The organism is Nocardia sp. NPDC055029, from assembly GCF_053608525.1.
Window position 1 is genome coordinate 1 of the sequence record NZ_JBSGVQ010000008.1, and the last position, 55,064, is coordinate 55,064.

General features: G+C 69.0%; 58 protein-coding genes and 1 pseudogene. 38 read left to right on the forward strand and 21 right to left on the reverse strand.

Annotated elements, in window-relative coordinates; genetic code table 11:
* Positions 1-190 precede the first annotated feature (190 nt).
* Positions 191-418, forward strand: a complete 228-nt coding sequence (locus ACWF9G_RS09765) for a hypothetical protein (protein WP_379309256.1) — start codon at positions 191-193, stop codon at positions 416-418.
* Positions 419-494: 76 nt separating this feature from the next.
* On the opposite strand, the gene ACWF9G_RS09770 is transcribed toward ACWF9G_RS09765, so the two are convergent.
* Positions 495-983 carry an inorganic diphosphatase gene (locus ACWF9G_RS09770; RefSeq protein ID WP_379309255.1) on the reverse strand — a complete coding sequence of 163 codons (489 nt, stop codon included), beginning with the start codon at positions 981-983 and terminating at the stop codon, positions 495-497.
* Positions 984-1,241: 258 nt separating this feature from the next.
* Between ACWF9G_RS09770 and dacB the strand changes: the two genes are divergently transcribed.
* The 4 genes from dacB (at position 1,242) to hpt (ending at position 5,488) form a co-directional block, all read left to right on the forward strand.
* Positions 1,242-2,687 carry a D-alanyl-D-alanine carboxypeptidase/D-alanyl-D-alanine endopeptidase gene (gene dacB / locus ACWF9G_RS09775; RefSeq protein WP_452514756.1) on the forward strand — a complete coding sequence of 482 codons (1,446 nt, stop codon included), beginning with the start codon at positions 1,242-1,244 and terminating at the stop codon, positions 2,685-2,687.
* Positions 2,688-2,699: 12 nt separating this feature from the next.
* Entirely contained in the window at positions 2,700-3,764 is a 1,065-nt protein-coding gene (locus ACWF9G_RS09780) for a zinc-dependent metalloprotease (protein ID WP_452514757.1), read from the forward strand.
* 141 nt (positions 3,765-3,905) lie between these two features.
* Positions 3,906-4,913, forward strand: coding sequence for a tRNA lysidine(34) synthetase TilS (gene tilS / locus ACWF9G_RS09785; RefSeq protein ID WP_452514758.1), 1,008 nt, complete (start codon positions 3,906-3,908; stop codon positions 4,911-4,913).
* Positions 4,914-4,936: 23 nt separating this feature from the next.
* Positions 4,937-5,488, forward strand: a complete 552-nt coding sequence (hpt, locus tag ACWF9G_RS09790) for a hypoxanthine phosphoribosyltransferase (protein WP_110041409.1) — start codon at positions 4,937-4,939, stop codon at positions 5,486-5,488.
* Here the strand turns inward: hpt and ACWF9G_RS09795 are convergent.
* Together ACWF9G_RS09795 and ACWF9G_RS09800 are read right to left on the reverse strand one after the other, a co-directional pair.
* A complete protein-coding gene (locus ACWF9G_RS09795) occupies positions 5,479-7,374 on the reverse strand; it encodes a serine/threonine-protein kinase (RefSeq protein ID WP_452514759.1) in 1,896 nt (631 codons plus the stop codon). The genes hpt and ACWF9G_RS09795 overlap by 10 nt on opposite strands.
* A 41-nt stretch (positions 7,375-7,415) precedes the next feature.
* On the reverse strand, positions 7,416-9,833 hold the full coding sequence (locus ACWF9G_RS09800; RefSeq protein ID WP_452514760.1) for a serine/threonine-protein kinase: 2,418 nt from the start codon (positions 9,831-9,833) through the stop codon (positions 7,416-7,418).
* A gap of 222 nt (positions 9,834-10,055) precedes the next feature.
* On the opposite strand from ACWF9G_RS09800, the gene ACWF9G_RS09805 reads away from it, so the two are divergent.
* Positions 10,056-11,405 (forward strand): amidase, encoded by a 1,350-nt coding sequence (locus ACWF9G_RS09805; RefSeq protein WP_452514761.1) that lies wholly within the window; start codon positions 10,056-10,058, stop codon positions 11,403-11,405.
* Here the strand turns inward: ACWF9G_RS09805 and ACWF9G_RS09810 are convergent.
* The 3 genes from ACWF9G_RS09810 to ACWF9G_RS09820 all read right to left on the reverse strand — a co-directional run bounded on the left by ACWF9G_RS09810 (position 11,402) and on the right by ACWF9G_RS09820 (position 15,069).
* Positions 11,402-12,298, reverse strand: coding sequence for a LysR family transcriptional regulator (locus ACWF9G_RS09810; RefSeq protein WP_189029631.1), 897 nt, complete (start codon positions 12,296-12,298; stop codon positions 11,402-11,404). The genes ACWF9G_RS09805 and ACWF9G_RS09810 overlap by 4 nt on opposite strands.
* A 393-nt stretch (positions 12,299-12,691) precedes the next feature.
* Positions 12,692-13,510 (reverse strand): SDR family oxidoreductase, encoded by an 819-nt coding sequence (locus ACWF9G_RS09815; protein ID WP_452514762.1) that lies wholly within the window; start codon positions 13,508-13,510, stop codon positions 12,692-12,694.
* Positions 13,507-15,069, reverse strand: coding sequence for an aldehyde dehydrogenase family protein (locus ACWF9G_RS09820; protein WP_452514763.1), 1,563 nt, complete (start codon positions 15,067-15,069; stop codon positions 13,507-13,509). Before ACWF9G_RS09820 ends, ACWF9G_RS09815 begins: the two co-directional genes overlap by 4 nt.
* Before the next feature lie 106 nt (positions 15,070-15,175).
* Between ACWF9G_RS09820 and ACWF9G_RS09825 the strand changes: the two genes are divergently transcribed.
* A complete protein-coding gene (locus ACWF9G_RS09825) occupies positions 15,176-16,399 on the forward strand; it encodes a PucR family transcriptional regulator (RefSeq protein WP_452514764.1) in 1,224 nt (407 codons plus the stop codon).
* On the opposite strand, the gene ACWF9G_RS09830 is transcribed toward ACWF9G_RS09825, so the two are convergent.
* Entirely contained in the window at positions 16,384-16,656 is a 273-nt protein-coding gene (locus ACWF9G_RS09830; RefSeq protein WP_378849199.1) for a DUF2277 domain-containing protein, read from the reverse strand. The two genes, ACWF9G_RS09825 and ACWF9G_RS09830, sit on opposite strands and share 16 nt — an antisense overlap.
* 97 nt (positions 16,657-16,753) lie before the next feature.
* Here ACWF9G_RS09830 and ACWF9G_RS09835 point away from each other — a divergent pair, with 97 nt between their 5' ends.
* Positions 16,754-17,608 carry a DUF1266 domain-containing protein gene (locus ACWF9G_RS09835; protein WP_379309245.1) on the forward strand — a complete coding sequence of 285 codons (855 nt, stop codon included), beginning with the start codon at positions 16,754-16,756 and terminating at the stop codon, positions 17,606-17,608.
* 23 nt (positions 17,609-17,631) lie between these two features.
* On the opposite strand, the gene ACWF9G_RS09840 is transcribed toward ACWF9G_RS09835, so the two are convergent.
* Complete coding sequence (locus ACWF9G_RS09840) at positions 17,632-18,567, reverse strand: hypothetical protein (RefSeq protein WP_379309244.1); 936 nt, start codon at positions 18,565-18,567, stop codon at positions 17,632-17,634.
* 276 nt (positions 18,568-18,843) lie between these two features.
* On the opposite strand from ACWF9G_RS09840, the gene ftsH reads away from it, so the two are divergent.
* The 19 genes from ftsH (at position 18,844) to ACWF9G_RS09935 (ending at position 37,710) form a co-directional block, all read left to right on the forward strand.
* Positions 18,844-21,189: an ATP-dependent zinc metalloprotease FtsH gene (ftsH, locus tag ACWF9G_RS09845; RefSeq protein ID WP_452514765.1), complete on the forward strand. Its 2,346-nt coding sequence runs from the start codon at positions 18,844-18,846 to the stop codon at positions 21,187-21,189.
* 117 nt (positions 21,190-21,306) lie between these two features.
* The gene (gene folE, locus ACWF9G_RS09850) at positions 21,307-21,936 is read left to right on the forward strand and encodes a GTP cyclohydrolase I FolE (RefSeq protein ID WP_452514859.1); all 630 of its coding nucleotides are present in this window, start codon (positions 21,307-21,309) and stop codon (positions 21,934-21,936) included.
* The gene (gene folP, locus ACWF9G_RS09855) at positions 21,933-22,802 is read left to right on the forward strand and encodes a dihydropteroate synthase (RefSeq protein WP_452514766.1); all 870 of its coding nucleotides are present in this window, start codon (positions 21,933-21,935) and stop codon (positions 22,800-22,802) included. Before folE ends, folP begins: the two co-directional genes overlap by 4 nt.
* Positions 22,799-23,221 carry a dihydroneopterin aldolase gene (gene folB, locus ACWF9G_RS09860; protein WP_379309241.1) on the forward strand — a complete coding sequence of 141 codons (423 nt, stop codon included), beginning with the start codon at positions 22,799-22,801 and terminating at the stop codon, positions 23,219-23,221. The genes folP and folB overlap by 4 nt, the downstream gene beginning before the upstream one ends.
* A complete protein-coding gene (folK, locus tag ACWF9G_RS09865; RefSeq protein WP_379309240.1) occupies positions 23,218-23,757 on the forward strand; it encodes a 2-amino-4-hydroxy-6-hydroxymethyldihydropteridine diphosphokinase in 540 nt (179 codons plus the stop codon). Before folB ends, folK begins: the two co-directional genes overlap by 4 nt.
* On the forward strand, positions 23,751-24,224 hold the full coding sequence (locus ACWF9G_RS09870; protein WP_379309238.1) for a DUF3180 domain-containing protein: 474 nt from the start codon (positions 23,751-23,753) through the stop codon (positions 24,222-24,224). The genes folK and ACWF9G_RS09870 overlap by 7 nt, the downstream gene beginning before the upstream one ends.
* A 68-nt stretch (positions 24,225-24,292) precedes the next feature.
* Positions 24,293-25,312 (forward strand): DUF6779 domain-containing protein, encoded by a 1,020-nt coding sequence (locus ACWF9G_RS09875; RefSeq protein WP_452514767.1) that lies wholly within the window; start codon positions 24,293-24,295, stop codon positions 25,310-25,312.
* A 340-nt stretch (positions 25,313-25,652) separates the two neighbouring features.
* A complete protein-coding gene (locus tag ACWF9G_RS09880) occupies positions 25,653-26,567 on the forward strand; it encodes a Rossmann-like and DUF2520 domain-containing protein (protein WP_452514768.1) in 915 nt (304 codons plus the stop codon).
* Positions 26,567-27,523, forward strand: coding sequence for a pantoate--beta-alanine ligase (gene panC, locus ACWF9G_RS09885; protein WP_452514769.1), 957 nt, complete (start codon positions 26,567-26,569; stop codon positions 27,521-27,523). The genes ACWF9G_RS09880 and panC overlap by 1 nt, the downstream gene beginning before the upstream one ends.
* A 14-nt stretch (positions 27,524-27,537) precedes the next feature.
* A complete protein-coding gene (gene panD, locus ACWF9G_RS09890) occupies positions 27,538-27,957 on the forward strand; it encodes an aspartate 1-decarboxylase (protein ID WP_110041391.1) in 420 nt (139 codons plus the stop codon).
* Between the two features lie 19 nt (positions 27,958-27,976).
* Positions 27,977-28,759, forward strand: a complete 783-nt coding sequence (locus ACWF9G_RS09895; protein ID WP_379309234.1) for a type III pantothenate kinase — start codon at positions 27,977-27,979, stop codon at positions 28,757-28,759.
* Positions 28,760-28,921: 162 nt separating this feature from the next.
* On the forward strand, positions 28,922-29,518 hold the full coding sequence (locus ACWF9G_RS09900) for a cysteine dioxygenase (protein ID WP_379309233.1): 597 nt from the start codon (positions 28,922-28,924) through the stop codon (positions 29,516-29,518).
* Positions 29,519-29,526: 8 nt separating this feature from the next.
* Positions 29,527-29,949 (forward strand): rhodanese-like domain-containing protein, encoded by a 423-nt coding sequence (locus ACWF9G_RS09905; RefSeq protein WP_189031176.1) that lies wholly within the window; start codon positions 29,527-29,529, stop codon positions 29,947-29,949.
* A gap of 318 nt (positions 29,950-30,267) precedes the next feature.
* Complete coding sequence (gene lysS / locus ACWF9G_RS09910; protein WP_379309260.1) at positions 30,268-31,734, forward strand: lysine--tRNA ligase; 1,467 nt, start codon at positions 30,268-30,270, stop codon at positions 31,732-31,734.
* A gap of 115 nt (positions 31,735-31,849) precedes the next feature.
* Positions 31,850-32,212 carry a histone-like nucleoid-structuring protein Lsr2 gene (locus tag ACWF9G_RS09915; protein WP_019044650.1) on the forward strand — a complete coding sequence of 121 codons (363 nt, stop codon included), beginning with the start codon at positions 31,850-31,852 and terminating at the stop codon, positions 32,210-32,212.
* Positions 32,213-32,510: 298 nt separating this feature from the next.
* Positions 32,511-33,125, forward strand: a complete 615-nt coding sequence (locus tag ACWF9G_RS09920; RefSeq protein ID WP_379086881.1) for an FHA domain-containing protein — start codon at positions 32,511-32,513, stop codon at positions 33,123-33,125.
* 122 nt (positions 33,126-33,247) lie between these two features.
* Positions 33,248-33,844, forward strand: coding sequence for an anthrone oxygenase family protein (locus tag ACWF9G_RS09925; protein ID WP_452514770.1), 597 nt, complete (start codon positions 33,248-33,250; stop codon positions 33,842-33,844).
* An 81-nt stretch (positions 33,845-33,925) separates the two neighbouring features.
* Positions 33,926-34,864: an esterase/lipase family protein gene (locus ACWF9G_RS09930; RefSeq protein ID WP_452514771.1), complete on the forward strand. Its 939-nt coding sequence runs from the start codon at positions 33,926-33,928 to the stop codon at positions 34,862-34,864.
* A gap of 281 nt (positions 34,865-35,145) precedes the next feature.
* The gene (locus ACWF9G_RS09935) at positions 35,146-37,710 is read left to right on the forward strand and encodes an ATP-dependent Clp protease ATP-binding subunit (protein WP_452514772.1); all 2,565 of its coding nucleotides are present in this window, start codon (positions 35,146-35,148) and stop codon (positions 37,708-37,710) included.
* 55 nt (positions 37,711-37,765) lie between these two features.
* On the opposite strand, the gene ACWF9G_RS09940 is transcribed toward ACWF9G_RS09935, so the two are convergent.
* The 4 genes from ACWF9G_RS09940 to ACWF9G_RS09955 are packed head-to-tail and all read right to left on the reverse strand — an operon-like array spanning position 37,766 to position 40,527.
* Entirely contained in the window at positions 37,766-38,230 is a 465-nt protein-coding gene (locus ACWF9G_RS09940) for a YfbM family protein (RefSeq protein ID WP_379311079.1), read from the reverse strand.
* Positions 38,221-38,394 carry a hypothetical protein gene (locus ACWF9G_RS09945; RefSeq protein WP_452514773.1) on the reverse strand — a complete coding sequence of 58 codons (174 nt, stop codon included), beginning with the start codon at positions 38,392-38,394 and terminating at the stop codon, positions 38,221-38,223. Before ACWF9G_RS09945 ends, ACWF9G_RS09940 begins: the two co-directional genes overlap by 10 nt.
* Positions 38,395-38,413: 19 nt before the next feature.
* Positions 38,414-39,103: a response regulator gene (locus tag ACWF9G_RS09950; protein WP_379311082.1), complete on the reverse strand. Its 690-nt coding sequence runs from the start codon at positions 39,101-39,103 to the stop codon at positions 38,414-38,416.
* Positions 39,100-40,527 (reverse strand): sensor histidine kinase, encoded by a 1,428-nt coding sequence (locus ACWF9G_RS09955; RefSeq protein WP_452514774.1) that lies wholly within the window; start codon positions 40,525-40,527, stop codon positions 39,100-39,102. Before ACWF9G_RS09955 ends, ACWF9G_RS09950 begins: the two co-directional genes overlap by 4 nt.
* A gap of 214 nt (positions 40,528-40,741) precedes the next feature.
* Here ACWF9G_RS09955 and ACWF9G_RS09960 point away from each other — a divergent pair, with 214 nt between their 5' ends.
* Both ACWF9G_RS09960 and ACWF9G_RS09965 read left to right on the forward strand, forming a co-directional pair.
* Positions 40,742-41,635, forward strand: coding sequence for an ABC transporter ATP-binding protein (locus ACWF9G_RS09960; RefSeq protein ID WP_452514775.1), 894 nt, complete (start codon positions 40,742-40,744; stop codon positions 41,633-41,635).
* Positions 41,632-42,492, forward strand: coding sequence for an ABC transporter permease (locus ACWF9G_RS09965; protein WP_452514776.1), 861 nt, complete (start codon positions 41,632-41,634; stop codon positions 42,490-42,492). Before ACWF9G_RS09960 ends, ACWF9G_RS09965 begins: the two co-directional genes overlap by 4 nt.
* Positions 42,493-42,495: 3 nt before the next feature.
* Here ACWF9G_RS09965 and ACWF9G_RS09970 read toward each other — a convergent pair whose 3' ends face one another.
* Together ACWF9G_RS09970 and ACWF9G_RS09975 are read right to left on the reverse strand one after the other, a co-directional pair.
* Positions 42,496-42,975, reverse strand: coding sequence for a DUF4240 domain-containing protein (locus tag ACWF9G_RS09970; protein ID WP_452514777.1), 480 nt, complete (start codon positions 42,973-42,975; stop codon positions 42,496-42,498).
* Between the two features lie 31 nt (positions 42,976-43,006).
* The gene (locus ACWF9G_RS09975) at positions 43,007-43,615 is read right to left on the reverse strand and encodes a TetR/AcrR family transcriptional regulator (protein ID WP_452514778.1); all 609 of its coding nucleotides are present in this window, start codon (positions 43,613-43,615) and stop codon (positions 43,007-43,009) included.
* Between the two features lie 107 nt (positions 43,616-43,722).
* Between ACWF9G_RS09975 and ACWF9G_RS09980 the strand changes: the two genes are divergently transcribed.
* The 4 genes from ACWF9G_RS09980 (at position 43,723) to ACWF9G_RS09995 (ending at position 45,703) form a co-directional block, all read left to right on the forward strand.
* Positions 43,723-44,376: an FMN-dependent NADH-azoreductase gene (locus ACWF9G_RS09980; protein ID WP_452514779.1), complete on the forward strand. Its 654-nt coding sequence runs from the start codon at positions 43,723-43,725 to the stop codon at positions 44,374-44,376.
* A complete protein-coding gene (locus ACWF9G_RS09985) occupies positions 44,373-44,693 on the forward strand; it encodes a DMT family transporter (RefSeq protein ID WP_379311091.1) in 321 nt (106 codons plus the stop codon). Before ACWF9G_RS09980 ends, ACWF9G_RS09985 begins: the two co-directional genes overlap by 4 nt.
* A gap of 55 nt (positions 44,694-44,748) precedes the next feature.
* Positions 44,749-45,192, forward strand: a complete 444-nt coding sequence (locus ACWF9G_RS09990; RefSeq protein WP_452514780.1) for an SRPBCC family protein — start codon at positions 44,749-44,751, stop codon at positions 45,190-45,192.
* Positions 45,193-45,265: 73 nt separating this feature from the next.
* Positions 45,266-45,703: an OsmC family peroxiredoxin gene (locus ACWF9G_RS09995; protein WP_379311093.1), complete on the forward strand. Its 438-nt coding sequence runs from the start codon at positions 45,266-45,268 to the stop codon at positions 45,701-45,703.
* Positions 45,704-45,785: 82 nt separating this feature from the next.
* On the opposite strand, the gene ACWF9G_RS10000 is transcribed toward ACWF9G_RS09995, so the two are convergent.
* The 4 genes from ACWF9G_RS10000 to ACWF9G_RS10015 form a co-directional block, all read right to left on the reverse strand.
* Positions 45,786-46,238, reverse strand: a complete 453-nt coding sequence (locus tag ACWF9G_RS10000) for a hypothetical protein (protein ID WP_452514781.1) — start codon at positions 46,236-46,238, stop codon at positions 45,786-45,788.
* Between the two features lie 36 nt (positions 46,239-46,274).
* Positions 46,275-47,063 carry a CbtA family protein gene (locus tag ACWF9G_RS10005; protein WP_452514782.1) on the reverse strand — a complete coding sequence of 263 codons (789 nt, stop codon included), beginning with the start codon at positions 47,061-47,063 and terminating at the stop codon, positions 46,275-46,277.
* The gene (locus ACWF9G_RS10010) at positions 47,054-47,254 is read right to left on the reverse strand and encodes a CbtB domain-containing protein (RefSeq protein ID WP_378854277.1); all 201 of its coding nucleotides are present in this window, start codon (positions 47,252-47,254) and stop codon (positions 47,054-47,056) included. Before ACWF9G_RS10010 ends, ACWF9G_RS10005 begins: the two co-directional genes overlap by 10 nt.
* A 226-nt stretch (positions 47,255-47,480) precedes the next feature.
* Positions 47,481-47,804 carry an antibiotic biosynthesis monooxygenase family protein gene (locus ACWF9G_RS10015; RefSeq protein ID WP_379077456.1) on the reverse strand — a complete coding sequence of 108 codons (324 nt, stop codon included), beginning with the start codon at positions 47,802-47,804 and terminating at the stop codon, positions 47,481-47,483.
* A 56-nt stretch (positions 47,805-47,860) separates the two neighbouring features.
* Here ACWF9G_RS10015 and ACWF9G_RS10020 point away from each other — a divergent pair, with 56 nt between their 5' ends.
* Complete coding sequence (locus ACWF9G_RS10020) at positions 47,861-48,601, forward strand: alpha/beta fold hydrolase (RefSeq protein ID WP_452514783.1); 741 nt, start codon at positions 47,861-47,863, stop codon at positions 48,599-48,601.
* Positions 48,602-48,612: 11 nt separating this feature from the next.
* Here ACWF9G_RS10020 and ACWF9G_RS10025 read toward each other — a convergent pair whose 3' ends face one another.
* Positions 48,613-49,491, reverse strand: a complete 879-nt coding sequence (locus tag ACWF9G_RS10025; protein ID WP_452514784.1) for an A/G-specific adenine glycosylase — start codon at positions 49,489-49,491, stop codon at positions 48,613-48,615.
* A gap of 90 nt (positions 49,492-49,581) precedes the next feature.
* Between ACWF9G_RS10025 and ACWF9G_RS10030 the strand changes: the two genes are divergently transcribed.
* Together ACWF9G_RS10030 and ACWF9G_RS10035 are read left to right on the forward strand one after the other, a co-directional pair.
* Positions 49,582-50,205 carry a carbonic anhydrase gene (locus ACWF9G_RS10030; protein ID WP_379077448.1) on the forward strand — a complete coding sequence of 208 codons (624 nt, stop codon included), beginning with the start codon at positions 49,582-49,584 and terminating at the stop codon, positions 50,203-50,205.
* 82 nt (positions 50,206-50,287) lie between these two features.
* Entirely contained in the window at positions 50,288-50,977 is a 690-nt protein-coding gene (locus ACWF9G_RS10035; RefSeq protein ID WP_379311099.1) for a hypothetical protein, read from the forward strand.
* Positions 50,978-51,210: 233 nt separating this feature from the next.
* Here the strand turns inward: ACWF9G_RS10035 and radA are convergent, their stop codons facing one another.
* The gene (gene radA / locus ACWF9G_RS10040; protein ID WP_379077442.1) at positions 51,211-52,611 is read right to left on the reverse strand and encodes a DNA repair protein RadA; all 1,401 of its coding nucleotides are present in this window, start codon (positions 52,609-52,611) and stop codon (positions 51,211-51,213) included.
* Between the two features lie 79 nt (positions 52,612-52,690).
* Entirely contained in the window at positions 52,691-53,419 is a 729-nt protein-coding gene (locus ACWF9G_RS10045; RefSeq protein WP_452514785.1) for a hypothetical protein, read from the reverse strand.
* 352 nt (positions 53,420-53,771) lie between these two features.
* On the opposite strand from ACWF9G_RS10045, the gene carD reads away from it, so the two are divergent.
* On the forward strand, positions 53,772-54,260 hold the full coding sequence (gene carD / locus ACWF9G_RS10050; RefSeq protein WP_019044685.1) for an RNA polymerase-binding transcription factor CarD: 489 nt from the start codon (positions 53,772-53,774) through the stop codon (positions 54,258-54,260).
* Position 54,261: 1 nt separating this feature from the next.
* Positions 54,262-54,939, forward strand: a pseudogene (ispD, locus tag ACWF9G_RS10055) (2-C-methyl-D-erythritol 4-phosphate cytidylyltransferase); the annotation flags it as partial.
* Positions 54,940-55,064 lie beyond the last annotated feature (125 nt).

The window sequence follows — 55,064 nt, forward strand, 5'->3', positions numbered from 1 at the left end:
GGGTGTCGATCCCGGCCGCGGCCAGTGCGGGCCCGTCGGCGGACGAGAGGTCGGCGGTCACGACCCTGGCCGACCGGCCTCCCTTTCCAAGGTATAGCGCACGGGGGGTCTTGCGGCAAGGCCCCCCGTTTCGGCGTCGGTGCGCCCATACCGTTCAAGACGTCGAAACGAGCACAGAGGAGCACACGACATGCGCATCAAATCCACCATCGCCGCCGGACTGCTGGCTGTCGCGACCGTCGCCGGGGTGTCGACGGTCGCCGCGGGCAATGCCGCCGCGGGCCCGGTCGGCACCTACTACGGCACCTACGCCACGCTGACCGCCTGTCGTGCCGACGGCGAGTCGCCTTACACCGGCGGCTATTACTGGGAGTGCACCGAGGCCTGGGACGGCTGGGATCTTTTCATCTGGTACTGATCCACCGCAGCCCTGCCCAACGAAAACGGGAAGCCCGAACCTGGTTCGGACTTCCCGTTTCTCGTGCACTGTCAGCTCAGTGGCCGGATTCCTTCAGGCGGGTGAAGGACTCGTCGATGATCTTCTCGGCCTCGGCGCGGTCCAGCCACTCCGAACCCTGGACGAACTTGCCCGGCTCGAGGTCCTTGTAGCGCTCGAAGAAGTGCTTGATCGCGGACAGCTCGAACTCCGAGACATCGGCCAGGTCCTGGATGTGATCCCAGCGGGGGTCGCCCGCGGGCACACACAGCACCTTGTCGTCGCCGCCTGCCTCGTCGGTCATCCGGTACACGCCGACCGGGCGGGCCTCGACGATGACGCCGGGGAACACCGACTCGGGCAGCAGCACCAGCGCGTCCAGCGGATCGCCGTCCTCGCCGAGGGTGTTCTCGATGAAGCCGTAGTCGGCCGGGTAGCCCATGGAGGTGTACAGGTACCGGTCGAGCTTGACCCGGCCGCTCTCGTGATCGACCTCGTACTTGTTCCGAGAACCCTTGGGGATCTCGATGGTGACGTCGAACTCCACGCCATCTCCTTGCTCGTTCGAGTGCGGTCTGCCGACTCGCCAGATCGTTCTGGGGAACCGTTGCGCAACGAGGATAGTGTGGTGTGCTGGAACACCGGTGCGGCAGGCGGCTCAGCGCGCAGTCGAAGCGCGTCGGGCGAGACAGTCGAGGATCGGTGAGGCGTTGATGTCAAGGTTCGAGATTCCGGCCGGCCGGGTGGCCTGATGGATCAGCGCGGAACGGGTCATCCGCCCTATAGCAACGAAGCACCGACGGTCGTGATCGATCGAAACGCCGAAAAGACGGGATCGCGGGGCGGCCGATCGACGCTGTGGATCTGGCTGTCCGCGGTGGTCGTCGCGGTGCTGGTGATCGCGGGCGGGTTCGCGGCGATCGCGAAACCGTGGTCACCGGAATTCCGGCACGGAGGACTGACGGTCGCCGAGCCGCCGCGGGGCAAGGCGGCCGCCGCGCAGGTGACGCCGGCCAGGTCGGACGCGCCCGCGCCGACGGCGGCCGGGATCGCCGCCGCGCTCGCGCCGGTGGTCGGCAGCCCCGACCTGGGCAGTTTCGCCGGTCAGGTGACCGATCCGACCAGCGGCGTTGTGCTGTGGAGCCAGGAGCCGGCCAAGGCGATGATTCCGTCCTCGACGGCCAAGGTCATGCTGGTCGCCGCCGCGCTGCTCACGCTGCCCGACGATCAGCGGGTGCCGACCAGGGTCGTCGCCGGCGCGCCGGGAGAACTGGTGCTCGTCGCGGGCGGTGATCCGACGCTGACCACCAGGGCCGACGGCGGGTACTACACCGACGGCGCCCGGATCGCGGATCTGGCCGCGCAGGTCAAGGCGTCCGGTAGGCAGGTGAACGCGATCGTCGTCGACACCTCCGCCTACACCGGGCCGACCATGGCCGCCGGCTGGGACCCGATCGACATCCCGGAGGGCTCGATCACCCCGATCGAGCCGATCATGCTCGACGGCGGCCGGTTCGATCCGTCGGCCGACTACTCGCCGCGCACCTCCACCCCCGCTCTGGAGGCAGGGCGGGCGCTGGCCGCCGAACTCGGCGTCGACCCCGCCGCGGTGCGGGTCGGGCAGGCCGCGCACAACGGCGCCGAGATCGCGAAGGTGGAATCGGCGCCGCTGCGAGTTCGCCTGCACGACATGATGATCCACTCCGACAATGTGCTCGCCGAGACGATCGGGCGGGAACTGGCCGTGGCGACCGGACGCGAAGCCTCCTTCGCCGGTGCGGTCGCGGCGACGACCGCGGCACTGACCACCGCGGGATTCGACGTCGCCGGATTGCACCTGGCCGACAACAGCGGCCTCTCGGTCGACGACCGGGTGCCGCCGCGCCTGCTCGACTCGATCATCGCGACCGCGGCCAAGCCGACCGGCGATTCTACGGTGGCGGGAACCCAGGCCAGGCCCGAAAACGATCCGCGCGCAGCGGCTCTCGCGCCGCTGCTGGACGACCTGCCGGTCGCCGGCGGCACCGGGACGCTGGCGCCGCGCTTCGTCACCCAGAACCGGTCGGGCGCAGGCTGGGTGCGTGCCAAGACCGGAACTCTGAGCGTCGCGAGCGCGTTGGTCGGGTATGTGCTCGACCGTGACGGACGGGTACTGACCTTCGCGCTGATGTCCAACGACCGACTGCCGGAGGTCAGCAGGCCCGCGCTCGACGCGGTCGCGGGCACCCTGCGCAACTGCGGATGCTCCTGAGAGCGGGTGGCGATGACCGACGACAAGACCGGGCGCACGACCTCCGGATTCAGCGGTGCCGTCGACTGGCGGCTCGCCGCGCGCACGGGCGCGGTGCTGGCGCCGGCCGGGCCGCGCACCTCGCGGCAGACCGCCGAACAGGTCGTCGCCGAGCTCGCCACCGCCTCGGTGCGGGCCGAAGGGCCGGTGCGTGAGGTCAGCGGACTGCTCGACGACCGGCCGGTGCCCGAGGCCAGGATCGTCGACCGGCCAGGCTGGATAACCGCCGCCGCCGACTCGATGGCCGTGCTCACCGGCACCGACACCACCACCCCGGTCGGCAGATTCGTCGGCAAGCCCGCCGGGCTGCAAGCCGGGACCATGCTGGCGTTCCTGTCCACCGCGATCCTCGGCCAGTACGACCCGTTCACCGGCGAGGACGGCACCTTGCTGCTGGTCGCGCCCAATATCCTCAGCGTGGAGCGGGCGCTCGGCGTCGACCCGTCCGATTTCCGGCTGTGGGTCTGCCTGCACGAGGTGACCCACCGGGTGCAGTTCTCCTCGGCGCCGTGGCTGACCGACTACATGCGCACCAATGTCGACATCCTCAGCGAGGTCGGCGAGGAACCGATGAGCGAGATGCTGAGCAGGCTGATCGCCGAGGTGCGGGCGCGGCGCAACGGTGACGCCGCCGACGACCCCAACAGCCGCGGGATCGTGGGCTTGCTGCGCGCCGCCCAGGCCCCACCGCAGCGCGAGGCCCTCGACCGGCTGCTCATGCTCGGCACCCTGCTCGAAGGCCACGCCGACCACGTGATGGACGCGGTCGGACCCACCGTGGTGCCCACCGTCGCCGACATCCGCTCCGCCTTCGACCAGCGCAGGAAGAAGCCGACCAATCCGATCCAGCGATTGCTGCGGGCGCTGCTCGGGGTGGATGCGAAGGTCGCGCAGTATGTGCGGGGGAAGAAGTTCGTCGATGCGGTGGTCGAGCGGGTCGGGGTGGCGGAGTTCAACACGGTGTGGACCAACGCGGAGACTCTGCCCCGGCTCGACGAGGTAGATGACCCAGAGCGCTGGATCAATAGAGTGCTGTAGCCCGCCCGAACAACTGACAACAACGTGCGGACATGGGTAACTCACCGGGTACGGGCAAACTTGCCCATCTGATCACTGTCAGCCGCCGACGCAACTCTGGTGGCAGGCGGGTCTGGCCTGAATTCGCGGAGAGGCGGAACAGTGCGGCTGCCTGAGACGTCGGCTGTTCTGTCGGTGCGGCGCGGTGTTCGGGAGTGGGTTGCGGCGCGGGGTGGGCGGATGCCGGTTGTCGTCGGGTTGTCCGGGGGAGCTGATTCGCTGGCGTTGGTTGCCGCGGCTGTCGTCGAGGCGGGGGACGTGACGGCTGTCGTCGTGGATCACCGGTTGCAGGACGGGTCGGGGGAGGTGGCAGCGCGGGCGGCCGAGCAGGCGCTCGCGCTGGGGTGCGTGGAAGCGCGGGTTCTGCCGGTCGAGGTCGGGCGTGACGGCGGGGTCGAGGCGGCGGCTCGGGTGGCCAGGTATGCGGCGCTGGAATCGGTGCGGGCGGGTAGGCCGGTGTTGCTCGGGCACACGCTCGACGACCAGGCCGAGACCGTGTTGCTCGGGTTGGCGCGTGGGTCGGGTGGGCGGTCCATTCACGGGATGTCGGCGTGGAATCCGCCGTGGGGGCGGCCGTTGCTCGGTGTCCGGCGGGCGGAGACCGTGCGGATGTGTGCCGATCTCGGTGTCGAACCCTGGGACGACCCGCACAACCTCGATCCCGCGTACACCAGGGTGCGGGTGCGGACCGAAGTGCTGCCGCTGCTCGAGGACGTGCTCGGGGGCGGGGTGGCGCGGGCGCTGGCGCGGACGGCGGATCAACTTCGCGCCGATGGCGAGGTGCTCGACGTGCTCACCGCCGACCTGCTGCGTGCGGCGAGCGCGGGCGCCGGTGGCCCCGGCGACAGTGATCGACCAGCACTGTCGGTCGAGATTCTGGCCACTGCCGCACCGGCTCTGCGGCGTAGGACGATCAGGGCTTGGCTCGCCGAACAGGGCGTGAGCGGCTTGCTGAACGCCCATTTACAAGCGATCGACGAGCTGGTGAGCAACTGGCGCGGGCAGGGCGGCGTCGCGGTGGCGGGCGGTGGGAGGGACCACAGGTTGGTCGTGGCGCGCGAGCATGGCACGCTGACGGTACGCGAGCAGCCGCGAAACGATGCCACATGACCACCGAAGGGACACCCACTTCCGTGTACGGAGACGACATCGCATCGGTGCTGATCACCGAAGACCAGATCAAGGCCAAGATCGAAGAGCTGGCCGAGCTCGTCGCCAAGCGGTACCCACCCGACGCTCCCGAGGGCGACCTTCTGCTGATCGGCGTCCTCAAGGGCGCGATCTTCTTCATGACCGACTTCGCCAGGGCGCTGCCGATCCCGACCCAGCTCGAGTTCATGGCGGTGTCGTCCTACGGTTCGTCCACCTCGTCCTCCGGTGTCGTGCGCATCATGAAGGACCTGGACAAGGACATCGCGGGCCGCAATGTGCTGATCGTCGAGGACATCATCGACTCCGGTCTGACGCTGTCCTGGCTGCTGCGCAACCTGGCCACCCGCAACCCGGCCTCGCTGGAAGTGGTCACCCTGCTACGCAAGCCCGACGCGCTGCGCACCCCCGTCGAGGTCGCGCACGTCGGCTTCGACATCCCGAACGAATTCGTCGTCGGCTACGGCCTCGACTACGCCGAGCGCTACCGCGACCTGCCCTACATCGGCACCCTCGATCCGAAGGTCTACTCCTGACCCGGTGTCCGTGATCCGGTTACGCGCAGTAGTGCCCGGATATCGGATTCGATGATCCGGAACAGGATGTAGGAGACGACGAAACCGATCATCCCGCCCACGCAGATCGTGCGGAGCGGGGTGAGCGTCGTCAGCAGGTCCGCGACCGGCAGAAACGTCGCGCTGGCGACGACGAGCAGCGGGATGGACGCCGCGACAACCAGGTAGCTGCGGCACCGGGTGGCCAGCACGGTCAGCGACTTGCCGTCGCTGCGGAAATCCTGGCCGTGGTGCAGGAACATCGGATAGACGCAGCGCACCAGGTACACCGTGATCAAGAAGTACGGGTACGTCATGGCGATGGCGGCGCAGATCGCCGACACCAGCAGCAGGTGCAGTGCTGTGCGCGCGGGCAGATCGTGGTCGGCCAACCCGATGGTGACCGCGTAGATCACCCCGGCCGCCATCCACAGCACGAACACCACCGCGACGGCCCGGTTGCCGAGTCGCAGACAGTCCTGGCGGGCCTGGTCGAGGGTCTCGGGATCGCAGCGCCGACCGGTGCGCAATTGGTGTGGAATGGTCAGCAGTCTTCTGCCCAGATAGATCAGGGTCGCCCCGCCCGCCGAGAAGAAGATCAGGTTGGTGATATCGGCGACGGCGCGCTGGGTGGCGCGGGTGTCCGGGTCGAGCCGGCTGTGGATCAGCGTCGTGTTCAGCTGACGCTGGTAGTAGGCCGCCAGTACGTTCGGGAGCGCGATCGACAGCGCCAGTAGCGCGAACACGTACGGCTGCAACCGGATTCGCCAGCTGTGCGGCGGTGGGTCGGTGAGGTCGCGGGCGTGCTCGTCCAGGCACAGGTCGAATTGCGCGGCCAGCATCGCGCCGTCGGACCAGCGGTCGGCGCGGTCGGCGGCCAGGCATGTCAGAAGTATCCGTTGCAGGGCGGCCGGGCAGTCGGCGGGCACCTGGCCGACATCCACGCCCGCGTTGCGGCGGGCCAGGGCCGCGTCCAGTGCGCGCTCGGGGTGCAGGTCGTCGTCGGGCACGGTGGTGTCGTCGAACGGTTTCGCGCCGGTCAGCAGCTCCCACAGCAGGACGCCGAGCGAGTAGATGTCGGCGCGGGTGTCGAGGTCGGCGGCGTTGCGATCGCGACCCGGATGGCAGGCCTCGAGCTGTTCCGGGGACATGTACGCCAGCGAGCCGCCGAAGTACGACACCGGACTGGTCCCCGCCGAGCGGTTGAAGCTGATGTTGAAATCGGCGAGCTTGGGCACGCCCTCGGCGGTGAGCAGGACATTGGCCGGCTTCACATCGCGGTGCAGCACGCCGTGGCCCGCCGCGTGCTGCAACGCGGCGGCCAGCCTGGCGCCCAGCCACGCGACGGTCTCCGGCCAGCTCAGGCCTGCGATCTCGGCGCGCATCGCCGAGTCCGTCGGGCGGATCTCGCCCTTCTCCTTCATGGCCGCGTCGACGGCGTCGAGCAGCAGGCCGCTCGTGCGCTCTTCGGGCGGGGTCGCGCGGACCCAGCGCAGCACGTCGAGCAGCGTCCCGCCGGGCAGGAACTGCATGTACAGCATCCGCAGCCGGGGCGAGTCGTCGGCGGGCGCGTCGAGCAGCTGCTGGTCGAACACGCGCACGATGTAGTCGTGGTCGAGCTGGGCCAGGGTCTGTGGCTCGCTGCCGCTGTCGGCGGAGATCTTGACCGCAACCAGGCGCTGCATCGCCCGCTGCCGCGCCAGGAAGACGCGGGCGAACGCGCCGGAGCCGAGCTCGGTGAGCAGCTCGAAATCACCGATTCGCGTGCCGACCTCGATCCGGTCGAGCCCACGGCGATCGGTCGGGTGCGCGGTGGCGGTGCGGTCGAGCGCGGGCCTGGTCACCTCGGTGGTGCGTGTCGAGCTCACATTCGGGGATACGGCCGCGGACGGCCGCGGGGTTCATCGGGTCAGCTGACGACCCGCTCCAGTGCGGCAAGGTCGGCTTCGAGGGCACGGAACAGCACGTAGGAGCCGATGAAGGCGATGATGCCGCCGACACACAGCACCCGGACGGCGAGGATCACCTCGGGGATGTCGCCGGGCGGCAGGAAGGTCACGCCCGCCACGGCGAGCAAGGGCACCGACGCGGCGACCGCGAGGTACCAGGTGCAGCGGCGGCTCAGGGCGAGCAGCCAGGCGTTGTCGTCGGCACTGATCTCGCCGTGCCGCAGGAAGATCGGGTAGATGCAGCGGACCATGTAGAAGGTGACCAGGAAGAACGGGTAGGCGGCCGCGATCGCGCCGCAGACCAGCAGCGAGGCCAGGAAGTGGATGACGGCGCGGGCGGGGACGTCGCCTGCGGCCAGGTGCAGGGAGATCGGGAAGGTAACGCTCGACAGGGCCCAGAGCGAGCTCGTGACGATCACCGCACGGTCGCCGACCCGCAGGGTGTCGTGTCTCGTGCGGCGCAGCGTCGCCGGATCGTAGCGCCTGTCGTGCCGCATGCCGCGGGGGACCGAGAGCACGAACCTGGCCAGATAGATGAGCACGACCGTGCCGATCGGGAAGAACACCAGGTTCACCGCGGTGGTGATCACCACGAACGATTGCTGCGCGGCTTCGCTGAGTCTGCTCACGACCAGCGTCTCGTTGTGCATGATGTTGTACCAGGAAGCGAGCGCGTTCGGGATGCCGATGGCCACCACCATCGCCAGCAACGGGAACCGGCGCAGCTGCAGCCGCCAGCTCTTCGGCGGCGGGTCGGTCAGGTCTCGCGCGCGCTCGTCCAGGCACAGGTCGAACTGCTTGGCCAGCACCGCGCCGTCGGGCCAGCGGTGCGCGCGGTCGGGTTCTAGGCAGGTCAGCAGGACCCGGCGCAGCGCGGACGGGCAGTCCGCGGGCACCCGGTCGAGCGCGACCGGGTCGACGCCGCTGGTGCGCCGTTCCAGCATCGCCTCGAGGGTGGTCTCGTCGCCGCTGCCCGCGGCCTCGGCGGTGCTGTCGTCGAACGGCTTCGCGCCGGTCAGCAGCTCCCACAGGACGACGCCGAGCGAATAGATGTCGGCGCGGGTGTCGAGGTCGGCGGCGGTGCGGCCGAGCCCGGGATGGCAGGCCTCGAGCTGCTCTGGGGACATGTACGACAGCGAGCCGCCGAAATATGCGACCGGGCTGGTCCCGGCGACGGTGCGGCTGAAGCTGATGTTGAAGTCGGCCAGCTTGGGCACACCCTCCGCGGTCAGCAGGACATTCGCCGGTTTCACGTCGCGATGCAGTACGCCGTGCGTGGCCGCGTAGTCGAGGGCCTCGGCGAGCCGCCTGCCGAGCCACGCGACGGTCTCCGGCCAGCTCAGCGCGGCCAGCTCGGCGCGGACGCTCGAATCGGTCGGGCGGATCTCGCCCTTCTCCTCCATGGCCGCGTCGACCGCGTCGAGCAGCAGTTTGCCGCTGCGCTCGTCGGGCGGGGTCGCGCGCACCCAGCGCAGGAGTCCGAGCAGGGTGCCGCCGGGCAGGAATTGCATGTAGAGCAGGCGCAAGCGGCGGGCGCCCGACGGCGCGGTGTCGTCGGTGTCGAGCAACTGCTGATCGAACACCCGCACGATGTAGTCGTGGTCGAGCTGGGCCAGGGTCTGCGGTTCGGTGCCGCGGTCGGCGGAGATCTTCACCGCGACCAGCCGCTGCATCGAGGTCTGCCTGGCCAGGAAGACTCGGGCGAACGCCCCGGTGCCCAGGCCGGTCAGCAGCTCGAAATCGCCGATGCGCTGGCCGATCTCGATCCGGTCCAGTGGCTCGAACGCGCCCGGCGACGACGCTGCGGCGGTCGCCACCGAGGTCGCGGTCGCCGCCGAGGTCGCTGTCGCGGTGAGGTCGAGCTCGGGCGTGGTCACCTGGGTAGTACGAGTGGGATCGGGCGGTTGGTTCACCGTCGGATCGGGGTCGTCGGTGCGATGGGTGCTCTGCTCGAGCTCGTCGGCGTTGAGCAGAGCGCGCAGGCTGGGCGCCTGATCCGGGTATTCGCGCAGGCAGTCGCGTGGGTCGACGCGCTCGCCGCTGTGCCTGCGGATCACGAACTCCTCGAACACCAGCCCGGCGGGCAGCGTCGCCGGATCGAGTTCGGGGAACTCGGCGCAGTAGTGGGCGAGGCGCTTGCGGGTGACATCGGCGCCCGTGTGGTGCAGCCATCGATTGCGCAGATCGATGCGGATCAGTTCGTGCAGCGCCTGCCTGCGCAGGGTCCGCGCGTCGGGCAGGAATTCGGCCATATCGGGCGGCTGACCGGCCGCGGAACCCCATGCCTGGGTGAACGCGTCGACCATGTCGCCGCGCACGTTTGCCGACCGTCCGGCGCTCGCGTCGGGCAGTTCGTCGCTTCCGGTCTTATCGATCATCAACCGACCTAAGGTTCGCGCGGATCGGAGCGAAATTCCTTCCGCCACACCCGACACCATCGGCCCCCGAGCCGTACCCGAATGATAACTTGCGCCTCGAGAGCAGATCACCCGAATTTCGACGACCATGCGACGGGGGCGAATCCGCACATGCACGATGACCTCACAGCGGTAGCATGGGAGTCCGTCGACGACGACGGCGTGACGGACGCTGAGGTGGCGATGAACCCTTCCCACCCACCTGCCGACGAATACCCCATCGGCGGCCCGGCGGCGGCGCTGGCCGCCCGGGTACGCGCGGGCACCATCACGCCCCTCGACGTGGTGACCGAGGCACTGACCAGGATCTCCTCGGAGAATCGCAAGATCGACGCGTTCACCGTCGTGCGCGCCGAACAGGCCCGCGCCGAGGCGCTGGAGCTGGCCGCCCGCGACGATCTGGACGAGCTGCCGCTGGCAGGCGTGCCGGTGGCGGTGAAGCAGAACATCGCGGTCGCCGGTGTGCCGCTGCGGGCCGGGTCGGCGGCCAGTCCGGCCGAGCCGGAGCCCGCCGACCATCCGGTGGTCACCAGGCTGCGGGCCGCGGGCGCGATCGTCGTCGGGGTGACGGCGATGCCCGAACTCGGCCTGTGGGCGACGACCGACGAGGACGGGACCGTCACCCGCAATCCGCGCGATGTCGGCCGGACCGCCGGTGGCTCCTCGGGTGGCGCGGCCGCCGCGGTGGCCGCGGGGCTGGTGCCGATCGCGCACGGCAACGACGGGCTCGGCTCGATCCGGGTGCCCGCCGCGGCCTGCGGCGTCTTCGGGATCAAGCCGGGTCGTCAGGTGGTGCCCGCGGATATCGGCGTCGATTCCTGGGCGGGCATGGCCGAGAACGGCGTACTCGCGACGACGGTGTCGGACGCGGCGCTGGCGTTGTCGGTGCTGGCGGGACGCTCCGATCTGGCCGAGCTACGCGCTCCGCAGCGACTACGCATCGGACTCGCCGTGGCTCCGCCGTCGCGACTGGTCCGGATGGATCGGCACTGGACGGCGGCAGCGCGCACCGCGGGTGCGCGGGCGGCGGCGGCCGGGCACCTGGTCGAGCCGGTCGAACTGCCCTACGGCGACACGGCGCTGGCGATGATGCTGCGCTGGCCCAGCGCGGGCCTGGCCGACGCCGCGGCGCTACCGCACCCCGAACTGCTGCAACGCCGCACCAAACGGCACCTCGCGCTGGGCAGGCTGATCCGGCGGCTGGGCTTGGTGCGGCCGAACCAGGTCGACCGGATCGAGGCCGGACTTGTCGACTTCTTCGAGAACTTCGACGTGGTGATCACGCCGACGCTCGCGGCGCCGCCGCCCAAGGCCAAACAGTGGAGCGGGCGCGGCTGGATCGCGAATGTCCTCGCCTCGGCGCGCTACGCGCCGTTCACCGGCATCTGGAATCTGGTCGGCTGGCCCGCCGCGTCGGTGCCGATGGGCACCCATCCCGAGGCGCACACCCCGCTCGCGGCGCAACTGGCCGGTCCGCCGGGCAGCGAGGCCACCTTGCTCGGCCTCGCCGCCCAACTGGAGCTGACGAACTAGACCGCGATCGGGGTCTGCACCGGCTGCGGCTCGGAGAAACCACCGTCGACGGCGCGACCGGCGAATTCCAGAATGGTCGGGCGGGTGTCGTCGGCCCGCCACGCCACCGCCAGCTCACACGGGGTGAGACCGGCGACCGGGCGCGCGGTCAGGCCGGGCCAGCGGTACATCGGGACGTTGTTCTCGGCCAGCAGGCATACGCCGAGGCCGAGGCTCACGGCCTCGAGCTTGTCTTCCGGGGTGGCGGCCTCGGCGCCGATCTTGGCGGCCCGGCCGCCGCGGGCGTCGTTGCCGAGCCAGAAGTCGCGGACCGCGCCCGCCTCGGTCGGCAGGGCGATGAACGGCTCGTCGAGCAGATCGGCGAACTCGATCGTCTCCTGCTCGGCGAGCGGGTGGGTCTCGGGCAGCAGCACCCAGCGCGGCTCGGTGCGCAGCACCTGCCAGCGGTAGCGGTTGGGGTCGGGCAGCGGCAGCCACACCAGGGCCAGGTCGGCCTGACGGCCTGCCAGGCCGCTGGACGGGTCGTTCCAGGAGGCGGCGTGCAGGGCGAGGCGGTGGCCGCTGGCGCTCTCCAGGTCGTTGAGCAGGCCGCGGCCGAGCGCGGACTGGATACCGACGCGCAGCACTTCGCCTGCTTCCTGCAGGGAGACGTTGGTCACCTCCCACAGCTCGAGGATCTTGCGTGCGCCTTCGAGCAGTTCCTTACCGGCGACGGTGAGGGCGACACTGCGCTGGTTGCGGTCGAACAGGACCACGTCGAGCTGGCGTTCGAGCTGGCGGATCTGGCGTGACAACGTCGGCTGAGCGATGTGCAACCGCTGGGCGGCGTTGGTGAAATGCAGTTCCTCAGCGACGGCGACGAAATACCGCAGATCGCGCAAATGCGGGTCCATAGCACCTTGCTATCAGAATCGGTCGGGAAAATCCAGCCAAAACGGGCAAGGAAGTTCGCGGAGGTGGATCAAAACAGTCACCAGGTTGGTAATGCACAGCATATGGCCTGACATGGTGCGCTGCACCATTGAGGCGTCATTGGTGCGCGGTCACCGGACGCTGAGCGGCGGGCGTGCGACTGCTGGGCGGTTGACCAGCGGAAATGCGTCCGGATTCACACGATTCGGCGCGATGTGGCGCGCGTCCCGACGGCGCGGGCGAGCGATGAAACAGACCGCTGACCTCTGTTCGCGCCGGAAGGGCTGCGACACAGTGACTTTCGTCACAAAGAGGTTTCGGTGTGCGGATTCCGGCCGCGGCGAGCCGTGCTCGCGCGGCCGGATTCCGGATGTTCAGTTCTCGCGAGCGCGTTCCTCGTAGGCGCGCCGCGCCGACCTGTCGACATCGTCGAGGAAGACCGTGCTCGACCCCAGCGCCCGCCCGAGACCGTCACCGACGGCCTCGGGCAGCAGGTTCACGAACCGGGACAGATAGCCCGCGAACGCCGACACCCGCACCTTCGAGCGCGGCGATCCGATCAACCCCTCGATCGCCGCGGCGATCTGCTCCGGTTCGGCGGGCTTCAACAACCAGTTGCCCTTCACCCCGGCGCCCAGCTCGGTCTTCGTCAGTGTCGGCAACACCGCCGAGAACCGCACGCCCGACCCGCGATACTCCTCGCGCAGGGTGTCGGTGAAGCCGAGCACCGCGTGCTTGCTGGCGTTGTAGGTCGCCAGCCCGGGGATGTGCGTCTCGCCTGCCAGTGAGGCGATATTGATGACGTGCCCGCGCCCGCGCGGCAGCATCCGGGCCAGACCGAGCTTGGACCCGAGAATCACGCCGTAGACGTTGATCTCGAGAATCCGGCGGGTCACCCGGTCGGGCTCGTCGACCAGCAGGCCGGTCGGCATGATGCCCGCGTTGTTGATCAGGACATCGATCGGGCCGACGGTGCGCTCGACCTCGTCGAGGAACGCCTCGAACGAGACCGGATCGGTGACGTCGAGCGCGCCCGACAGCGCGAAATCGCCTGCCGCTTTCACCGCGGGCTCGTCGATGTCGCCGATCGCCACCCGCGCGCCGAGCTCCTGGAGCCGCGTGGCCGTCGCGAGTCCGATGCCGCGGGCGCCACCGGTGATCACGACGACGAGATCGCGGACCGCCGTGCTCATTTGCCGCCCTTGAGCCGCCACACCGCGGGCAGGTCGATCCGGCGGATGCCGCGCGCACCGGCGACCCGCATCGCGCTGACCATGACGACGAGCTTGTTCATGTCGTACGGGTACCAGAACAGCTCTTTGCTCATGGTCGGGATCTTCGGCTTGGTCATCGCCTGCGCGCGGCAGTACTTGCGCAGACCCGACGCCCCGCCCCAGCGCGCGCCGACACCGGACAGACCCCAGCCGCCCATCGGCATCGCCGGGTTGAACAGGTTGGAGAACACGTCGTTGATGTTGACCGCGCCCGCGTCCAGCTGCCTGGCCACCCGCTCGCCGCGCGCCTTGTCCCCGGTCCACACCGAGGCCGACAGGCCGTAGATCGAATCGTTGGCCAGCCGGATCGCCTCGGCCTCGTCGGCCACCTTCATCACCGGCAGCGTCGGCCCGAAGGTCTCCTCCGCGACACACGACATGGAATGGTCGACGTCGACGAGCACGGTCGGCTCGAAGAAGGTGCCGACGCCGGTGCGCTTGCCACCGGTCGTCGCCCGCGCGCCCGCCGCGATCGCCTCGTCGACGTGGCGCTGCACGATGCGCACCTGGTTCTCGTTGGCCAGCGCGCCCACGTCGTTCTTGGATTCGCGCCCGTCCTCGCCCTGGCGCAGGGCGGCGACGGCGGCGGTCAGCTTGGTGACGAACTCGTCGTAGACCGGCGCCTCGACGTAGACCCGCTCCACCGAGATGCAGACCTGCCCGGCGTTGAACATGCCGCCGAAGGCGATGCCGTGCGCGGCGCGGTCGATGTCGGCGTCGGCCAGCACGATCGCCGGGTCCTTGCCGCCGAGTTCGAGGCTGTAGGGCACCATCCGCTCGGCGCAGGCGGCGGCGATCTTGCGGCCGGTCGCGGTGGAGCCCGTGAACTGGATGTAGTCGGCGTTCTCGACGACGGCCGCGCCGGTCGCGCCGGCGCCGGTGACCACCTTGAACACCGGCGGCGCGCCGATCTCGGCCCAGCCGCGGGCCAGCTCGACCGCCGACAGCGGCGTCACCTCCGACGGCTTGAGAATCACCGCAGCGCCCGCGGCCAGCGCGGGGAACACGTCGATCGCCGGCATCGCGAGCGGGAAGTTCCACGGCGTGATCACGCCGACCACGGGGTAGGGGCGGTAGGCGACGGTCAGCGACTTCACCCGCGCGAGCGGGCTGTGCGGGGAGGGGTGTTCGTCGGCGAGGAACTTGCCCGCCCGGCGCGCGTAGTAGCCGAGGAGGTCGACGGCGAAGGCAGGGTCGATGAGCGCGTCGACGCGCGGCTTGGCGGTCTCGGACTGCAGGACCGCGGCCAGGTGCTCGGTGTTGTCGATCATCCAGTCCTGCATCTTCAGCAGCCACTTCTTGCGGCCCTCCGGCCCGATCGCCTCCCATTCGGGCTGGAAGAGGCGCAGTTCCCGGACCGCGGCCGCCACCTCGTCCGGCGCGACGATCGGCACCGAGCCGGTCTGTTCACCGGTCGCTGGATTGCGCACCGCGATCACCTGGGCTTCGGCCGCGGCGGTCTGGTCGAGTTCGGTCACTGTCGTGCTCCCCACTGCGTTGTGTGATTCAGTTCACCAACTATCAGCCTGGCACAATGAGGGCACGGATTCTTGGCCGTTCCCGTCAACGAAATCGGATTATTTGGTGTCTGGAGAACAAATCGGCGAACAGGTGCGCGGCTGGTTCGCCGAGTTCGTGCTCGAACTGCTGCGCACGCAGACGCTGGAGCGTGTCGTCGCGCGCCTCGACGCGGCCGTGCTCGCCGGTTCACCGGAACTCGACGAGCCCGACCTGCGCCGGGACCTGGCCGCCAGCACCCGCGCGCACGCCAGGGTGGTGCTCGGTGGACTCGCCACCGACACCGACGATCTCGCGCTCCCCGAGGAAGCGCATGTCCTGGCCAGAACCATCGCCCGCCGCGGCCTCGACGTGCGGGTACTGCTGCGCGCCTACCGGGCGGGCCTGGCCGAGGCGCTGGCGGTGATGACCGAGACCGTCGGCGAAGGTCAGTTGCCGCCGGAACTCGAGCGGGCGGTGCTGCTGCGGATGTTCGAGCGATCGACCACCTGGATGGGCCTGTCGGTCGAGGCGCTCACCGGCACCTTCATGGCCGAACGCGAGCGGGTGCTGCGCGATGCGCTCAACACCCGTACCGAACTGGTGCGCGCGCTGCTGGCCGGCACGGTGGTCGATGTGGATCAGGCCTCGATCGGACTCGGGTACCGGCTCTCGCAGCGTCATCTGGCGTTTCTGCTGTGGACCGGCGACGCGGGCGGGGAGGAGCCGGGCGGCCTGCTCGACCGCGCCGCGGCCAGAATCGCCTCGGTGCTGGGCGCGACCGGTCTGCTCACCGTCGCCGCCAGCGCGAGCGGGCTGTGGGCCTGGGCGGCCGTCGACGACGACGCCGAGATCGCCGGGCGGATCGCGCGCTGCGAGGTGGCGGCGCCGGTGCGGGTGGCGTTCGGGCTGCCGGGCGCGCACGTAGACGGGTTCGTCGCCAGTCATCGGGAAGCGGTGGCCGCGCGGCGGGTCGCCGAGCAGGGCAGCCGGACGGTCACCAGCTATCGCGAGGTGGAGATCGCCTACCTGGCCGGGGTCGACACGGCCGCGATGCGCGGGCTGATCGCCCGCGAGCTGCGCGGACTCACCGGAACCGACCCCGTCGCGACGCGGTTACGCGCGACCCTGCACGCCTATCTGCGCGCGCAGCGGAGCCCGGAGGAAGCGGCGCGCCTGCTCGGCGTGCACAAGAACACGGTGCGGTACCGGATCCACCGCGTGGAGGAAATCCTCGGACATCCGGTGTCCGAGCGAGCGATGGCGCTGGAGATAGCGCTGGATTGCGTCGCCGCCTACGGCGTTTCCTGAACGACGCCGTCCCTGGCCGCGATGCGGCGCAGTGGCGGTTCGGTCGGCGGTGGCACCCGTCGATCGGGGAGCTCGGCGAGCAGTGTCGTCGTCGCCGCGGCGATGGCGGCGACGGCCTTGTCGACCGCGGGCTTGGTGGTGCTGCTCAGCCCGGAGATGCCGCCGACTTTGCGCACATATTGCAAGGCGGCAGCGTAGATCTCCTGCTCGGTGGCGGCAGGCTCCAGACCACGCAAGACGGTGATATTTCTACACATGTCAGAACAATAGACCTGTGGGGCAGATCACGGCAGGCCAAGAAAGCAGATTCGCTCCTCGGCCCCGGAAGGCAGCCGCCGCACTAGACTCGGCCGCATGCCTGCCAGGGGAGTACCAGCGCTGACCACCTTTCCGTACCCGGAACTGGACGAGCGTGAGGAAGACCACTGGTCCGGTGCCGGTGTGAGCGACGATGAACTTCGCGCGCTCGCCCTCGGCGCCTTCTATTCCACCCGCTGGGACGCCTTCCACGACGCGATGCTGCTCGGCCCCGAGCGCGAGCACCCGCTCGGCGACCGCCGCGAACTCGCCATCGACACCCTCACCGGCGCCTGGGGCATCACCGACGGCACCGAGGCGCGCGCGTCGATGGAACAACTCCTCGAAGGCATGCACGCCCCCCTGTACTCGCTGGTGCACCCGCTGGTGATGGCATCGATCAACGCCAGCGAACGCGACCGCTTCGGTGAACGCGCCGACCGGCACCGCGCGTTCCTGCGCCAGGTCGGTTCCTTCCGCGGCATGGACAACCCCGAGGCGCTGGTCCGCGACTACGACATCTGGGCCCAGGCCATCAAGATCGGTTTCACCGATCACCTGGCCCGGCCCCTGCCCAACGACATCCACGCCTGGGACCTGGCCCGCGTCATCGCGGTCGCCAGAATGGCGTTCACCGCGGGCTACATCGACGCCGACGTGGCGTGGGAGTACGCGATGCGGGCACTCGCCCCCGCGCAGCGCCGCTACCGCAACTGGCGCCAGTTCGGCGACGCCTACCTCGCGGGCTGGACCTACTGGCAGGCCACCGAGGACCTCGCCGAACTGAAGAACGGCGGCGTCGACCGCCGGATGGAACTGCTACGGCTATGGACCCGCCCGACCAGCCCGTGGCGCCGGATCGAACTCAACGAGCCCGAGCAGAAGACCGAAACCGAGGCCGAACCGAATTGAGCGTTCGGTCCGGCCGGTCGGAGCTACAGGCTGCGGAGAATCCCGCGGCCGTAGCGCTGGAACTGGGTGTCGTCGACCATGCCGAGCGAGTGCCGCTCGACCAGTAATTCCCATTCGGCGTAGAGCTGGGAGACGCCGGGATCGGCGGGCCCTGCGGCGCCGTCGGCGGCCTGCCTGCGCACGGCGAAGTTGACCGCGCAGGTCACCCGTTCGGTGTCGGCGCGGTCGGCGCCTGCGAAATGCAGTGTCCTGTTGCCGTCGCTGACGTCCATGCCGGAGCCGCCGTGCCGTGTGTCGATCTCACCGGGCGCCGAGCGAGCGCCGTCGACGGTGCGTGCGCCGAGGATCGCGGCGACGGCCAGCTCGTGTGCGTAGCGCTCGCCGTTGCCGAGGGAGATGAACAGCAGCCTGGTGGTGGTCGCCGCGAGCAGGCCGGTGCCGGTGCCAGCGGGCGGTGTAGCCACGGCGATCGCGGTTTCCAGCACGTATTCGTCGGGGGTGACGTAGCGGTGCAGCGCGTTGACGGCCGTGCGGGACTCCTTGCGCGGCGCCATCCGGCGGACCGCGCGCTCGACATCGGCCCTGGCCGGGCCCGACTTTCCCCATTCCGGCGCGGGCGGGGTGAGATCAGGCGCTGCGATATCGATGCGCTGGGTTGCCATGATCTGGTCGTTGATCCGGTCGACGATGCCGAGCGCGGCAGGCACGTCGTGTTCGGCGATGAGGACAGGAAGCGGGGTGCGGTCGGCGGGAACGCCGGTGAGCACCGGAGTGGGATAGCGCAGGAAGATCTCGATGACGACAGCGTCGTCGGCGCGCCGGTTCAGCCGCACTTTGAGCAGGTCGGCGATGGGAACATCGAGAACCCGCTCGCCGTCGGTACCCGGCCGCAGAACGGTGAGCCGTCCACGGCCGTGGCGCAGAATCGCTGTGGGTGTTCGTAGCTCGACGATGTCCATACCCCCTGCGCTGTAGTTGTGTCGTCGCCCACGATAAGCCGGGCATGACATGATTGTGGCCACTTGCAACAACGCGTTCGGAGCTTTCGGGAACCGTTCCCCAGCTCTGAACGTTGACCAGTGCAACTGCACCAGCAGCCGAACTGCGCGATGTATCGAACTAGACCGTACGCGGTAACGTGGCATGTCCGCATCCGAAACCCGCCGATCTCGACGCTTCGCTAGGCACACCCGGAGAAATAACCGGAAAGGACTGGGCCGTCCGGCCGACGCTCTATGAACCGCAAGACAGTGTTTCGCACTTTGGCGATCATCTCGGGCATCATGCTCATGATCTGGCTGTTCAGCTTTCTCAGCGATGACACGCGCGGCTGGGAGAGTGTCGACACTTCCGTGGCGCTCAGCCAGCTGGAGGACAAAGCCAATGTCAAGAACGTCCAGATCGATGACAAGGAGCAGCAGCTCCGCATCGAACTGAACAACGGCAACGAGGCGACGAACAACAACACCAAGATCGTCGCCAAATACCCGGGCGGCGGTGAGACCTCTGCGCAGATCTTCGACGCGGTGCAGAACTCCGGCGCGAAGTACGACACGGTGGTCAAGCAGGAGAGCTGGCTTTCCCAGCTGCTGCTGTTCATCGTGCCGATGGTGTTGCTGGTCGGCCTGTTCATCTTCGTGATGTCGCGCATGCAGGGCGGTGGTCGCGGCGGCATGATGGGCTTCGGCAAGTCCAAGGCCAAACAGCTGTCCAAGGACATGCCCAAGACCACCTTCGCCGATGTGGCAGGCGCCGACGAGGCCGTCGAAGAGCTGTACGAGATCAAGGATTTCCTGCAGAATCCGGCCCGCTACCAGGCGCTCGGCGCGAAGATCCCGAAGGGCGTTCTGCTCTACGGTCCCCCCGGTACCGGCAAGACGCTGCTCGCGCGCGCTGTCGCCGGTGAGGCGGGCGTCCCGTTCTTCACCATCTCCGGTTCGGACTTCGTCGAGATGTTCGTCGGTGTCGGCGCCTCGCGTGTGCGCGACCTGTTCGAGCAGGCCAAGCAGAACAGCCCCTGCATCATCTTCGTCGACGAGATCGACGCGGTCGGCCGCCAGCGCGGCGCAGGCCTCGGCGGCGGTCACGACGAGCGCGAGCAGACGCTGAACCAGCTGCTCGTCGAGATGGACGGCTTCGGTGACCGCACCGGCATCATCCTGATCGCGGCGACCAACCGCCCCGACATCCTCGATCCAGCGCTGCTTCGCCCCGGTCGCTTCGACCGGCAGATCCCGGTCGGCAATCCCGACCTGGCCGGTCGCCGCGCGATCCTGCGTGTGCATTCGCAGGGCAAGCCGATCTCGCCCGACGCCGACCTCGAGGGTCTGGCCAAGCGCACCGTCGGCATGTCCGGCGCCGATCTGGCCAACGTCATCAACGAGGCCGCGCTGCTCACCGCGCGTGAGCACGGTTCGCTCATCACCGGCGAATCGCTGGAGGAGTCGGTCGACCGCGTCATCGGTGGCCCGCGCCGCAAGAGCCGCATCATCAGCGAGCACGAGAAGAAGATCACCGCCTACCACGAGGGTGGTCACACCCTCGCGGCCTGGGCGATGCCCGATATCGAGCCGGTCTACAAGGTCACCATCCTTGCCCGCGGCCGCACCGGCGGCCACGCCATGACGGTGCCCGAGGACGACAAGGGCCTGATGACCCGCTCGGAGATGATCGCCAGGCTGGTGTTCGCGATGGGTGGCCGCGCGGCCGAGGAACTGGTGTTCCACGAGCCGACGACCGGCGCGTCCTCCGATATCGACCAGGCGACCAAGATCGCGCGCGGCATGGTCACCGAGTACGGCATGAGCGCCCGCCTCGGCGCGGTCCGCTACGGCCAGGAGCAGGGCGACCCGTTCCTCGGCCGCTCGATGGGCCAGGGCTCGGACTACTCGCACGAGGTGGCCCGCGAGATCGACGAGGAGGTGCGCAACCTGATCGAGGCAGCGCACACCGAGGCCTGGTCGATCCTGAGCGAGTACCGCGAGCAGCTCGACGCGCTGGCGACCGCGCTGCTCGAGCGCGAGACCCTGCACCGCAAGGACCTCGAAGAGGTGCTGGCCGGCGTCGAGAAGCGACCGCGGATCACCGCGTTCAACGATTTCGGTGACCGGCTCCCGTCCGACAAGCCCCCGGTGAAGACGCCGGGCGAGCTGGCCGCCGAGCGCGGCGAGCCGTGGCCGCCCGCCCAGCAGGAGCCGGTGCCTGCCGGTGCGCCGCTCGAGCCCGCCAACGGCTACCCGGCGCAGCCGCCGCAGTACGGTCAGCCCGCGCCGCCTGCCACGGGCTACCCGCTGCCCGCCGCGCCGACCCAGGCGTTCCCGCGTCAGTCGGGCACGCACGGTTCGCGGCCCGACTACGGCGCCCCGGCCGGTTGGTCGGCGCCGGGCTGGCCGCCGCGTGAGGAGCCCCAGCAGCCGCAACAGCCGCAGGCCCCGCAGGGCCAGGGCAATGCGTGGGGTCAGCCGGAGCAGCCGCGGCACGCGGGTGGCGGGTTCCAGCCGTGGGGCGAGCCGCCGCAGCAGTCCGCGCCCGGCACCGATCCGGAGAACAACGACTGGGAAGGGCCGAACGGCCGCCGCTGACGGCGGGCCAACTACGCTCGACCGTCGGATGCCGGACGATCACCGGCGTCGACATGTGGAGGTGCGGAGAAGTTGTCGGCCAACAAGAAGGTCGCTGAGCCAGTAGGGAACGGGTCGATCGCCGACGGCGAGCTCGGCTCGACGAGCCCGAAGGACCTGACGGCGCTGGCGACCGGTCGCCCGTTCGACCAGGACCGGGCCGAGCGCGCGGTCAGGGAACTGCTGCTCGCGGTCGGCGAGGACCCCGACCGTCCCGGTCTGAAAGACACCCCCGCCCGGGTGGCCCGCGCCTACCGGGAGATGTTCGCCGGGCTCTACACCGAGCCCGACGAGGTGCTGGCGACGACCTTCGACGAGGGTCATCAGGAACTCGTGCTGGTCCGCGACATCCCGATGTTCTCGACCTGCGAGCACCACCTGGTGTCGTTCCACGGCGTCGCGCACGTCGGGTACATCCCCGGCACGCACGGCCGGGTGACCGGGCTGTCCAAGCTGGCCCGCGTCGTCGACCTCTACGCCAAGCGCCCGCAGGTGCAGGAGCGGCTGACCAGCCAGATCGCCGACGCGGTGATGCGCAGGCTCGACCCGCGCGGCGCGATCGTGGTGATCGAGGCCGAGCATCTGTGCATGGCGATGCGCGGCATCCGCAAGCCTGGCGCGAGCACCACCACCTCGGCGGTGCGCGGCCTGTTGCAGACCAACGCCGCCTCGCGAGCCGAGGCGCTGGACCTGATCCTGCGCAAATGAGCGAGCCCCTCGTGACCGCGCGCAACGGCCGCTCGTGTGTGGTCATGGGTGTGGTGAACGTGACCGGGGATTCGTTCTCCGACGGTGGTCGCTATCTCGATCCCGATCTCGCCATCGCGCACGGTATCGCGCTCTATTCGGCGGGCGCCGACATCGTCGATGTCGGCGGTGAGTCGACCAGGCCGGGCGCCGACCGGGTCGATCCTGCCACCGAGGCGGCCCGGGTCGCTCCGGTGATCCGCGGACTGGTCGCCGCCGGTGTGCCGACCAGTGTCGACACCATGCGCGCCGAGGTCGCCGAGGCGGCGCTGACCGCCGGGGTCTCGGTGATCAACGACGTCTCCGGTGGCCGCGCCGACCCGAACATGGTGAAGCTCGTCGCCGAGTCCGGCGTGCCGTGGATCCTTATGCACTGGCGGGCAGGCGCCGACTACCGGCACACCGGCCCGGCCGACCACTACGACGACGTCGTCGCCGAGGTGCGCGCCGAACTCGCCGCGCAGGTTGACCTGGCCGTCGCCGCCGGTGTCGACCCGGACCGGCTGATCCTCGATCCCGGCCTCGGCTTCGCCAAGAACGCCGAGCACAACTGGGAACTGCTCGGCGCGCTGCCGGAGCTGGTCGCGGGCGGCCTGCCGATCCTGATCGGCGCGTCCCGTAAACGTTTCCTCGGCGCACTGCTGGCCGACGAGTCCGGCCCGCGTCCGCCGGACGGCAGGGAGACCGCCACCGCCGCGGTCTCGGCGATCGCCGCCAGCCAAGGCGCGTGGGGTGTCCGGGTGCACGACGTGCGTGCCTCCCTGGACGCGATCGCCGTTGTCGACGCGTGGCGCCGAGCCACCGCCGCCCGAGGAGTCACCCGATGAGCTCACCGCTGCTGCCCCCGCCCGCGGGCAGGCCCGCGACCTCCCGGATCGAACTGCGCGGGCTGCGCGTGTTCGGCAGACACGGCGTGTTCGACTTCGAGCGCCGCGACGGTCAGGAGTTCGTCGTCGACCTGACGGTGTGGGTCGATTTCGCGGCGGCCGCCGCCTCCGACGACCTGGCCGACACCGTCGACTACGGTGCGCTCGCCGAGCGCGCGGTGCGCATCGTGGCCGGTCCGCCGCGCGATCTGATCGAGACGGTGGTCTCCGAGATCGCCGACGACGTGATGACCGACCCGCGGGTCGAAGCGGTCGAGGCGGTCGTGCACAAGCCGTCGGCGCCGATCCCGCACACCTTCGCCGACGTCCGCGTGGTGGCAACCCGCTTCCGCACGGCGGAACCGGGGCCGCGCCGATGACGCGCGCCGTCCTGTCGATCGGCTCGAACCTGGGCGACCGGCTCGCGCATCTGCGCGGTGTCGTCGACGCGCTGGGGGAGCGGGTGCTCGCGGTCTCGCCGGTCTACACGACCGCCCCGTGGGGCGGCGTCGACCAGGACGACTACCTCAATGCCGTTGTCGTGGCCGAGGATCCGGCCTTCGACGACTACGCCTGGCTGCGCTTCGGCCAGGAGCTCGAGCAGGCGGCGGGCCGGGTCCGCGAGGTGCGGTGGGGTGCGCGCACACTCGACGTCGACGTGGTGACGTGCACCGACGCCACCGGCGCCGCCATCGCCCGCGACGCCGATCCCGCCCTGATCCTGCCCCATCCCCAGGCATACAACCGGGCCTTCGTCCTGGTCCCGTGGCTCGACGTCGACCCGTCGGCGCGACTGCGGGTCGACGGCGCCGACGTACCGATCGCCGAGTTGCTCGCCGGCCTCGATCCGGCCGAGCGCGCCGGCGTGGTGCGCACCGACCTCGTGTTGCGGGACGAGAGCGCGCGCCCGTGCTGAAACCGACCCGGGTGCTCGATCTCGCGCTGAACGTGGTTGTCGCCGCGGCGATCGCCTGGGTCGCCACCCGCTTCGCGTATTCGACCTTCCCGTCGATCTCGGTGGCGGCGGGCGCCTCGCTGCTGCCGGTCGCCGCGATCGAGGCGGCGCTCGGCTACGTCATCAAGGCCAAGATCGCCGACGAGAAGATCGGCGACGGGACCGACGAACTGCATCCGATCAATGTGGCGCGCGCGGTCGCCCTGGCGAAGGCCTCGCTGCAGGTCGGTTCGCTGGCGGCGGGTGTGTGGCTGGGATTCCTGCTGTGGGTATTCCCACAGCGCGGCACCGTGACGGCGGCCGCGGCGGATTCGCCGGGCGCCGTGGTCGGTGTGCTGGCTGGTTCCGCCCTGGTTGCTGCGGCTTTGTGGCTGGAGTACTGCTGCCGGGCGCCGGAGGAGCCGCCGGACGAACCCGCTACCACCTAGCAATTTGCGAATGGAATCACCGCGCAGTTTGGTGGGCCGACCAGCATATTCCGGCTACCCTGGCCCACATGGTTTCACCCTCCCGTAGCACTCCGCCCCGTCGACGGCGGGACGACGCGGGAAAGCTCTTCATCGGCGTGCTCATCCTGCTCGGTCTGACGGCAAGTGTTTTCCTGATCTTCAGCGAGAACGTCCAATATGTACGAGTAGGCCTGGTAGCGGCCCTGTGGGCGGCCGTGATCGGCGCCCTCGCGGCCACCCGGTATCGCAAGGACTCCGCGGTCGACAAGGCCAAGGTGCGCGATCTCCAGACGGTGTACGAGTTGCAGCTCGAACGTGAGATCAACGCGCGCCGCGAGTACGAGATGGGCATCGAGGCGCGGGTGCGCGCCGAAGTCGGCGCCGACACCTCCGAGATCGCCGCCTTGCGCGCCGAACTCGCCCTGCTGCGCCAGAACCTGCAGGTCCTGTTCGACGGCGCGCTCCCCGACGAGCAACTGGCCCTGCAAGCCGACGCGGTCCGCATCGACGCCCTGCCCGCCGCGGGCTTCGACGCCTTCGACGACGCCGACCACGATTTCGCCGATAGCCCGGTGGATGCCAACGCCGCCTGGTTCGGCCCATGGCAGCAACCCCCCAGCGCGCTGAAACCGGTCTTCATGCAACCGGTTTCGGCCAATTTCGCCGACCCCTACGACGACCCGGTCACCGCAGAGACCTCCGCGGTCCAGCTCGACGACTACGCCGAAGCCCAGCAGGCCGAAGCCGCAGCTGCGCAACCCACCGAGCCGACCCCGGCCCCGGCCCCGGCCAACGGCAAGACCCCGCCGCCGCGCCTGTCGTCCCCGAACACCAGGAAGATCGACGACCTGGGCGAGACGGTCACCCCCGCCACCAACGGCGCGCCTGTCCAGAACGGCACCCCGGAACCCGCGCCCACCGGCACCACCACCTCGGCCGAGCCGACCACCGGCCCGACCGTCGGCACCAGCTCCCGCCGCCGTCGCCGCGCCGAAGAAGAGGGCGCCCCACGCCTATCCGTGGCCGACATCATGGCCAACCTCGAATCGGAGTCCACCTCCCGATAGTGAAAGTCAGCCGATCCTTGGATCAGACCGGCGATCACTGATTTCGCAATGCACATGGGTAACTCGCCGGGTACGGGCAACCGCAACCCGCGCCACGACCACAGGCCGCCGACGTCACTGAGCCAACGCCCGAGTCTGGCCGAGAGTCGCGGGGAGGCGGGGTGCCAAGAGTCGCGGGGAGGCGGTTCAGAGAGCTAGATCACGTGATGGGTCCGTGGCGTCGCGTGGGCACCGCCCGATATCCTCGATCCGTAACGTCCGGTACCCGCATTGCGGGACTGGAACGCAAATCGAGAGGACAATGTTGACCTCGAGAAGTGTCAATTCCGATGGCGCGAACGTGGGTGTCGACCCTGCGCCCGCACGACTGACGGTGGGAATCGTCTCGGCGGGACGGGTGGGTTCGGCTCTGGGTGTCGCGCTCGAGCGAGCCGGTCACGTGGTGTTCGGTGTCGCCGCGATCTCCGATGCCTCGGTGCACCGGGCGCAGACGCGGCTGCCCGATTCCCAGATCCTGCCGGTCGAGCAGATCGCCCAGCGCAGTGAGTTGTTGCTGCTCGCGGTCCCCGATGCCGAGCTGGCTGGCCTGGTCCGTGGTCTGGCGAGCGCGAAAGTCGTCCGCCCCGGCACGATCGTGGTGCACACCGCAGGCGCGAACGGCGTCGGCGTGCTCGCGCCGCTGACCGAGCAGGGCGCGCTCGGCCTCGCCATCCACCCCGCGATGACCTTCACCGGTCACGACGAGGACATCGACCGTCTCGCCAACGCCTGCTTCGGCATCACCGCCGCCGACGAGGTCGGTTACGCGATCGGCCAGGCGCTGGTCATCGAGATGGGTGGTGAACCGGTCAAGGTGTCCGAGGATCAGCGCACGCTGTATCACGCGGCTCTGGCCCACGGCGCGAATCACCTGGTCACGATCATCGTCGACGCGGTCGCCGCGCTGCGTGCCGCCATGGCGGGCCCCGGCCTGCTCGGTCAGCCCGTGGTCGACGACCAGCCCAACGGCCTGCCGGAACGTCTGCTCGCCCCGCTCGTCTCGGCAGCGCTCGACAACGCGCTGCGCCGCGGCGGCGCCGCGTTGACCGGCCCGGTCGCCCGCGGTGACGTCGACGCGGTCGCCGCGCACCTGACCGCACTGGAGTCGCTGGACGAGCGCCTGGCCGCGGCCTACCGCGCGATGTCGCTGCGCACCGCCGAACTCGCCAAGACCAATCCGGCCCTGCTGGACCTGCTCGCCAAGGAAGGCCACTGATGGAACCCAGAGAAGTGCACCACCACCAGGGCGGCCCGCGGGCGACCGGCGCGTACAAGCCCGGCGTGCTGACCGTCCATCACGACCCCGAGGTGCTCGACACGGTGACCAAGGCGCTGCGCGGCGCCGGTCGCACGGTCGGTTTCGTGCCGACGATGGGCGCGTTGCACGAGGGCCATCTGCAGCTGATCCGCCAGGCCAGGCTCACCAACCAGGTCGTGGTCGTCTCGATCTTCGTCAACCCGCTGCAGTTCGGCGCCAACGAGGATCTCGACGCCTACCCGCGCACTCTCGACGCCGATCTCGAACTGCTCCGGCACGAGGGCGTCGACCTGGTGTTCGCGCCGACCGTCTCCGACATGTACCCCGACGGCCCGCGCACCACCGTGCTGCCGGGCCCGCTCGGTGCCGAGCTAGAGGGCGGAAGCAGGCCGACGCATTTCGCGGGCATGCTCACCGTCGTCGCGAAGCTGCTCAATATCGCGCACGCCTCCGAGGCGTACTTCGGTGAGAAGGACTACCAGCAGCTCACGCTGATCCGGCAGATGGTCCGCGACCTGAACATGGACGTCAAGATCGTCGCCTACCCGACGGTCCGCGAGCCCGACGGTCTCGCCCTGTCCTCGCGCAACCGCTACCTCGACGCCGCCCAGCGGGAATCGGCGCTCGGCCTCTCGGCCGCGCTGGCCGCGGGCAGGCACGCCGCCGGTCTCGGCCCCGAGGCGGTCGTGCGGGCGGCGCGCGGCGTGCTCGACGCGGTCGACGGCATCGAGGTCGACTACCTCGAACTGCGTGACAGCAACCTGGGCCCCGCGCCCACCGCGGGCAATGCCCGGCTCCTCGTCGCGGCCAAGGTCGGCGATACCCGCCTGATCGACAATGCCCCGATTGTCCTCGGCGCCCAGCTCGACGGGCACCCCGACGCGAACTCCCTGCCTGCCTCGCAGGCGCACTGAGAAAGGCGACGACGATGTTGCGCACCATGATGAAGTCGAAGATCCACCGTGCCACGGTGACCCATGCCGACCTGCACTATGTGGGTTCGGTGACCGTAGACCAGGATCTGCTCGACGCCGCCGATCTGCTCGAGGGCGAGCAGGTCTGCATCGTCGACATCGACAACGGCGCCCGCCTCGAGACCTACGTGATCGCGGGCGAGCGCGGTTCGGGCGTGATCGGGATCAACGGCGCCGCAGCCCATCTCGTGCACCCCGGTGACCTGGTCATCCTCATCGCCTACGGCCAGATGGACGAGCAGGAACTGCGCGACTACGACCCCAAGGTGGTCTTCGTCGACGACCGCAACCGCCCCGTCGAGCTCGGTTCGGACCCGGCGCACGCGCCCGAGGGTTCCGGCCTGACCTCCCCGCGCTCCCTGTCGTTCGCCTGAGCGCGGCGGGGGGACTGCGATGCTGCTGACAATCGACGTCCGCAACACCGGAATCGAACTCGGCCTGTTCTCCGGCAGCGGCGAGCACGCGAAACTGGCGCGGCACTGGCGAATCCACACCAACCCGCTGCTCACCGCCGACGAGTTCGCCATGCAGGTGCGTGGCCTCGTCGGCGACGAGATCGACCAGGTGGTCGGCGTCTCGGCGCTGTCGACGGTGCCACCGGTGCTGCGCGAGCTGCGCACGATGCTCGCGCGCTACTGGGCGCACGTGCCGCACGTGCTGGTGGAGCCCGGTGTGCGGACCGGTATCCCGCTGCTGGTGGACAACCCGAAGGAAGTCGGCGCCGACCGCATCGTCAACTGCCTTGCCGCGTTCCGCCACTTCGGCGGGCCCGCGATCGTTGTCGATTTCGGCACCGCGATCTGCGTCGACCTGGTTTCGGCCAAGGGCGAGTTCCTCGGCGGCGTGATCGCGCCCGGCGTGGAGATCTCCACCGAGGCGCTGGTCGAACGCAGCGCGCTGCGCCGTGTCGAACTCACCCGCCCGCGCTCGGTGCTGGGCAAGAACAGCATGGAGTGCATGCAGTCCGGCGCCGTGTTCGGTTTCGCGGGCCTGGTCGACGGCCTGATCGACCGGATTCGCGACGAGTTCGACGCGTTCTCCGGCACCGATGTCACCGTCGTCGCCACGGGCGCCGGCGCGCCGCTGATCGTCCCGGAATCGGAGACGATCGATCAGCACGAGCCGCACCTGACGCTGACCGGCCTGCGCCACGTCTACGAACGCAACAAGAAGTGACTGTGGTGCAGGTCATTTTCCCCGTAGCGCGCGTCAACTGCTAAACTCACGCTCGTGTCCTTCCGTGTGAGCACCCAGGAGTGTTGTCGAGGCTGACCTGCCTCGACCGTTCGAGGCTGACGTTTTCCCCTCGACCGATTCACACCTCCTGGAGATTCGCTCATGCGTTCTTCTGTCCTTTCCCTTTCGTCCGCGCGCGACGGCTATTCGGCGACACCCCCGCTCGACCGGGCGGTGGCTTCGGCATTGCCGACCCGATTGCGGCCCGCTGACCTGCTGCGACTCACCGACGAAGGCGCCGAGGACGTCCTCGCGGGCCGCTATGACCACCTGCTGCCCGCCGACGGCGTCTGGCCGGCGGAAGAACGCTGGGCCACCCGGCTGATCGCCGACGACGAGGTCGATGTCTGGCTGATCAGCTGGACGCCAGGAAAATCCACCGAATTGCACGATCACGCCGGTTCCCTCGGCGCCCTCACCGTGCTCAGCGGGGCGCTCTCGGAATTCCGCTGGAATGGCTCGGAGTTACGCAGGCGCACGCTCGCCGCGGGCGATCAGGCCTCGTTCCCGATCGGCTGGGTCCACGACGTGGTGCGCGCGCCCGCCGCCGCCGAATCCGTCGGTCCGCTCGATCCCACGCTGAGCGTGCACGCCTATTCCCCGCCGTTGTCGGCGATGTCCTATTACGAGGTGACCGGTCACGGCACCTTGCGGCGAACCAAAACCGTCCTCACGGACCAGCCCGAAGGTGACCTGTGATGAGTCGTTTGACGATTGATCAGATGCTCGAGAACGCCCGCGCCGACCTACGCAGGCTCTACGTCTACGACCTGCCATCGGCATTGGCCAGGGGCGCGATTCTGGTCGACATCCGCCCGGCGGCGCAGCGCGTTCGTGAGGGTTCACTGCCCGGCGCGCTGGTCATCGAACGCAATGTCCTGGAATGGCGCCTCGATCCGACGTCGTCGGCCCGTTTGTCGCTGGCCGCCGACCACGACGTGGAATGGATCATCTTCTGCTCGGAGGGCTACACCTCGAGTTTGGCCGCCGCCTCGTTGCAGCAGCTCGGTTTGCATCGGGCGACCGACCTGATCGGTGGATATCAGGCGCTGAAGTCCGCGGGGCTGTTGACCGTTGCGGTCGGGGCGCCGCACTTTGCTCGTGAGGTGAATGCGCTGGCCTCGCTGTAGCAGCGCCTTGGCCGCCGACCGGGCGCCTTGACCGGCATCCCGGCCACCGCTCTTCGGGGTGGCGGGCGGGGGGTGAGTTGGGTTGTCTGCGTGCGGATTCGGAGCCTCCAGTGGCGGAGGATTGTTTCGATGGTGTGACGTGGATTGCATTCGGCCGAGGAATGGCCGGTGCGATGTCCGGTTTCCGTCTAGTCGTCTGTGCCCAGGTCGCTTATACATTTTCGGCGCACGCTACTGTTGTCGGATGTGAGCACCCCTAACCCCGCCGCAACCGGCCGCGCCGTCAGTTCCGCCGTGGACAGTGATGTCCCCGAGCAGATGCGGATTCGCCGGGACAAGCGGGAGCGGCTGCTCGCCGAGGGTGGTGAGGCCTACCCGGTGGTGGTGCCGCGCACCCACACGCTGGCCGAAATCCGGGCCGCCTACCCGGATCTGGAGCCCGACACCCAGACCGGTCTGCAGGCAGGCATCGCGGGCCGCGTCATTTTCGTCCGTAATACCGGCAAGCTGTGTTTCGCCACGCTGCAGGAGGGCGACGGCACCAAGCTGCAGGCGATGATCAGCCTCAACGGCGTCGGCGCCGACGCGCTGGCCGCCTGGAAGTCCGATGTGGACCTCGGCGACTTCGTCTACGTGCACGGCGAGGTCATCTCCTCGCGCACCGGTGAATTGAGCGTCATGGCCGATTCCTGGTCGATGGCGGCCAAGTCGCTGCGGCCGCTGCCGGTGGCGCACAAGGAGATGAACGAGGAGTCGCGCGTCCGGCAGCGCTATGTCGACCTGATCGTGCGCCCCGAGGCCAGGGAAATGGCCCGTACCCGCGTGAACGTGGTCCGCGCGCTGCGCACCGCGCTGGAGCGCCGCGGCTTCCTCGAGGTCGAGACCCCGATGCTGCAGACCATCCACGGCGGCGCCGCCGCGCGCCCTTTCGTGACCCGTTCCAATGCCCTGGACATGGAGTTGTTCCTGCGTATCGCGCCGGAGCTGTTCCTGAAGCGCTGCGTGGTCGGTGGCCTGGAGAAGGTCTTCGAGATCAACCGGAACTTCCGCAACGAAGGCGCCGATTCGACCCATTCGCCCGAGTTCGCGATGCTGGAAACCTACGAGGCTTACGGCACCTACGACGACTCGGCGACGATGACCCGGGAATTGATCCAGGAAGTCGCGCAGGAGGCATTCGGCACCCTGCTGGTGACGCTTGCCGACGGTACGGAATATGATCTCGGCGGCGAGTGGACGACGGTCGAGATGTATCCGTCGCTGTCGGAGTCCATCGGTGTCGAGGTGACGCCGGAAACCAGTGTCGAGGAATTGCTCGCGCTGGCCGATCGGGTCGGTCTGGAAATTCCTGCGGGCAAGGGCTACGGACACGGCAAACTTGTCGAAGAACTATGGGAACATGCGTATGGCGACAAGCTCTACGCACCGACTTTCGTCCGTGACTTCCCGGTCGAGACCTCACCGTTGACCCGTCAGCATCGCAGCAAGTCCGGTGTCACGGAGAAGTGGGACCTGTATGTTCGCGGCTTCGAGTTGGCAACGGGCTATTCGGAGTTGGTCGACCCGGTGATCCAGCGCGAACGGTTCGTCGATCAGGCGAGGTTGGCCGCCGCTGGTGACGACGAGGCCATGGTGCTCGACGAAGACTTCCTCGCCGCGATGGAACACGGCATGCCGCCGACAACCGGAACCGGTATGGGAATCGATCGCTTGTTGATGGCACTCACCGGTTTGGGAATCCGGGAAACGATCCTGTTCCCGATTGTTCGTCCGGCTAGTCGCTGACCAGTCAATTTGCGGGGCGAAGGCCTCGTGTTGGAATTTTCGTAAATCGAGGTATTCTTGCCTCGGGTATTCGGCCTGGAGGCAGGCTTGACGATTTCGAGAGGACGTTCATCTCATGGCAAAGAAGGTCACCGTTAGCCTGATCGACGATGTCGACGGTGAGTCCATCGCGGACGAAACCATCGAGTTCGCTATCGATGGCGTGTCGTACGAGATCGACCTGTCGGAGGCTAACGCGGCGCGCCTGCGCGAAGGCTTGGACGAGTGGGTCGCCAACGCCCGTCGCGTGAGTGGCCGTCGCCGGGTGAAGGCGGCAGGCGCCCCCGCGCCGCAGGGCAAGAGCCGTGTTTCCATGGACCGGGAACAGAGCGCCGCAATTCGTGAATGGGCCCGCCGCAAGGGTCACAAGGTCTCCGCCCGCGGCCGTATCTCGGCCGACATCACCGAGGCGTACAACAAGGAAGTCGGCAAGGCCTGAAGTTTTCGACGGCGGTCCGGGGTTGCTGACGCGCGATCCCGGGCCGCTTTCTCGTTGCCGGTGTTCCCCCAGGTCGGGACACGCGGCGGCTGTCTCCCAGGGAGATAGACTGATGTTCGTGCGCAAGGTTTTTCATGTCGGCAGACGCCGGCCATTCGACCTGATCTGGCGAGTACATGGGTAACTCACCGGGTACGGGCGAACTGGCCACGCCCTCCACCACCGGCCGCCGACGTTTCAGGCCACGCGCACAAGTCTGGCCTGAATCGCGGAGAGGCGGGACAGCGCAGTGACCGGAATGGCGAGTTCGTTTCTTCGGTATACCGATGACACCGGGCGACAGCACGAGCTGCCGCTCGAGCCTACGCAGCAGCGTTTCACTATCGGCCGCAATGTGCAGGCCGACCTCGTCCTAGGCTGGGACGCCGAGGTCTCACGGCTGCACGCCGCGGTCGAGCATCTCGGCGCGCACTGGACCATCGTCGACGACGGCCTCTCCCGCAACGGTACCTTCGTCAACGGCGAGCGGCTGATCGGCAGGCGCAGACTCAGCCCAGGCGACCGTATCCGCGTCGGCACCACGCTGGTCCATTTCTTCGATTTCGGCGGCGTCGTCGACGACGCGACGCATACCGCCTCCGGCTCGATACCCACCATGCGCTCGCTCACCGAGACCCAGCGCGCGGTGCTGATCGCGCTGTGCCGCCCGTACAAGCACGGCACCGGCTTCGCCACACCCGCGTCGAATCAGCAGATCGCCGAGGAATTGTTCCTCTCCATCGACGCGATCAAGACCCATCTGCGCGCCCTGTTCGCGAAGTTCGGGGTGGAGAACCTGCCGCAGAACCAGAAGCGCACCCGGCTGGCCGCGCTGGCCATGCAGAGCGGGATGATCTCCGACCACGACCTGTAGGCGACGCTCGCACAGGTGCGTGAGCGTCTGAACTATGTCGGCGACACGCGTTACACGGTTGACTGAGTCGTATCACCGGAGCACAGGGATCGAGCTCCGGAAGACGAGTCAGGAGACATCTCATGTTCGCAGTTCGGATGGCCGCGATGGTTATGGCCGTGCTCAGTACCGGGCTGATCGCCGGCGTGTTCTACGCCTACGCGATCTCGGTGATGCCGGCGCTGGCCCGAACCGAGGATCGCACGTTGATCGATGTCATGCAGAAGATCAACGTGGTGATCATCAACCCGTGGTTCATGCTCGGCTTCCTCGGCACGGTCGGGTTCACCGCGCTGGCGGCGGTGCTGAGCCTGGGTTCCGAGCACCGCACGACGCTGGTCTGGCTCGGAATCGCCGTGGCGCTCAACGTGATCGCCTTCGGCGTCACCGCGGCGCTGAACGTGCCGCTCAACGACGCACTCGCGGCGGCGGGCGACCCGGCGGCCATCATCGACACCGCGGCGGTGCGCGCCGACTACGAGGCGGCCTGGGTGCGCTGGAACATCCTGCGGGCGGTGCTGCACACGGCGGCGTTCCTGGTGCTGTGCGGCGCGCTGTTCGCCGCCGGTGTGCAGCAGGGCAAGTCGAGCGCCACGGGTGTGGTTGCCGGACAGCAGGTTTCGCAGACCGCGGCGGCGCCCATGGCGGGCGGGTTCGCCGCGGCGCCGTACCGGCGCTGATGGCGATCTGCCAATAGGGCCACGCGATCACTGGAACGTGTTCCATGATGAGTGGAACACGTTCTAGTGAGGAGTCGTTTCATGCGACGTAGTTCGAGATCGTTGCTGGTACTGGCCGCGGCAGCCCTGCTGACCTGGGCGACCGCAGGCGCCGCCGCCGCCGGGTATCCGGTCGACTACAACTTCTTCGCCGGGATCGCACCGGAGCTGGCCAACCCCGGCGGGTCGCTCCCCGGTGCGAACGATCCCGGCTGTGTCCCCTCGGCCGAGCATCCGAACCCGGTGGTGCTGCTGCACGGCACCGGCGGTGGCGCGCAGACGAACTGGGGCGTGTACGCCCCGCTGCTGGCCAACGAGGGCTACTGCGTCTACTCCCTCACCTACGGCGCCTACGGCCTGCCGTGGCCGGTCTCAGCGGTCGGCGGGATGCGGCCCATCGAGCAGAGTGCCGCCGAGGTGTCGGTCTTCGTCGATCGGGTCCTCGCGCGCACCGGCGCCGCGCGGGTCGACTTCGTCGCGCATTCACAGGGCAACATCGTCGGCAACTACTACATCAAGCGTCTCGGCGGCGCGGCCAGGGTCGACAAGTTCGCTGCCATCGCACCGCCGTGGCTGGGCACCAACGCCCTGGGTGCGGGCGACATCGCCGCCTACAGCCGGGCACTCGGCGCGGGTCCCGCCTTCGACGCGGTCGCGACGTCGCTGTGCCAGGCCTGCGGGCAGATGCTCACCGGCGACGAGTTCATGGCTGCGCTCAATGCCGACGGCGTCTACGACCCGCAGGTCAGCTACACCAATATCGTCACCACTCTCGACGAACTGATCGTCCCGCACACCTCGGGCCTGGTCCCCGCGCCCAACGCCACCTCCCATGTGGTCCAGGACGGCTGCGCCCAGGACTACTCCGAGCACATGGCCATCGCCGGCAGCCCGCGCGCCGCAGGTCACGTCCTCAATGCCCTGGATCCGGCCCGTCAGGCCCCTGTTCCGTGCGAGTTTGTGCCGCCGTTCACCGGGTAGTGCCGTCATCGGTTCGACATATTTCGCTGTAGGCAAAACTCGAGCGGAAACGAATGCCGCGACGTGCGCGTTATGAGTGAATGACCATGTTGCCGCCGGTCATCAATAGGGTGGACCGGCGGCGGCGGGACCCCCTGCCAACTAGAGTGGATGGCGGGGGCCGCAACCCCCGGGCTTCATGGCAGGCTGACGGCGACAGTTGTCGGTCCGACGCCCTAGGTTGTACCGAGCACACTGCGGCGTCTGTTGCCAGAATGTCGGAGCAGGAGAGTGAGGGAGCGATGTTCGAGAGGTTCACCGACCGCGCGAGGCGTGTCGTTGTCCTGGCCCAAGAAGAGGCCCGGATGCTCAACCACAACTACATCGGCACCGAGCACATCCTGCTTGGGTTGATCCACGAGGGCGAGGGCGTAGCGGCGAAGTCGCTGGAGTCTCTTGGCATCTCGCTGGAGGGTGTGCGCAGCCAGGTCGAGGAGATCATCGGTCAGGGCCAGCAGGCGCCGTCCGGTCACATCCCCTTCACCCCGCGCGCCAAGAAGGTGCTGGAGCTGAGCCTGCGCGAGGCGCTGCAGCTCGGCCACAACTACATCGGTACCGAGCACATCCTGCTCGGACTCATCCGTGAGGGCGAGGGCGTCGCCGCCCAGGTTCTGGTCAAGCTCGGAGCCGACCTGAACCGCGTCCGTCAGCAGGTCATCCAGCTGCTGTCCGGGTACCAGGGCAAGGAGCCCGTCGAGGGTTCCGGCTCGCGCGGTGAGGCGGGCACTCCGTCCACTTCGCTGGTGCTCGACCAGTTCGGCCGCAACCTCACTCAGGCCGCGCTCGAGGGCAAGCTCGACCCCGTCATCGGCCGCTCGAAGGAAATCGAGCGCGTGATGCAGGTGCTGAGCCGCCGCACCAAGAACAACCCGGTCCTGATCGGTGAGCCCGGTGTCGGTAAGACCGCCGTCGTCGAGGGCCTCGCGCAGGCCATCGTCAACGGCGAGGTCCCCGAGACCCTCAAGGACAAGCAGCTCTACACCCTCGACCTGGGTTCCCTGGTCGCGGGCAGCCGCTACCGCGGTGACTTCGAAGAGCGCCTGAAGAAGGTGCTCAAGGAGATCAACACCCGCGGCGACATCATCCTGTTCATCGACGAGCTGCACACGCTCGTCGGCGCGGGTGCTGCCGAGGGCGCCATCGACGCGGCCTCGATCCTGAAGCCGAAGCTGGCCCGTGGCGAGCTGCAGACCATCGGCGCGACCACCCTCGACGAGTACCGCAAGTACATCGAGAAGGACGCCGCCCTGGAACGCCGCTTCCAGCCGGTGCAGGTCGGCGAGCCGACCGTCGAGCACACCATCAACATCCTCAAGGGTCTGCGCGACCGCTACGAGGCGCACCACCGGGTGTCCATCACCGACGGTGCCCTGGTCGCCGCCGCGACGCTGGCCGATCGCTACATCAACGACCGGTTCCTGCCGGACAAGGCGATCGACCTCATCGACGAGGCGGGCGCGCGCATGCGCATCCGCCGGATGACCGCTCCGCCGGACCTGCGCGAGTTCGACGACAAGATCGCCGACGCCCGCCGCGAGAAGGAAAGCGCGATCGACGCGCAGGACTTCGAGAAGGCCGCACGCCTGCGGGACAAGGAGAAGCAGCTCGTCGCCAAGCGCGCCGAGCGGGAGAAGCAGTGGCGTTCCGGTGACCTGGACGTCGTGGCCGAGGTCGACGACGAGCAGATCGCGGAGGTGCTGGCCAACTGGACCGGTATCCCCGTCTTCAAGCTCACCGAGGAGGAGACCACCCGTCTGCTCCGCATGGAGGACGAGCTGCACAAGCGGATCATCGGCCAGGAGGATGCCGTCAAGGCCGTCTCTAAGGCGATCCGCCGCACTCGCGCCGGCCTGAAGGATCCGAAGCGTCCGTCCGGCTCGTTCATCTTCGCCGGTCCGTCCGGTGTCGGTAAGACCGAGCTGTCCAAGGCGCTGGCGAACTTCCTGTTCGGTGACGACGACGCGCTCATCCAGATCGACATGGGCGAGTTCCACGACCGCTTCACCGCATCGCGGCTCTTCGGTGCCCCTCCCGGGTACGTGGGCTACGAAGAGGGCGGCCAGCTCACCGAGAAGGTGCGCCGCAAGCCGTTCTCGGTGGTGCTGTTCGACGAGATCGAGAAGGCGCACCAGGAGATCTACAACACCCTCCTGCAGGTGCTCGAGGACGGCCGTCTCACCGACGGTCAGGGTCGTACGGTCGACTTCAAGAACACCGTGCTGATCTTCACCTCGAACCTGGGCACCTCCGACATCTCCAAGGCCGTCGGTCTGGGCTTCACCCAGTCCAACGCCGAGGGTTCGAACTACGAGCGGATGAAGCTCAAGGTCAACGACGAGCTGAAGAAGCACTTCCGCCCCGAGTTCCTCAACCGCATCGACGACGTGATCGTCTTCCACCAGCTCACCAGCGATCAGATCGTGATGATGGTGGACCTGATGATCGGCCGCGTCGCCAAGCAGCTGAAGAACAAGGACATGGCGATCGAGCTGACCGACCAGGCCAAGAGCCTGCTCGCCAAGCGCGGTTTCGACCCGGTCCTCGGTGCGCGTCCGCTGCGTCGCACGATCCAGCGCGAGATCGAGGACCAGCTGTCGGAGAAGATCCTCTTCGGCGAGATCGGCGCGGGCCAGACCATCGTGGTCGACGTCGAGGGCTGGAACGGCGAGGGCCAGGGCGAGGACGCCAAGTTCACCTTCACCGGCAAGGCGAAGCTGACCAAGGCACCCGCGGGCGACGACAAGCCCGAGGTCGTCCTGACCGGTGCTGCCGAGGGCCCCGCGCCCGAGGTCGCCTCCGGCGAGTAGACAGCTGAACCGAAAAGCCCGCCCCCGGAATCCCGGGGGCGGGCTTTTTCGATGGTCAGCCGAAATGCTGCAGGAATCCGGAGCCGCGCCGGGCGGCGTAGTCGAACACCCGCACGAGCCCGGCGTAATGGTGCCCGAGGTAGTGCAGACCGCCGTCGCCGTCGCGGACCCAGATCCGCGGGTACACATCGGCGGCGTCCATGCGGGCCGGGTCGTAGTGGGCGGCGAGCGTGCCGAACGGGGTGCCGCGCAGAATGCCCGCGGTGTAGGACACGTCGTCCGGGCTCCACGCGAAGTGATTCTCACTGTCGAGCGGACGCCCCGTGCAGAACAGATCGACCCCGCTTTCGGCCTGTTCCAGCAGGTACTTCAACCCCGCCCACGCCTTGTCCAAGTACCCGCTCGGCTCGCCGTCGGGAGTCTCCAGATCCGCGAGAAAATCGTCGGGCCAGCCCTTTTCCCCTGACAGTCGCTCCAGATCCGCAGCGCTCACCCTGGTGAACGACATGGTCACCCCCACGCCAACTCCCTTCCTCCCGTTGTTTCCGGCGAAACTATCAGCGCCTGCGCCAACTCGATCGCCAGAATTGCTTCCGCGCGTCCGGCCTCGTACTCGGCGGCATCTAAATCCGGCCTGTTCATCCGGTCGTGCCGTACATCGTCCATCGATGAGTGTTCAGCCATGATCGGGTAGCTCCTGTCGTTACTGCCAGCCCGGGCGGACCAATCCTGATTCGTAGGCGAGGACGACCAGTTGGGTGCGGTCGCGGGCATTCAGTTTGGTGAGGATGCGGCTGACGTGGGTGCGGGCGGTGGCGGGGCTGAGGTAGAGGCGGGCGCCGATTTCGGCGTTGGTGAGGCCTTCGGCGACCAGCGTCATCACCTCGCGTTCGCGGTCGGTGAGCTCGGCCAGGGCGGCGGGTGGGGGTTGTTTGGCGTGGGTGGAGAACTCGGCGAGGAGGCGGCGGGTGACGCCGGGGGAGAGGAGGGCGTCGCCGGCGGCGACCACGCGGACGGCGCGGAGCAGGTCGGCGGGTTCGGTGTGTTTGACCAGGAAACCGGCCGCGCCGGCGCGGATCGCCTCGAAGACGTATTCGTCGAGCTCGAAAGTGGTGAGGACGACGACGCGGACCTCGGCGAGCGCGGCCTCGTCGGCGATCATGCGGGTGGCGGCGAGGCCGTCGAGGATGGGCATGCGGATGTCCATCAGCACCACATCGGGGACGAGCGCGCGGGTCATCCGGACGGCCTGCTCGCCGTTCTCGGCCTCGCCGACGACCTCGATGTCGTCCTGGGCGTCGAGCAGCGCGACGAACCCGCCACGCACCAGCGCCTGATCGTCGGCGACCAGCACGCGCGTTGTGCGTGCGCCGACCTGGCCGGGGTCGCTCATACGGAGGACTCCTTACCGTCAGCACCGGCCGCGGAGCCCGCACGGTCAGGTCCGGCTGCCGCGGATCCTGCACGGGCAGCACCGGCTGCGGCGGAGCCTGCGTTGTCAGTGGGGGAGCCCGCGGCTGACGCGGATTGCCGGGAGGCGCGCGATGCGTCGTTGCGCGGTTCAGTCGCGGCAGCCGCAGGTCGGGCAGGCAATCTGGCCGCCACCCGGAACCCACCTGACGGCCGCGGCCCGGCCGTCAACGCCCCGCCGAGCGCGTGCGCCCGCTCCCGCATGCCAATGATCCCGTTCCCACCCGCGCCGGTGCGGACCGCGGTGCTGGTCGGCCGCGTGTTGTCGATGGTGATGTCGACCGATTCGGGCGTGTACCGCAGGGTGATCATCGCCGTCGCGCCGGGCGCGTGCCGCACCACATTGGTCAGCGATTCCTGGATGATCCTGGCCGCGGCCACATCGATCACGCTGGGCAGCTTCTTGGGTGTCCCGATGATCTTGGTGTCGACATCGAGCCCGGTCGCCCTGGTGCGCTCGAGCAAGGTCTCGAGATCGTCGAGCGACGGCGTCGGCGCGCGGGGAGCGGGCCGCGGCGGTGCGACGGGAGCGACGGGCGCTGGCGAATCGGCGGCGGGCTCGGCGTATTCCTCGACCACGGGCGCCACCGCCGCACCGCTGCGAATGGCGTGCAGCAGCGTATGCACCTCGGCCAGTGCCTCTTTGGAGGTCGTCTTGATCGTGGCCAGCGCGGCCGCCGCCTGCTGCGGTTTCCGGTCGAAGAGCTCCAGCGCCACCGAGGACTGCACATTGATCAGCGAAAGACTGTGCGCGAGAACATCGTGCAACTCACGGGCGATCGCGAGCCGCTCCTCGCTGGCGGCCCTGGCCTGCTGCGCCTGCTCGTCGCGGCGCGCGGCCTCGGCCCGCTGTCCGCGCGCGACCACCACCGCCCGCCGCTGGCGCACCCCCTCGGCGATCCCGACGAGCACGCCCACCCAGGCCAGCAACCCGAAGATCTGCCACGCGTCGGTGTCGCGCCCGAGCAGCGCGGGCAACGGCCACACCATCGTCAGATAGCCGACCGCGGCCACCGGGTATGTGCGCCACCGTGATCCGTTGACCGCCGCGGTCAGGAACGCGATGATCAGCGACAGGAAGATCGGCCCGTATCCGTAGTCGCGCAGCACATACGACACCGCGGCGAGCAGAGCGACCAGCAGCACCGGTTCGGGCAGCACGCGCCGGAAGCCGAGCGCGATCGGACCGGCGAGCAGCAACAGATACGCGAACGCGTCGAGCGAGCGCACCCCGCTCTGATTCGCATTCGCACCGGAACTCCCGGCGAGCTGGATCACCGCGACCACCACTGCCAGGCCCCAGTCCACAACGACCGAGCCACGCTCCCATTTCGCAGACGCTCCCACCTCACTCACCCTATTGCGTAGGGCCGCCCTCCGCGTCGGCCTGCGCCCGTAATTCCGGTGCGAGCCACCCCGCGGCGCCACAGTGGCCGGTCAGCGGGCCGGTCGAGGCGAATATCGAGCGTCGGGAACCACAGCGAGTAGTCCGCGCGACGTAGCCGTGAAGCCGCTCCGCGACGGATGCCCCGGCACCGCATCGGCGCGGATCCTGATTCCCATGAACGATTCGATCGTGGTCACCGACGAGCTGACCAAGCGCTATGGCGAGCACATCGCGGTGGACGCGGTGAGCATGCGCGTCGCCGCAGGCGAGATCTACGGCTTCCTCGGCCCCAACGGCGCGGGCAAAACCACCACCCTGCGCATGCTGGCCGGCCTGATCCGGCCCAGCGCAGGCACCGCCCTGGTACGCGGCCTCGCACCCGGCGATCCCGCGGCCCTGCGCCGCATCGGCGTCCTCATCGAGGGTCCCGGCTTCTACCCCTACCTCTCGGGCCGCGACAACCTGCGTGTCCTGGCGCGCTACCGCGGGCACAGCGCCGCCGACGTCGAGAAGGCGCTGGAACGGGTGGGCCTGGCGGACCGGGCAGGCGACCGCTTCCGCACCTATTCGCTGGGGATGAAGCAGCGCCTCGGCGTCGGCGCCGCCCTGCTCGGTGACCCCGACCTGCTGATCCTCGACGAGCCGACCAACGGGCTCGACCCGGCGGGCCTGGCCGAAATGCGCACGCTCATCATCGATCTCGCTGCCGATGGGCACACCGTTCTGCTGTCGAGTCACCAGCTCGCCGAGGTGCAGGAGATCTGCCACCGGGTCGGGGTGATCTCCGGCGGCAGGCTGCTCGCCGAATCGACCGTCGCCGAATTACGCGGCACCGCAGCACTGTTGGTCCGCGCCGAGCCCGCCGATATCGCCCTCGACGCGATTCGCACCATCGCTCCCGCAAGGGCGAACGCGGACGGGATCAGAGTCGAAACGTCTGCCGCGATGGCGCCGGTGGTCGCCCGCGCCGTGGTCTCGGCGGGCGCCGACCTGCTGGAACTGCGCGTCGACGAGAAATCCCTGGAAGAAGTGTTCTTCGAGATGACGGCTATGGAGGTCGCGAAATGACCGGTGTGACAAGAGATCTGTGGGCGAGCATGCGCGCGGAGTCGGTGCGGCTCGGTCGCTGGCCCGCGTTCTGGATCGTCCTCGGCGTGTGGGTGCTGCTGAATCTGACCTTCGCCTACCTGTTCAACTACCTCGCCTACACCTCCGGCGAGAGCGGCGCCATGTCGGACGGTCTGCCCCGCGACGTCCTGCTCGGCCAGCTCATGCCCGCCGCCGTCCCCGAGGTCTTCACCCAGGGCATGGCGATGTTCGGCGGTGCGCTGATGCTTATCCTGGGCGCGCTCGCGGTCGGCAGCAGCTACGGCTGGGGCACCTGGAAGACCGTGTTCACCCAGGGACCGAGCCGTCCGGCAGCGGTCGGCGGCCTGCTCGTGAGCCTGGTGGTCGTGGTGGTGGCCCTGGTCTGTGTGGCATTCGCCGTCGACCTGGGTGTCGCCTCGCTCATCGCGGTGAGTGAGGGTCAGCCGCTCACCCTGCCGTCCCTGGAGCGCTCCGTTCTCGGAATCATCTCCGGCACAGCGATTCTGAGCATGTGGACCTTGGCGGGCGCGCTGATCGGCGCCATCGCCCGCGGCCCTGCCCTCGCGGTCGGCCTCGGCCTGGTCTGGGTGCTCGTCGTCGAGAACCTGCTGCGCGGGGTGGCGGCCATCTTCGGTCCCATCGAGACGTTCACCGACCTGCTGCCGGGAACCGCCGCCGGATCCCTGGCGGGCGCGATGCGCACCGTCAGCGGCCCTGCCACTCCCGGCGTCCTGGACATCCTCACGCGCGGCGAGTCCCTCGCGCTGCTCACCGCCTACGTACTGGCCTTCGCGGGCGGCACCATCTGGCTGATGACCCGCCGCGACCTGACCTGATTCTCAGGACCACCCGGCCGGGTTCGACGCGGTCTCGCGGGAGATGCCCGAACCCGTGTCCGGGAAATCGCCGTAGAGCTTGTCGTGCAGGTGGGCGAAGAAGTAGCACATCTCCTCGCACCAGACATCCGGCAGCGCGGTTTCCGGGTCGGCGCGCACGGCCTCGTAGTACTCGCGGCCCATCGCGACGATGAAGCCGCGGGCGTAGAGGAAGCCGTCGTCGGAGCCGTCGGTGATCTCGTGGATATCGGCGCGGTCGATGTCGTAGAGCGCGCGTTCGGCGACCCGGTCGAGCGCGGTCAGCTCGTCGCTCGTGAAATCGGTGCTCAGCGAGCGCAGGGCGTCGATGAACCTGCCGAGCGGCTCGTCGTCGTAGGCGCTGTCGAGCAGGGCGCGGCGGGCCGTGGAACCGGCGCGCTCCCAGGCGGTTTCGATCAGGGCCCAGAAACGGGCGGCTTCGGTATCGGTGGGAAGTGTCGTCACCCGCGTGACGGTAGCGGCAGGGCCCGACAGGTCAGGGCTGGTCGAGCAGGCGGTGGGCGAGCACCGCCAGACCCTCGGTGATCTGACCGGGTGTGAGTCCGCGTTCGCGTTGGTGCAGATAGACCTCGGCCGCCACGGGCGCGAGGACGGTATCGACCAGGGAATCCGGTTGGGCGACACCGGCTTCGACAAGCAGCGCCCGCACGTGCGCCGACCAGAATCCGTACGCGCCGGTCGCGAAGCGGGCACCCCCGGTTTCGGCACCGAGCACCAGATGCGCATGGGCCGTGAGCAATTCGACCATCGCGGCGTAGTAGGCAGCGAGCCGGTCGGCGGGTGGCGCGCCGGGACCGAGTGGGGGTTGCCCGCGCAGGAGTTGTTCCTGGACCGCGCGTTCGTGTTCGTCGAGCAGGGCGACGGCGATCGCGGTGCGGTCGGGATAGCGGCGATAGAGGGTGCCGCGGCCGACGCCCGCCGCCTTGGCGATGTCGTCCATGGTGACCGTGCGCGGGTCGCGGGTGGCGAACAGTTCGGCGGCCGCCGCCAGCACCTTGGCCCGGTTGCGGGCCGCGTCGGTGCGCTCCGCGGGCTGCGGTGCGTCCAGCGCCGTGCCGGTGAGCAGGTCGGATCGGGGCTCCATGGTGTCGACTGTAGCCCAGAAACGAATATATGGACAGACTGTCCACTTGTGTTCTATCGTCGAGACACGACAAGCGGACATGATGTCCATTTATGGAGGGCTCGACCATGACACACCTGCTGCACCTCGACGCCAGCGCTCGCACCCGGTCGCTGAGCCGCAGGCTCGGCGCGGAATTCGTCCAGGCCTGGCGCGCCGAGGCGCCGGACGGCGAGTACACCTATCGCGACCTGACGGCCCAGCCGACACCGTTCATCGGCGAGGGCTGGACCGAACTCTGCGACGCCGTCCTCGCCGCGGGTGGCACCGATCTCGATCGGCTCCCCGAGCTGGCCGCGACCCCCGCCGCGAAGACCGCATGGAAGATCGTCGAACCACTGCTCGCGCAGGTACTCGCCGCCGACGTGATCCTCATCGGCACCCCGATGTACAACTACTCGATCCCCGCCGCGCTCAAGGCCTGGCTCGACCAGATCACCTTCCCGCGCATGTCGCTGGGTGAGCGCAGGTTCGTGGTCGTCGGCGCCCGCGGCGGCGCCTACTCGCCCGGCGCGCCGAAGGCCGCCTACGACTACCAGGAGCGCTACCTGCGCGACTTCTTCGCCGGGCATTTCGCCGTGACCGACACCGTGTTCGTCCACGCCGAACTCGCCAACGCCGTGCAGGACCCGAACCTGGCCCACCTGCGCGACGCGCACGACGCCTCGCTCGCCGCCGCGCTGACCGAAGTGCGCCTGCTCGCACAGGATTACGCGAAATGAGCTGGGTAGTACTCGGCCTCGCCGGCCTCGTCGAGATCATCTGGTCGCAGACCATCAAACCCACCGAGAACTTCACCAAACCCGGCCCGACCCTGCTCTGCATCGCGCTCGGCTCGCTCGCGGTGTACCTGCTCTCGCGAGCCATGCACACCCTCCCGGTCGGCACCGCGTACGCGGTGTTCACCGGAATCGGCGCGCTCGGCGCGATCAGTCTCGGCGTCCTCGTTCACAAGGATCCGCTCAGCGCGGGCCGCATGCTGGCACTGGCGCTGATCCTCGGCGGGATCGTGCTCGCCCGCGTCACCAATCCCGAGTGACGCTGTCGCACAGCCGATGCGGTGATCGGCCGGTCCGGGCAGGTAAGGTCGGCTGATGGACCAGCCAGTTCACCCCCCGGACCTGTCTGCGCGACCGCACGAGCTCACGGTCGAGCGCGTGATGAAAGCCTCGCCCAGCCTGCTCTACGCGGCCTGGACCCGGGGCCTCGACCTGTGGCTGGCCGTTCCCGGATCGGTCCTCATGCGCCCCGCCGTGAACGAGCCGCTCTACTTCGACACCGGCTCGGCCGACAAGCGCAACCCGCACTACGGCCGCATCCTGCTGCTGGAACCGGACCGGCGGATCGAATTCACCTGGGTCACCGCCGCCACCGACGGCGTGGAGACCGTGGTCGCGGCGGAATTCCTCAAGCAGCCGCGCGGCATCCGTCTGCGCCTGCGCCACTCCGGCTTCCCCACCGCCGCCCTCCGTGACCTGCACCAGCAGGTCTGGCCGGCGATGCTGGAGCGGCTGGACGAGGTCACCGGCGTCGCCTGAGCCGGCGAACTCCGGCCGGGATCCGAGTAGGTTCGTCACCGGACGCAACACCCACCGAATCGAAAGGATTGCCATGCCGACTCGTAGCGCACGCACCCTCTGGGCAGGCGGACTGCAGGACGGTTCCGGGCAGGTCGAACTGGTCAGCTCCGGCGCGGGCAAGTTCGATGTGACCTTCCCGCGCCGCGCTGCCGAAGTCGCCGAGGGCACCAGCCCGGAAGAGCTGATCGCGGCGGCGCACTCGTCGTGCTACTCGATGGCGCTCTCGGCCGAGATCGCCAATGCGGGCGGCACCCCGGAAAGCCTGGATGTCACCGCCGACGTCACGCTCGCGGCGGACCCGGCCGGTGGGTTCCAGATCAGCAAGATCAAGCTGACCGTGCGCGCCGTCGCGGGCGGGCTCGACGCCGAGGGCTTCTACACCGCGGCCACCGCCGCCAAGAACGGCTGCCCGGTCAGCAAGGCACTGGCCGGCGTCGCCGAGGTCGAGCTGGACGCCGAACTGATCTGATCCGTCCGGCATTTTCGTGCAGTTCGCCGCTGTCCAGTCGGAAAACTGACTGGCAGGGGCCGGATTGCACGAAAATGCCGGGTCAGCGCTGGGTGAACCACCGATGCCCGGCTGGTGTGTACATCGCCGGAATGGCAATAACCACCGCCAGGATGTGCACGGCCCGGCAGCCGGCCAGCACCGCCGAACTGGGGGAAAGGCCGGCGAACAGCTCGCCGAAGTCGTCGGTCGACAGCATGACCGCCAGCGGCTCGATGATCAGCGAGAGCAAGCCGACAACGCCGATGCCGACGGTCAGCAGCGCGCGGGCCACCCGGCTGCCGTTCACCATGTACAGCGCCACGGCCCCGACGACCAGGTAGATGGCGAGGCGGGGAAGCAATCCCGCTGCGGTGGAGCCGAATTCCCCACCGCCACGAACAGCGCGCAGCAGTCCCTCGGCGGCGCCGGCGGCCAGGGCGGTGACGAGACCGCAGAACGCGACGGTCACCGCGCGGGGTCGGGACGCGGAAACGGAAAAGGCAGTGCCGGTCATGACACCGACACTGCCTCTCGCTGATACTCGCGAGGATCACCCTGCGGTAGCGACCCGCTCCACTACTGGAGTGCTACGGCGCGAGGCGAATTCGGTGAGCGCGGCGAAGGCCAGCCCCAAAGCCACCCACAGCGTGGTGGTTTCGGCGAGCGAGGCCACCCGGAAACGCCACAGCAGCGTCGCCGGGAAGTCGTCGGCCACCTCGTTCACGCCGGGCAGCAGCACATAGCCGATGGTCGTGACCAGCACGAACGCGGCCACCCCCGCGATCAGCCGGAGCGTATCCAGCTGGCCGGCCAGCGCCTTGTAGGCCGCGATCGCGGCCGCGACGGCCAGCAGGCCGAGCACGACGGCGGCGACCCACAGCCAGGTGCGGTTGTTGATCGTCTCCGGATCACCCACGGCGGGCGGGTTGGCCGGGTACTTGAAGAACGGCACCGCGACGATCGCCGCCCACGCGAATCCCGCGGCGTACAGCGACAGCTTCGGCCCGGTCAGCGCCGTGAACCGGCGGGCGTAGTTCAGCACCGACGCCAACAGCGCGCCGAACGCCATCCCGGCCAGCCCGAGCGCGAGGAACTGTCCCGCCTTCTGGCCGGACCGGCTGACCAGCGGTTCGTCTTCCCCGCCATGGGAATGGCCAGCGGGCTCGGCCGCGTCGTGTCCGTGCTCGGCCGGTGCCGCGGCGGCCTCTTCGATGGCGATCGCGGCGTCCACTTGGGGTTCGCCGATGAAATAGCCCACTGTGGCAGCCAGCAGACCGGCGATCAGGCCGGCCAGCAGGCCGCGCAGCAGCAGGGTCTTGAGTGATCCGGTCAGTGGCACGGGACACCGAGCAGGTGACGTCCGTCGTGCATCAGCTCGTGCAGGTACATCCCGCTACGCGAGACGGCCCCCTGGTCGAACCCGACCAGGTACAGGGTGAGCAGTGCAAGCAGAACGACACCGACCGTGACGAGCACGGTTGCCAGGGTGTCCAGGCCGGTATCCCGGCTGGGTGAATGCGCGATGGCCATTCGGGTCCTCCTCAGGGATACGCGTCCCACGGTCGAAGTGTGGTGCGAAGGTGCCGGTGTCTGGCTCTCCGGCACCGGGAACCCGGTACATGGATAACAGTGGCGCGACCGCTCCGGAATCTCACCGGAATTACCGCGCACCCTCGCGTGTGTTCCCTCGAACTGTGACAGTCGCGAGGCGCCCTCGTCAATACGCGCATCCGCATGTCCAGCGGAAACGCCGTTGTCAGGCCTTGGCCGGCACGTCCAGGACGACCTCGAACTCGAGCAGCGAGGCACCGGTCGACACCGGCTTGGGACGCTCGCCCTCGGCACCGTGTCCGGCATGCGCGGCGCGGGCGGGACCGTCGCGCCACGCGGCGAACGATTCCTCCGAATCCCATTGCGTCACCACGAAATACCGGTTGTCGCCGGCCACCGGGCGCAGCAACTGGAAGCCGAGGAAACCGGGGGAGTTCTCCACCGCGTGCGCGCGGGCGGCGAAGCGCTTCTCCAGCTCGGGGCCCGCGCCTTCAGGGATCTCGATCGCATTGATCTTCACAACAGCCATAGCGCCGACAATACGACCGCGCGGGAAACATCCCGCTCTGGGGCACAATCGTCAGGGTGTTGTACGACGAAGGTGGGACCGGCGTCCCGATCCTGCTGCTGCACGGGCTGATGGGCAGCGCGCGCACCTGGACAGATCTGCTCCCGTGGCTGCGCGAATTCGGCCACGTCTACACCGTCGACGCCGCGGGTCACGGCCGCGTTCCGCCCGCCGAGCTCAGCACAGAGGCGTTCGTCGCCGATCTCGCCGGGCTCACCGCCGGGATCACCGAGCCGATGGTGATCGTCGGGCATTCGATGGGCGCGATCCACGGCTGGGTCTTCGCCGCCACCTATCCCGAACGGGTGCGCGCGATCGTCGTCGAGGACATCGCGCCCGATTTCACCGGCCGCACCGCCGCCCACTGGGCCGAGTTGATCCACTCCTGGCCGCAGCCCTTCGCCGACGACCAGGCGGTGCTCGACTACTTCGGGCCGGTCGCAGGCGCCTACTTCCTGCGCGCCTTCACCGCCGCGCCCGACGGCTACCGGCTGCACGGCGAGGTCGACACGTTCCGGGCGATCTCCGAGGAATGGGGCACGCGCGACTTCTGGACCGAATGGAAGTCGCTGCGGGTGCCCGCGCTGCTCATCGAAGGCGAGCACACCATCACCCCGGCCGGTCAGATGCGGACGATGGCCGACGTGCACCCCGGTGCGGAGTATGTGTGGATCGCCGGGGCCGGGCATCTGGTGCACGACGAACAACCTGCGGCCTATCGCGAGCACGTCGGTCGCTTCCTGCGTCGCGTGCTCTGAACGCAGACGGGTTATCCCGCTGCGCCACCTTCACCGGCCAGTGCGAACAGCCCGTCCTCGGTCTGCTCGATCAACCCGTCGACCAGCAGCGAATCCAGGGCCCGCGCGCGCTGGCCGGGATCGCGCGTCCACGCCAGATCCAGGCGCACCTGTTCCACGGGACCGGACGCGTCGCGCAGCACGTCGAGCAGACGTCCACGCGCCTGACGGTCGGTGCCCTCGTATTTCTGCACCTTGCGGGCCACCTCGGCGGCCGGTTTGCCCGCATCGACCCACGCGCAGGCGGGCAGCGGGCAGCGGGCGCAGTCGGGATTGCGGGCCGTGCACACCAGTGCGCCCAACTCCATCAGCGCCGCAGAAACCGTCGCGGCGCGCGGCACCGGGACAGGCAGCAGCGCCTCGGTCTCGGCGAGATCGCGCGACGACGGATTGCCCGGCTCGCGGCCGTGTACCGCGCGCGCGACCACCCGGCGAACATTGGTGTCCACCACCGGAACTCGCTGGCCGTAGGCGAAGCAGGCTACCGCGCGGGCGGTGTAGGCGCCGATGCCGGGCAGGCTCAGCAGCACGTCGACATCGGCGGGAACCACGTCACCGTGCTCGGCGGCCAGCACCCGCGCGCACTCGTGCAACCGCAACGCCCGCCGCGGGTACCCGAGCTTGCCCCAGGCCCGCAGCACCTCGGCTTGGGAGGACGCCGCCATCGCCGATGGCACCGGCCAGCGCGCCACCCACTCCCGCCAGATCGGCTCGACGCGAACGACCGGGGTCTGCTGGAGCATGATCTCGCTCATCAGGATGTGCCACGCGGTGGCTTCCGGCTTGCGCCACGGCAGGTCGCGCGCGGTGTCGGCGAACCAGTCCAGCAGGGCTTCGTCGTCGATACTCACTGCTCCCGTTCCCACTCCGCCAGGCTGTATTTGCCGACGCGTAACGCGGCGGACTCGCTGGTAACCAAGGGCGTGTGCACAATGGTCGGTATGCCTGGTTCCAATCCGATAAGTGCCTGGAAGTCACTGCGCGAAGGCAATGAGCGCTTCGTCAACGGCAACCTGTTGCATCCTAGCCAGGGTGCCGCGGATCGAGCCAAGCTCGTCAGCGGCCAGCATCCGCACGCGATCCTGTTCGGCTGCGGCGACTCGAGGGTGGCCGCCGAACTGATCTTCGACCAGGGCCTCGGCGACATGTTCGTCGTCCGGACCGCGGGTCACGTGGTGGACAGCTCGGTGCTCGGCTCGATCGAGTACGGCGTCGAGGTGCTCAACGTGCCGCTGATCGTGGTCCTCGGTCACGACAGCTGCGGCGCGGTGAAGGCGACGATCGACGCGCTCGACGGCGGCGAGGTGCCCGGCGGGTTCATCCGCAGCGTCGTCGAGCGGGTCACCCCGTCGATCCTTGTCGGCCGCCGCGAAGGCCTCACCTCGATCGACGAGTTCGAGGCGCGCCACGTCGAGGAGACGAGCAGGCTGCTCATGCAGCGATCGATGATCATCTCCCAGCGCGTTGCCACCGGTCAGCTCGCGATCGCGAGTGTCACCTACAAGCTCGCCGACGGCCGCGCGCACCTGCGCCGGGCCGTCGGGAACATCGGCGAGGTGGTCTGAACCGGGGTATAGACCCCTTTTGGGCCCACGACACGCCGAGGTCATCGAGCGCGGGCTCGCGTGGTGCGCTTACCGTTGAGGCGTGCTGGAACCGAATGGACCGCTGCCTCCGGAGATCTACTGGCGTCGCCGTGCACTCGCTATCGGCGTCATCGTCGTCGCGCTGGCGATCGTGATCTGGCTCGTCACCATGGTCGCGCGCGGCGGGGAATCGTCCGGGAATACCGCCGCGGCGACGACGACCACCTCCGAGCCGAGCACCAGCAGTGCCGCCGAGTCGAGCTCGACGACGGCGAGCAGCAGCTCGGCGACCGCCACGTCCAGTGCCGTGGCGACCAGTTCGGCGGTGACCAGTTCGGCGGCGGCCCAGCCGGCGGCCGCGCCGTGTGGCGATCAGTCGCTGGCGCTGAAGGTGACGGTCGGGCAGCCGACGTATCGGGTGGGGGATCAGCCCGCGTTCGGGACTGTCATCACGAATATCTCGTCGGCGCCCTGTTCGCGGGATCTGGGGCCGGGTCCGCAGTTCCTGGTGTACACGCTCGACGGGCAGCGACGGCTCTGGGCGAGCAACGACTGCAATCCCGACGGGCCACCCGATCAGAAGACGCTCGGGGCAGGCGAACAGCTCTCCTACAAGGGCACCTGGTTCGGGACCACCTCGCAGCCCCAATGCGCCGGGGAGCGATTGCCGGTGCCCGCAGGCGCCTACATGGTGGTGGCGCAGCTCGGCGCCATTCGCAGCGCGGCCGAGCCCTTCAACCTGGCTGTGTGATTGGAGCGCTGGCGCGCTCGAGGTCGGGACGGCCGCGACGGCCGACTGCGTCGGCCTGCCCTCCTCGAGGTCGGGCGTGCGGGGCCGGTTGGGAATGGTCGGCATTGTGCGGGTGCGCTGTAGGTCACATGTTCAAGTTGGGGCGGTTTGCAAGCTTCGCATGATCGATGCGCGCGTCAATGGTTGTTGGCACGGAAATGCCGAATTCCGGTGATATCGGCGGTTTGCCGGGGTTATTCCACGGGGACCGGGTCGCGGGGTGCGCGGGATTTGCGGAGTTCGGCCAGCCGCAGGGCCGAACGGAGGTCGCCGACCTCATGGATACGCATCGAACCGATCTTGGTTTTCTCCGAACCGGGCGGGACGAGGGCGGTGGTGAAGCCGAGGCGCTCGGCCTCGGCGAGCCGCCGGCCAAGGCCGGTGACCTTGCGGACTTCCCCTGCCAGGCCCACCTCGCCGAGGATCACCCAGCCCGCGGGCAGCGCGATATCGGCCTCGGCGGAGGCGATGGCCAGGGCGATGGCGAGGTCGGCGGTCGGCTCTACCAGGCGCATGCCGCCGACGGTCGCGGCATAGACGTCGTGCTTGCCGAGGAACACCCGGCCGCGGCTTTGCAGCACGGCCAGCACCATGGCCACCCGGTTGTAGTCCAGGCCGCTCACGGCACGGCGGGGCTGGGGGATCTCGGTCTTGACGGTCAGGCCCTGCACCTCGGCGACCAGCGGGCGTTTACCGTCCATCGCCACGGTGACCGCGGTGCCGGGGACGGTGTCGGTGCGGTGGTGCAGGAACAGCCCGGACGGGTCGTCGACACAGGCGATGCCGTCCTCGTGCAGTTCGAAACAGCCCACCTCGTCGGCACTGCCGAAGCGGTTCTTGATGCCGCGGATCATGCGCAGTGTGGAGTTCTTGTCGCCCTCGAATTGCAGCACCACGTCGACGAGATGCTCGAGCGTGCGCGGCCCGGCGACATTGCCGTCCTTGGTGACATGACCGACCAGCAGCACGGCGATCCCGCTGGCCTTGGCCAGCGAGGTCAGCGCCGCGGTCACCGCGCGCACCTGGGTGACGCCGCCGATCACGCCGTCCACCTCGGGCGCGAGCATCGTCTGCACGGAGTCGACCACCAGCAGCGTCGGCCGCACCTGTTCCACGTGCCCGAGCACGATCGACAGGTCCGATTCGGCGGCAAGGTACACCCGGTCGTGCACGGCGCCGGTGCGGTCGGCCCGCAGGCGCACCTGCCCCGCGGATTCCTCGGCCGTCACATACAGCGAGGTCTCGCTGCGCTGAGCCGCCCACCGGTGGGCGACCTCGAGCAACAGGGTCGACTTGCCGACGCCCGGCTCACCCGAGAGCAGCACCACCGAACCCGGCACGACACCGCCGCCGAGCACCCGATCCAGCTCGCTGACCCCCGTCGACCGCGCCTGGGTGACCTTGGCGTCGATCTGCGACAGCGGGGCGGCCGCCGTGGTCGGCAGCATCGCGCGCCGCCCCGGCGCCGCTGCGGACGCGGACGCGGCGGTCTCGTTCACCGTCCCCCAGGCGCCGCACTCGGGGCATTTCCCCACCCACTTGGACACCTCGTGCGAGCACGCGGTGCACCGGAAGACAGCTTTGGTCTTGGCCACACGCGCACCCTACGGATCGGCTCCGACAAAAAGAAAAGCCGCCGCGATCACCGCGACGGCTTCCCTGCTGCACCGAAAATCAGTGCCCGCCGCTGCCCTCGGGGGCGGGGCCGGACTTCTCGTTCTCGACGCGCTCGAACGCGGCGGCGTCGACCGGGACGGCCACCTGCACGGTGCCGCCGTCCTTGAAGTTGAAGGTGACGTTGTAGGTCAGACCCGGATCGATCTCCTTGGTCAGACCGGTGATCTCGATCGTGCCGGGCTTCGCCTCGGGATCGATGGACGGCTTGTCGCCCGCCGGAGCCGCCGTGGTGGTCGGCGCGCCGGTGGTGGTCGGGGCTGCCGTCGTGGTCGGGGCTGCCGTGGTGGTCGGCGCCGCGCCGTGGTGGTCGTCCGACTGGGCGGCGGCGACCTTGACCGGGCCCGCGACGACGGTCTGCTGCGGCTTCAGCACGAACTTGGCGTCGCCCGCCGGACCGGTGAGCTTGACCTGACCGAGGTCGGTGGTCACGCTGGTCAGCTCGTCGGTGACGGTTTCGCTGTTGTTGATGATCGACAGAGCGATCACCGCTTTGCCACCCTTGTCGTGCTCGGCGGCCGCCTCGGGGTACACGATGTGCACGTTGCGCAGCGAGATGTCGCCGACGTCGGCGTGGTTGCCGTTGATGGCGGCGGCCTGCGACGCCGTCTGGGCGTGCTGGCCGGCGCTGCAGCCGGTCAGGGCGATGCCCGCGGTAGCGGCGAGCGCGGCAACCGTCACCATGCGACGTCGCGCCGACGGGGCGGTCACAGCTTTCAGGGCAGTCACGGTTTGTCCTCCATGTCGACCGGGCTCACTCCGTCCACACAGGGGATCGGAGGGTAGTAACTAGGCAGCGTAGTAGTTCGCTCCGCGCGCGTGGCGTCCGGGCTCGCGACGCGCGGGCGCGGAAGTAACAGTTCGGTGTCCGGAGCGGGGTTGCCGGATCGATGCCGGCCGCGTGCGCCCCGATGACGGCTCGCTGTGCTGGTGGTTAACCCGTTCTGGCGCAACACAATGCACAACAATTCCGCGTTGTCAACCCCTACGATGGCCTCGTTGTGGCCCTGACCTGCACAGTTGATCGCGCCGTTATCGAGTCGCATGTTAAACTGTGAACATCGAAAGGGGCACGGGACACATGATTTTTAAGGTCGGAGACACCGTCGTTTACCCCCACCACGGAGCGGCGCTGATCGAAGCAATCGAGACCCGCACCATCAAGGGTGTGCAGAAAGAGTATCTGGTCCTGAAGGTCGCGCAAGGTGACCTGACCGTTCGGGTTCCCGCAGAGAACGCCGAATATGTCGGCGTCCGTGACGTCGTCGGCCAGGAGGGTCTCGACCGCGTCTTCCAGGTGCTGCGCGCGCCACACACGGAGGAGCCGACCAACTGGTCCCGCCGTTACAAGGCCAACCTCGAGAAGCTCGCCTCCGGCGATGTGAACAAGGTGGCCGAGGTCGTGCGTGACCTGTGGCGTCGTGAGCAGGATCGCGGCCTGTCCGCCGGTGAGAAGCGGATGCTGGCCAAGGCCCGTCAGATCCTCGTCGGTGAGCTCGCGCTCGCCGAGGGCACCGACGACGGCAAGGCCGAATCGCTGCTCGACGAGGTCCTCGCCGCGGCTTCCTAGAGTGCGACCTGTCGTAGCACTGGTCCCTGCCGCCGGTCGTGGCGTGCGCCTGGGTGAATCCACCCCGAAGGCGTTCGTCCCGGTCGGCGGCACACCTATGGTCCGGTTGGCGGTCGACGGGCTGATCGCGTCCGGTGCGGTGCACCGGGTCGTCGTGGTCGTGCCCGCCGACCTGGTCGATGCCGCGTCCGCTCTGCTGTCCACCACCTCACTGACCGGCGGTTCGATGCCCCCTGTGCCGGTGCAGGTCGTCGTTGGCGGCGCCGAGCGCACCGATTCGGTGCGCGCCGGGATCGCGGCCGCGCCCGATGCCGCGTTCTATCTCGTGCACGATGCCGCTCGCGCGCTCACTCCACCGGAGCTGATCGCGCGGGTGGCCGCCGAGCTGCAGGCGGGTAGTCCCGCCGTCGTCCCCGCCCTGCCGGTCGTCGACACCGTGAAAGCGGTCGACGACGCGGGCGTGGTGACCGGCACCCCCGATCGCGCCCACCTGCGCGCCATCCAGACTCCGCAGGGCTTCGCCGCCGACCTCCTGCGCGAGGCGTACGCCACCGAGGTCGGCGCGACCGACGACGCGGGCCTGGTCGAACGCCTCGGCGTCGCGGTGCGCACCGTCGCGGGCGACCCGCTCGCCTTCAAGATCACGACCCCGCTCGACCTGCGCCTGGCTGAATCGCTGTGCGCCGATCGAGTGTCCGCTGCGGGCGACCCTGCCGCCGGCGGGGACGACACCGTCGCCCGCGGAGCGGAGGCTGCGCGCCCGACTCCGGCCGTCGCGGAGCGTCCCGATCAGGCGGTCGTCCG

What these genes read in the sequence shown, in the direction of transcription:
- ACWF9G_RS09765 (WP_379309256.1), top strand. Translation starts at nt 191, where the DNA reads ATGCGCATCAAATCCACCATCGCCGCCGGACTGCTGGCTGTCGCGACC.
- ACWF9G_RS09780 (WP_452514757.1), top strand. Translation starts at nt 2,700, where the DNA reads ATGACCGACGACAAGACCGGGCGCACGACCTCCGGATTCAGCGGTGCC.
- ACWF9G_RS09800 (WP_452514760.1), bottom strand. Translation starts at nt 9,833, where the DNA reads ATGATCGATAAGACCGGAAGCGACGAACTGCCCGACGCGAGCGCCGGA.
- ACWF9G_RS09805 (WP_452514761.1), top strand. Translation starts at nt 10,056, where the DNA reads ATGAACCCTTCCCACCCACCTGCCGACGAATACCCCATCGGCGGCCCG.
- ACWF9G_RS09810 (WP_189029631.1), bottom strand. Translation starts at nt 12,298, where the DNA reads ATGGACCCGCATTTGCGCGATCTGCGGTATTTCGTCGCCGTCGCTGAG.
- ACWF9G_RS09815 (WP_452514762.1), bottom strand. Translation starts at nt 13,510, where the DNA reads ATGAGCACGGCGGTCCGCGATCTCGTCGTCGTGATCACCGGTGGCGCC.
- ACWF9G_RS09830 (WP_378849199.1), bottom strand. Translation starts at nt 16,656, where the DNA reads ATGTGTAGAAATATCACCGTCTTGCGTGGTCTGGAGCCTGCCGCCACC.
- ACWF9G_RS09835 (WP_379309245.1), top strand. Translation starts at nt 16,754, where the DNA reads ATGCCTGCCAGGGGAGTACCAGCGCTGACCACCTTTCCGTACCCGGAA.
- ACWF9G_RS09840 (WP_379309244.1), bottom strand. Translation starts at nt 18,567, where the DNA reads ATGGACATCGTCGAGCTACGAACACCCACAGCGATTCTGCGCCACGGC.
- ftsH (WP_452514765.1), top strand. Translation starts at nt 18,844, where the DNA reads ATGAACCGCAAGACAGTGTTTCGCACTTTGGCGATCATCTCGGGCATC.
- folP (WP_452514766.1), top strand. Translation starts at nt 21,933, where the DNA reads ATGAGCGAGCCCCTCGTGACCGCGCGCAACGGCCGCTCGTGTGTGGTC.
- folB (WP_379309241.1), top strand. Translation starts at nt 22,799, where the DNA reads ATGAGCTCACCGCTGCTGCCCCCGCCCGCGGGCAGGCCCGCGACCTCC.
- folK (WP_379309240.1), top strand. Translation starts at nt 23,218, where the DNA reads ATGACGCGCGCCGTCCTGTCGATCGGCTCGAACCTGGGCGACCGGCTC.
- ACWF9G_RS09875 (WP_452514767.1), top strand. Translation starts at nt 24,293, where the DNA reads ATGGTTTCACCCTCCCGTAGCACTCCGCCCCGTCGACGGCGGGACGAC.
- panC (WP_452514769.1), top strand. Translation starts at nt 26,567, where the DNA reads ATGGAACCCAGAGAAGTGCACCACCACCAGGGCGGCCCGCGGGCGACC.
- panD (WP_110041391.1), top strand. Translation starts at nt 27,538, where the DNA reads ATGTTGCGCACCATGATGAAGTCGAAGATCCACCGTGCCACGGTGACC.
- ACWF9G_RS09895 (WP_379309234.1), top strand. Translation starts at nt 27,977, where the DNA reads ATGCTGCTGACAATCGACGTCCGCAACACCGGAATCGAACTCGGCCTG.
- ACWF9G_RS09900 (WP_379309233.1), top strand. Translation starts at nt 28,922, where the DNA reads ATGCGTTCTTCTGTCCTTTCCCTTTCGTCCGCGCGCGACGGCTATTCG.
- lysS (WP_379309260.1), top strand. Translation starts at nt 30,268, where the DNA reads ATGCGGATTCGCCGGGACAAGCGGGAGCGGCTGCTCGCCGAGGGTGGT.
- ACWF9G_RS09915 (WP_019044650.1), top strand. Translation starts at nt 31,850, where the DNA reads ATGGCAAAGAAGGTCACCGTTAGCCTGATCGACGATGTCGACGGTGAG.
- ACWF9G_RS09920 (WP_379086881.1), top strand. Translation starts at nt 32,511, where the DNA reads ATGGCGAGTTCGTTTCTTCGGTATACCGATGACACCGGGCGACAGCAC.
- ACWF9G_RS09925 (WP_452514770.1), top strand. Translation starts at nt 33,248, where the DNA reads ATGTTCGCAGTTCGGATGGCCGCGATGGTTATGGCCGTGCTCAGTACC.
- ACWF9G_RS09930 (WP_452514771.1), top strand. Translation starts at nt 33,926, where the DNA reads ATGCGACGTAGTTCGAGATCGTTGCTGGTACTGGCCGCGGCAGCCCTG.
- ACWF9G_RS09935 (WP_452514772.1), top strand. Translation starts at nt 35,146, where the DNA reads ATGTTCGAGAGGTTCACCGACCGCGCGAGGCGTGTCGTTGTCCTGGCC.
- ACWF9G_RS09945 (WP_452514773.1), bottom strand. Translation starts at nt 38,394, where the DNA reads ATGGCTGAACACTCATCGATGGACGATGTACGGCACGACCGGATGAAC.
- ACWF9G_RS09950 (WP_379311082.1), bottom strand. Translation starts at nt 39,103, where the DNA reads ATGAGCGACCCCGGCCAGGTCGGCGCACGCACAACGCGCGTGCTGGTC.
- ACWF9G_RS09960 (WP_452514775.1), top strand. Translation starts at nt 40,742, where the DNA reads ATGAACGATTCGATCGTGGTCACCGACGAGCTGACCAAGCGCTATGGC.
- ACWF9G_RS09965 (WP_452514776.1), top strand. Translation starts at nt 41,632, where the DNA reads ATGACCGGTGTGACAAGAGATCTGTGGGCGAGCATGCGCGCGGAGTCG.
- ACWF9G_RS09975 (WP_452514778.1), bottom strand. Translation starts at nt 43,615, where the DNA reads ATGGAGCCCCGATCCGACCTGCTCACCGGCACGGCGCTGGACGCACCG.
- ACWF9G_RS09980 (WP_452514779.1), top strand. Translation starts at nt 43,723, where the DNA reads ATGACACACCTGCTGCACCTCGACGCCAGCGCTCGCACCCGGTCGCTG.
- ACWF9G_RS09985 (WP_379311091.1), top strand. Translation starts at nt 44,373, where the DNA reads ATGAGCTGGGTAGTACTCGGCCTCGCCGGCCTCGTCGAGATCATCTGG.
- ACWF9G_RS09990 (WP_452514780.1), top strand. Translation starts at nt 44,749, where the DNA reads ATGGACCAGCCAGTTCACCCCCCGGACCTGTCTGCGCGACCGCACGAG.
- ACWF9G_RS09995 (WP_379311093.1), top strand. Translation starts at nt 45,266, where the DNA reads ATGCCGACTCGTAGCGCACGCACCCTCTGGGCAGGCGGACTGCAGGAC.
- ACWF9G_RS10000 (WP_452514781.1), bottom strand. Translation starts at nt 46,238, where the DNA reads ATGACCGGCACTGCCTTTTCCGTTTCCGCGTCCCGACCCCGCGCGGTG.
- ACWF9G_RS10010 (WP_378854277.1), bottom strand. Translation starts at nt 47,254, where the DNA reads ATGGCCATCGCGCATTCACCCAGCCGGGATACCGGCCTGGACACCCTG.
- ACWF9G_RS10015 (WP_379077456.1), bottom strand. Translation starts at nt 47,804, where the DNA reads ATGGCTGTTGTGAAGATCAATGCGATCGAGATCCCTGAAGGCGCGGGC.
- ACWF9G_RS10030 (WP_379077448.1), top strand. Translation starts at nt 49,582, where the DNA reads ATGCCTGGTTCCAATCCGATAAGTGCCTGGAAGTCACTGCGCGAAGGC.
- carD (WP_019044685.1), top strand. Translation starts at nt 53,772, where the DNA reads ATGATTTTTAAGGTCGGAGACACCGTCGTTTACCCCCACCACGGAGCG.